General features: G+C 67.2%; 50 protein-coding genes and 2 tRNA genes (2 of these 52 only partly in view). 33 read left to right on the plus strand and 19 right to left on the minus strand.

Annotation, left to right across the window (positions count from 1 at the left end):
* Positions 1-739: the 5' portion of an MFS transporter gene (locus NLI89_RS04060; protein ID WP_254685849.1), read on the minus strand. It extends 611 nt beyond the left edge of the window; only the first 739 of its 1,350 coding nucleotides appear in the window; it begins with the start codon at positions 737-739; its stop codon lies beyond the left edge, outside the window.
* Between the two features lie 61 nt (positions 740-800).
* On the opposite strand from NLI89_RS04060, the gene NLI89_RS04065 reads away from it, so the two are divergent.
* The gene (locus NLI89_RS04065; protein WP_254685850.1) at positions 801-1,289 is read left to right on the plus strand and encodes a hypothetical protein; all 489 of its coding nucleotides are present in this window, start codon (positions 801-803) and stop codon (positions 1,287-1,289) included.
* Positions 1,290-1,317: 28 nt separating this feature from the next.
* On the opposite strand, the gene NLI89_RS04070 is transcribed toward NLI89_RS04065, so the two are convergent.
* Positions 1,318-1,848, minus strand: coding sequence for a DUF2141 domain-containing protein (locus NLI89_RS04070; protein ID WP_254685851.1), 531 nt, complete (start codon positions 1,846-1,848; stop codon positions 1,318-1,320).
* Positions 1,845-2,894, minus strand: a complete 1,050-nt coding sequence (locus tag NLI89_RS04075) for a hypothetical protein (protein ID WP_254685852.1) — start codon at positions 2,892-2,894, stop codon at positions 1,845-1,847. Before NLI89_RS04075 ends, NLI89_RS04070 begins: the two co-directional genes overlap by 4 nt.
* A 218-nt stretch (positions 2,895-3,112) precedes the next feature.
* Between NLI89_RS04075 and NLI89_RS04080 the strand changes: the two genes are divergently transcribed.
* From NLI89_RS04080 to NLI89_RS04165, 18 genes are all read left to right on the plus strand, one after another.
* Entirely contained in the window at positions 3,113-3,934 is an 822-nt protein-coding gene (locus NLI89_RS04080) for a DUF2334 domain-containing protein (RefSeq protein ID WP_254685853.1), read from the plus strand.
* Between the two features lie 13 nt (positions 3,935-3,947).
* The gene (locus NLI89_RS04085; RefSeq protein WP_254685854.1) at positions 3,948-5,138 is read left to right on the plus strand and encodes a glycosyltransferase; all 1,191 of its coding nucleotides are present in this window, start codon (positions 3,948-3,950) and stop codon (positions 5,136-5,138) included.
* Positions 5,135-5,398 (plus strand): hypothetical protein, encoded by a 264-nt coding sequence (locus tag NLI89_RS04090; protein WP_254685855.1) that lies wholly within the window; start codon positions 5,135-5,137, stop codon positions 5,396-5,398. Before NLI89_RS04085 ends, NLI89_RS04090 begins: the two co-directional genes overlap by 4 nt.
* The gene (locus NLI89_RS04095) at positions 5,395-6,168 is read left to right on the plus strand and encodes a COG4705 family protein (RefSeq protein WP_439144470.1); all 774 of its coding nucleotides are present in this window, start codon (positions 5,395-5,397) and stop codon (positions 6,166-6,168) included. The genes NLI89_RS04090 and NLI89_RS04095 overlap by 4 nt, the downstream gene beginning before the upstream one ends.
* Before the next feature lie 187 nt (positions 6,169-6,355).
* Positions 6,356-6,874, plus strand: coding sequence for an RNA polymerase sigma factor (locus tag NLI89_RS04100; protein ID WP_254685856.1), 519 nt, complete (start codon positions 6,356-6,358; stop codon positions 6,872-6,874).
* 129 nt (positions 6,875-7,003) lie between these two features.
* Positions 7,004-7,999 carry a FecR family protein gene (locus NLI89_RS04105; RefSeq protein ID WP_254685857.1) on the plus strand — a complete coding sequence of 332 codons (996 nt, stop codon included), beginning with the start codon at positions 7,004-7,006 and terminating at the stop codon, positions 7,997-7,999.
* The gene (locus NLI89_RS04110) at positions 7,902-10,259 is read left to right on the plus strand and encodes a TonB-dependent receptor (RefSeq protein ID WP_254685858.1); all 2,358 of its coding nucleotides are present in this window, start codon (positions 7,902-7,904) and stop codon (positions 10,257-10,259) included. Before NLI89_RS04105 ends, NLI89_RS04110 begins: the two co-directional genes overlap by 98 nt.
* 68 nt (positions 10,260-10,327) lie before the next feature.
* Positions 10,328-10,909: a DUF3833 family protein gene (locus tag NLI89_RS04115; RefSeq protein ID WP_254685859.1), complete on the plus strand. Its 582-nt coding sequence runs from the start codon at positions 10,328-10,330 to the stop codon at positions 10,907-10,909.
* Positions 10,906-11,598, plus strand: coding sequence for a VIT1/CCC1 transporter family protein (locus NLI89_RS04120; protein WP_254685860.1), 693 nt, complete (start codon positions 10,906-10,908; stop codon positions 11,596-11,598). Before NLI89_RS04115 ends, NLI89_RS04120 begins: the two co-directional genes overlap by 4 nt.
* 394 nt (positions 11,599-11,992) lie before the next feature.
* Positions 11,993-12,292 (plus strand): hypothetical protein, encoded by a 300-nt coding sequence (locus NLI89_RS04125; RefSeq protein WP_254685861.1) that lies wholly within the window; start codon positions 11,993-11,995, stop codon positions 12,290-12,292.
* Positions 12,293-13,009 carry a cellulose synthase operon protein YhjQ/BcsQ gene (locus NLI89_RS04130; protein WP_254685862.1) on the plus strand — a complete coding sequence of 239 codons (717 nt, stop codon included), beginning with the start codon at positions 12,293-12,295 and terminating at the stop codon, positions 13,007-13,009.
* Positions 13,010-13,050: 41 nt separating this feature from the next.
* Positions 13,051-17,385: a UDP-forming cellulose synthase catalytic subunit gene (bcsA, locus tag NLI89_RS04135; RefSeq protein ID WP_254685901.1), complete on the plus strand. Its 4,335-nt coding sequence runs from the start codon at positions 13,051-13,053 to the stop codon at positions 17,383-17,385.
* On the plus strand, positions 17,382-20,765 hold the full coding sequence (locus NLI89_RS04140) for a cellulose synthase subunit BcsC-related outer membrane protein (RefSeq protein WP_254685863.1): 3,384 nt from the start codon (positions 17,382-17,384) through the stop codon (positions 20,763-20,765). The genes bcsA and NLI89_RS04140 overlap by 4 nt, the downstream gene beginning before the upstream one ends.
* A 5-nt stretch (positions 20,766-20,770) precedes the next feature.
* On the plus strand, positions 20,771-21,217 hold the full coding sequence (gene bcsD / locus NLI89_RS04145; protein WP_254685864.1) for a cellulose biosynthesis protein BcsD: 447 nt from the start codon (positions 20,771-20,773) through the stop codon (positions 21,215-21,217).
* 10 nt (positions 21,218-21,227) lie between these two features.
* Complete coding sequence (locus tag NLI89_RS04150; RefSeq protein WP_254685865.1) at positions 21,228-22,289, plus strand: glycosyl hydrolase family 8; 1,062 nt, start codon at positions 21,228-21,230, stop codon at positions 22,287-22,289.
* 166 nt (positions 22,290-22,455) lie between these two features.
* Entirely contained in the window at positions 22,456-22,977 is a 522-nt protein-coding gene (locus tag NLI89_RS04155) for a 2Fe-2S iron-sulfur cluster-binding protein (protein ID WP_254685866.1), read from the plus strand.
* The gene (locus tag NLI89_RS04160) at positions 22,974-23,960 is read left to right on the plus strand and encodes an FAD binding domain-containing protein (protein WP_254685867.1); all 987 of its coding nucleotides are present in this window, start codon (positions 22,974-22,976) and stop codon (positions 23,958-23,960) included. Before NLI89_RS04155 ends, NLI89_RS04160 begins: the two co-directional genes overlap by 4 nt.
* On the plus strand, positions 23,957-26,293 hold the full coding sequence (locus NLI89_RS04165) for a xanthine dehydrogenase family protein molybdopterin-binding subunit (protein ID WP_254685868.1): 2,337 nt from the start codon (positions 23,957-23,959) through the stop codon (positions 26,291-26,293). Before NLI89_RS04160 ends, NLI89_RS04165 begins: the two co-directional genes overlap by 4 nt.
* Before the next feature lie 74 nt (positions 26,294-26,367).
* On the opposite strand, the gene NLI89_RS04170 is transcribed toward NLI89_RS04165, so the two are convergent.
* From NLI89_RS04170 to moaA, 4 genes are all read right to left on the minus strand, one after another.
* Positions 26,368-26,619 carry a hypothetical protein gene (locus NLI89_RS04170; protein ID WP_254685869.1) on the minus strand — a complete coding sequence of 84 codons (252 nt, stop codon included), beginning with the start codon at positions 26,617-26,619 and terminating at the stop codon, positions 26,368-26,370.
* A gap of 651 nt (positions 26,620-27,270) precedes the next feature.
* Positions 27,271-27,345 (minus strand) — tRNA-Asn (locus NLI89_RS04175).
* Positions 27,346-27,433: 88 nt separating this feature from the next.
* Positions 27,434-28,213: an NAD kinase gene (locus NLI89_RS04180; RefSeq protein ID WP_254685870.1), complete on the minus strand. Its 780-nt coding sequence runs from the start codon at positions 28,211-28,213 to the stop codon at positions 27,434-27,436.
* Complete coding sequence (gene moaA / locus NLI89_RS04185) at positions 28,210-29,238, minus strand: GTP 3',8-cyclase MoaA (RefSeq protein ID WP_254685871.1); 1,029 nt, start codon at positions 29,236-29,238, stop codon at positions 28,210-28,212. Before moaA ends, NLI89_RS04180 begins: the two co-directional genes overlap by 4 nt.
* A 124-nt stretch (positions 29,239-29,362) precedes the next feature.
* Between moaA and NLI89_RS04190 the strand changes: the two genes are divergently transcribed.
* From NLI89_RS04190 to NLI89_RS04215, 6 genes are all read left to right on the plus strand, one after another.
* Complete coding sequence (locus NLI89_RS04190) at positions 29,363-31,036, plus strand: putative bifunctional diguanylate cyclase/phosphodiesterase (RefSeq protein ID WP_368077237.1); 1,674 nt, start codon at positions 29,363-29,365, stop codon at positions 31,034-31,036.
* Positions 31,036-31,467: a YybH family protein gene (locus tag NLI89_RS04195; RefSeq protein WP_254685872.1), complete on the plus strand. Its 432-nt coding sequence runs from the start codon at positions 31,036-31,038 to the stop codon at positions 31,465-31,467. The genes NLI89_RS04190 and NLI89_RS04195 overlap by 1 nt, the downstream gene beginning before the upstream one ends.
* Positions 31,468-31,497: 30 nt before the next feature.
* Positions 31,498-32,484 carry a DUF2891 domain-containing protein gene (locus tag NLI89_RS04200; RefSeq protein WP_254685873.1) on the plus strand — a complete coding sequence of 329 codons (987 nt, stop codon included), beginning with the start codon at positions 31,498-31,500 and terminating at the stop codon, positions 32,482-32,484.
* A gap of 79 nt (positions 32,485-32,563) precedes the next feature.
* Positions 32,564-34,684: a prolyl oligopeptidase family serine peptidase gene (locus NLI89_RS04205; RefSeq protein ID WP_254685874.1), complete on the plus strand. Its 2,121-nt coding sequence runs from the start codon at positions 32,564-32,566 to the stop codon at positions 34,682-34,684.
* A gap of 17 nt (positions 34,685-34,701) precedes the next feature.
* Complete coding sequence (locus NLI89_RS04210) at positions 34,702-36,477, plus strand: DUF885 domain-containing protein (RefSeq protein WP_254685875.1); 1,776 nt, start codon at positions 34,702-34,704, stop codon at positions 36,475-36,477.
* A 113-nt stretch (positions 36,478-36,590) separates the two neighbouring features.
* Positions 36,591-37,736, plus strand: coding sequence for a CaiB/BaiF CoA transferase family protein (locus NLI89_RS04215; protein WP_254685876.1), 1,146 nt, complete (start codon positions 36,591-36,593; stop codon positions 37,734-37,736).
* Between the two features lie 13 nt (positions 37,737-37,749).
* Here NLI89_RS04215 and NLI89_RS04220 read toward each other — a convergent pair.
* The 3 genes from NLI89_RS04220 to NLI89_RS04230 form a co-directional block, all read right to left on the minus strand.
* Positions 37,750-37,825 (minus strand) — tRNA-Ile (locus NLI89_RS04220).
* A gap of 135 nt (positions 37,826-37,960) precedes the next feature.
* The gene (locus NLI89_RS04225) at positions 37,961-38,227 is read right to left on the minus strand and encodes a hypothetical protein (RefSeq protein ID WP_031393308.1); all 267 of its coding nucleotides are present in this window, start codon (positions 38,225-38,227) and stop codon (positions 37,961-37,963) included.
* A 154-nt stretch (positions 38,228-38,381) separates the two neighbouring features.
* Positions 38,382-39,785: a M20/M25/M40 family metallo-hydrolase gene (locus NLI89_RS04230; protein ID WP_254685877.1), complete on the minus strand. Its 1,404-nt coding sequence runs from the start codon at positions 39,783-39,785 to the stop codon at positions 38,382-38,384.
* 103 nt (positions 39,786-39,888) lie between these two features.
* Here NLI89_RS04230 and ettA point away from each other — a divergent pair, with 103 nt between their 5' ends.
* Together ettA and NLI89_RS04240 are read left to right on the plus strand one after the other, a co-directional pair.
* A complete protein-coding gene (ettA, locus tag NLI89_RS04235) occupies positions 39,889-41,568 on the plus strand; it encodes an energy-dependent translational throttle protein EttA (protein ID WP_055880597.1) in 1,680 nt (559 codons plus the stop codon).
* A 5-nt stretch (positions 41,569-41,573) separates the two neighbouring features.
* Positions 41,574-42,773 carry a sensor histidine kinase gene (locus NLI89_RS04240; RefSeq protein WP_254685878.1) on the plus strand — a complete coding sequence of 400 codons (1,200 nt, stop codon included), beginning with the start codon at positions 41,574-41,576 and terminating at the stop codon, positions 42,771-42,773.
* Positions 42,774-42,905: 132 nt separating this feature from the next.
* Here the strand turns inward: NLI89_RS04240 and NLI89_RS04245 are convergent, their stop codons facing one another.
* Genes NLI89_RS04245 through NLI89_RS04260 form a run of 4 tightly spaced genes read right to left on the minus strand, consistent with a single transcriptional unit; the run spans position 42,906 to position 47,853 of the window.
* Positions 42,906-43,637 carry an NTP transferase domain-containing protein gene (locus NLI89_RS04245; protein ID WP_254685879.1) on the minus strand — a complete coding sequence of 244 codons (732 nt, stop codon included), beginning with the start codon at positions 43,635-43,637 and terminating at the stop codon, positions 42,906-42,908.
* A 1-nt stretch (position 43,638) separates the two neighbouring features.
* Entirely contained in the window at positions 43,639-44,730 is a 1,092-nt protein-coding gene (locus NLI89_RS04250; RefSeq protein WP_254685880.1) for an inositol-3-phosphate synthase, read from the minus strand.
* Between the two features lie 15 nt (positions 44,731-44,745).
* Entirely contained in the window at positions 44,746-45,606 is an 861-nt protein-coding gene (locus NLI89_RS04255) for a CDP-alcohol phosphatidyltransferase family protein (RefSeq protein WP_254685881.1), read from the minus strand.
* Between the two features lie 48 nt (positions 45,607-45,654).
* A complete protein-coding gene (locus NLI89_RS04260; RefSeq protein ID WP_254685882.1) occupies positions 45,655-47,853 on the minus strand; it encodes an NAD(+) synthase in 2,199 nt (732 codons plus the stop codon).
* Between the two features lie 92 nt (positions 47,854-47,945).
* On the opposite strand from NLI89_RS04260, the gene NLI89_RS04265 reads away from it, so the two are divergent.
* The 3 genes from NLI89_RS04265 to NLI89_RS04275 all read left to right on the plus strand — a co-directional run bounded on the left by NLI89_RS04265 (position 47,946) and on the right by NLI89_RS04275 (position 49,025).
* A complete protein-coding gene (locus NLI89_RS04265; protein ID WP_254685883.1) occupies positions 47,946-48,317 on the plus strand; it encodes a hypothetical protein in 372 nt (123 codons plus the stop codon).
* 70 nt (positions 48,318-48,387) lie between these two features.
* Positions 48,388-48,732: an ArsC family reductase gene (locus NLI89_RS04270; protein WP_439144471.1), complete on the plus strand. Its 345-nt coding sequence runs from the start codon at positions 48,388-48,390 to the stop codon at positions 48,730-48,732.
* 11 nt (positions 48,733-48,743) lie between these two features.
* Positions 48,744-49,025, plus strand: a complete 282-nt coding sequence (locus NLI89_RS04275) for a DUF427 domain-containing protein (protein WP_254685884.1) — start codon at positions 48,744-48,746, stop codon at positions 49,023-49,025.
* Positions 49,026-49,327: 302 nt separating this feature from the next.
* On the opposite strand, the gene ypfJ is transcribed toward NLI89_RS04275, so the two are convergent.
* On the minus strand, positions 49,328-50,245 hold the full coding sequence (gene ypfJ, locus NLI89_RS04280; protein ID WP_254685885.1) for a KPN_02809 family neutral zinc metallopeptidase: 918 nt from the start codon (positions 50,243-50,245) through the stop codon (positions 49,328-49,330).
* A gap of 104 nt (positions 50,246-50,349) precedes the next feature.
* Between ypfJ and NLI89_RS04285 the strand changes: the two genes are divergently transcribed.
* Both NLI89_RS04285 and NLI89_RS04290 read left to right on the plus strand, forming a co-directional pair.
* Positions 50,350-51,135 carry a 3-hydroxybutyrate dehydrogenase gene (locus NLI89_RS04285; protein ID WP_254685886.1) on the plus strand — a complete coding sequence of 262 codons (786 nt, stop codon included), beginning with the start codon at positions 50,350-50,352 and terminating at the stop codon, positions 51,133-51,135.
* A gap of 86 nt (positions 51,136-51,221) precedes the next feature.
* Positions 51,222-51,857 (plus strand): DUF4893 domain-containing protein, encoded by a 636-nt coding sequence (locus tag NLI89_RS04290; protein WP_254685887.1) that lies wholly within the window; start codon positions 51,222-51,224, stop codon positions 51,855-51,857.
* Here NLI89_RS04290 and NLI89_RS04295 read toward each other — a convergent pair.
* The 3 genes from NLI89_RS04295 to NLI89_RS04305 all read right to left on the minus strand — a co-directional run bounded on the left by NLI89_RS04295 (position 51,854) and on the right by NLI89_RS04305 (position 54,024).
* Entirely contained in the window at positions 51,854-52,504 is a 651-nt protein-coding gene (locus NLI89_RS04295) for a hypothetical protein (protein ID WP_254685888.1), read from the minus strand. The genes NLI89_RS04290 and NLI89_RS04295 overlap by 4 nt on opposite strands.
* 56 nt (positions 52,505-52,560) lie before the next feature.
* Positions 52,561-53,553, minus strand: coding sequence for a cation diffusion facilitator family transporter (locus tag NLI89_RS04300; RefSeq protein ID WP_254685889.1), 993 nt, complete (start codon positions 53,551-53,553; stop codon positions 52,561-52,563).
* 306 nt (positions 53,554-53,859) lie between these two features.
* Complete coding sequence (locus tag NLI89_RS04305) at positions 53,860-54,024, minus strand: hypothetical protein (RefSeq protein ID WP_167398800.1); 165 nt, start codon at positions 54,022-54,024, stop codon at positions 53,860-53,862.
* Between the two features lie 193 nt (positions 54,025-54,217).
* On the opposite strand from NLI89_RS04305, the gene NLI89_RS04310 reads away from it, so the two are divergent.
* Positions 54,218-55,600, plus strand: a complete 1,383-nt coding sequence (locus NLI89_RS04310) for a helix-turn-helix domain-containing protein (protein ID WP_254685890.1) — start codon at positions 54,218-54,220, stop codon at positions 55,598-55,600.
* Between the two features lie 152 nt (positions 55,601-55,752).
* Here NLI89_RS04310 and NLI89_RS04315 read toward each other — a convergent pair whose 3' ends face one another.
* On the minus strand, positions 55,753-56,668 hold the 3' portion of the coding sequence (locus NLI89_RS04315) for an aldo/keto reductase (protein WP_254685891.1). It continues 32 nt past the right edge of the window; 916 of the gene's 948 nt are visible here — the last part of the coding sequence; the start codon falls outside the window, past its right edge; its stop codon occupies positions 55,753-55,755.

The raw sequence follows: 56,668 nt of genomic DNA on the forward strand, positions 1-56,668 counted from the left end.
CCGCGATGTTGAGGGCGACGAAGGCGCGGTTGCGGACCAGGGCACCAAGCCCGGACAGGATGCGAGGACGGTCGGCCGTCGCGGTCGACAGCGTCGGTTCGGGAACGCGCCAGGCGATGACGACCAGCACCGGCACGCCGAGCATTGCCAGCAGAGCGGTCGCGGTGCCGTAGGTGCCGGTGCGCTCGACCAGCCACGGCAAAGCGAGGGCGACGAGGACCCCCGCCGCTGCACCGAATCCCATCCGCAGGCCCGCCACCAACGAACGCTCCCGACTGGTCGGTGCGACCCGCGTGGTCCACGCCGCATAGGGTATGTTGGTGAAGGCATAGAGCGTGCGGAACACGACCTGCGTCGCCAGCGCCCAGGCAGCGGCGCCCGCCGGCACCGCGAACATCGCGACGAACGCCAGCCCCAGCGGCAGCGCACCCCATCCGACCAGCCGGCGATAGGAAAGCCGCATCCGCTCCGCCACTGCGCCGGCGACGAAATCCGCTATCCCGTCCCAGATCGCGCCGATCATGAACACCAGTCCCGCGGTCGCGGGCGGCAGCGCCAGCACGTCGATATAGTAGAACAACAGGTACAGGCTGATCGCCTGCCAATAGAGATTGAACGCAAAGTCCCCCGCGCTGAACAGCACCAGCGTAGCGCGTGCCGTCTCCGGTCCGGCCGAGAGCGACCGTGCCGAGGGCAGGGGAGGCAAGGGCAGGGGAGGCGAGGGAAGGGGCTCGGACATGCCGCGTTCTCGCCGCTTCGCTACGGCGGGGCAATGTCTCGATCGGCGGAGTTCAGCCCGTATGGCCTTCGCGGTCGTCGTCCGGCATGATCGTCGCACGATGACCTTCATCAGCATCACCCGGCTTCGTTTGCGCGCCTGGCGGTTTCTGCCGCAATTCGCGTTCTACGCGACACGCGCGAACGCGCAGGTCCGACGCGCGCGCGGCTTCGTCGGCGGCGAGCTTCTCAACGACCGGGCGTGGACGTTCTGGACGATGACGGCCTGGAACGAACGCGCGGACATGCGCGGCTACATCGCCAGCGGCGCGCATCTGACGGCGATGCCGAAGCTGCTGCACTGGTGCGACGAAGCGAGCATCGTCCACTGGGAGCAGGAAGGCCACGACCTGCCGACCTGGGACGAGGCCGATTGCCGCATGCGCGCGGACGGACGCCCGTCCAAGGTCCGCCACCCGACCGTCGATCATGCCGGCCTGCGATACCGTACGCCCAGGACCACGGGCGCCGTCCCGCTCGTCCCGCTCGTCCCGCGCCAATCTCCGGAATAGCCGAGCGGTACGTCCGGGCGACCCGATCTCAGTGCTTCAGCGGCGCGAACGAGAACAGGCCACTGCGATAGTTCATCACGACCGTCGTCGGCGTGATGCCGCCATGCGCGACTATGCGCGCGGCTTCGGCGCTCGGCTTCGAATGACCGAGCCGCGGGTTGCCGGCAAAGCCGATGCCGTCGTGCAACAGGCTGAACCCGTGGCCGCCGCTGCGCGAATGCACGACGCTGAGCGAATAATCGCCTGCCGCCGGGACGCGGAGGCAGAGTTGCGCGGGGCCGGATGGCGGGACGGCGATCACCGCGCGGCGGAACGTCTTGCCCTGCGACACGAGCACGTTGTCGTCGGCGAGGAAATCGCCATCGGTCGCGGGATAGACTTCGGCGCGCAGGGTGCCGGCACGATCCTTCAGCCCCTCGACCGTGACGAGGATCGCGGGGCCCGTTTCATGCGGCCGGCACCGCGCGGCCTCGGTCCCGAGCCTCGGCGTCGAGGGCAAGGTGGTCGGCGCCGCGGATTGTACCGCTGCGGCCAGCAGCGCGAGGATCGGGAGGCTCATTGGGTCTGTTCCGGATTGGCGAGTTCGACAGCGGTCAGGACGGCACCCAGCAGGAGATGCGTGACCAGCCAGAGTGCGGCGATCATCGCCATCATTGCGGTCACCTGCGACGCCTGCCCGACCGTGAAGGCGACCAGGCCGGCAAACACGATGTCCTTGTTCGGCAGCAGCGGCAGGCGCGACACGAGCAGCCGCAGCGTGGCGAGCACCAGCCACCAGGCGAGCGGCGCGGCGGGCATCGCGACCGCCCACAGCGCAGCGGCCAGCACCGTCGTCGCGACGATCCGCAGCAGGTGGATGACGGCGATCCGCTGGAGCGCGTCGCGGGTCAGCGTGAACAGCCGCTTGCGCATCACCAGCACGACCACCGACGGCACTGCGATGCTGGCGGCCGACACGATCATCACCTTGGCATCGGTGCCCAGGTTCAGCGCGGCGAGCGATCGCCAGCTGACCACAGCAAGCACAAGCGTGCAGCAATTGGCGACGACGGCCGACAGGATCGACACGTCCTTGATCGTCCCGAACGGCGTACCGATCAGCGACGCGTGCCGCCGCGCCCAGGCATAGAAATACAGCTCGCCCGAATAGCCGGCGACGATCTCGTTGCTGATCCGCTTGCGCAGCAGCGCCAGCATCCCGCGCGGCGGCAGGTTCCAAAGGCGACGGTAGATGACCCATTCGCTCGCGGGCAATGCGAGATAGCCGGCGGCGAACAACAGCCAGAACAGCGGCGAGCGCGGCACCATGCCGATGACTGCGCGCACGTCGAGATGCCGCAACTGCCACAGCGCCGCGATCAGGATGGCGGCCGACAGCAACGGCGTCAGGCCACGCGCCAACAGCCCCTTCTGCACCGCGATCGGCTTGATCGGCGAAGGCGCGGGCGGACGGTCGTACAGGTCGCCACCGCGGGGATAGGCCAGGCCGGCATGGGGCAGACCGGCATGGGGCAGGCGGGCATGGGGTAAGCTCGCGGGATTTATGCTGGCCGGGGTCACGTCGCGGTCCAGATTTCGAAGCGCAGCGACGCTGCGGCGGTACACGAGCCGAAGTTTGTCATGGCCCTGAGACGCCACCGCGCTGCAGCATCCGCAGTCTTCGCCGCGCGTCCCCGGCAAAATTCTCGGGATTGATCAGGTCTGGGCATTTCGACGACGGAAACGCCCCGTTCGCCGGAAAATTTTCGGCAGCGGACTGCGGATGGAATTACGCGGCGCCGTCTGCCGGGCATGCACGTGCACGACGCTCGCGAGGTAGGATGATGACGGCCGCGACGACCCCTTTGCCCGATCGACGCCTAGTTGTGTCGATCCACGACGTCTCGCCCGCGTTCGAAGATTCGATTGACCGCCTTGCGGACATGATCGGCGATATCCTGGGTGGGCCCCGCTTCGCGATGCTGGTGGTGCCCGATCACTGGGGTGCCGCGCCGCTGGACCGCGCGCCCGCGTTCGCGCGCCGGTTGCGTGGCTGGGCCGGTGCGGGGGTCGAGATGTTCCTGCACGGCTGGTTCCACCGCGACACGAGCGATCACCGGGGCGCCGGCGCGGCGATCAAGGCACGCTACATGACCGCGGGCGAGGGCGAGTTCCTCGGGCTGAGCGCGGACGAGGCCGAATTTCGCATGCGGCGCGGTCGCGACGTGGTCGAGCAGGCGATCGGTGAGCCCGTCGCCGGCTTCGTCGCGCCGGCCTGGCTGTACGGTGCCGGGGCGATGACGGCATTGAAGGCCTGCGATTTCGCGCTGGCGGAGGATCATTTCCGGGTTTGGCGGCCGGCGACCGGGGCGGTCGTCGCGCGCGGGCCGGTCGTGACCTGGGCCAGCCGGTCGCCTGCGCGCACCGCGAGCTCGCTCGCGGTGGCCGCCGCCGCCCGCGCGCTGCCCGATTGGCTGCCGACGCTGAGGGTCGCGGTGCATCCGGGCGACGTCACGAAGGAGTCGCTCATGACGAGTATCGATCGGACGATCCGGTCGCTGTCGGGCCGTCGCACGGTGGCTCGCTATGCGGATTTGCCGGGCGTGGAAGGCGGGCGCGGGGGCTCGCCGATCGGATCCGGTCTGGTGCCAGAAGGTGTGTCATGAAGGGAGGTCTGTCATGAAGATCGTCGACGTCTGTGCCTTCTATACGCCGAGCGGTGGCGGCGTCCGTACCTATGTCGATCGCAAGCTGGTCGCGTTCGCCGAGCGCGGGCACGAGATGGTCGTCGTGGCGCCCGGCGCGCGCGACGGCCAGGAACGGCGTGGGCCGCATGCCAGAATTCGCTGGGTACGGTCGCCGCGCTTCCCGCTCGATCGCTCCTATCGCTATTTCGGCGACCGTGCGGCGCTCCACCGCGTGCTCGACGAGGAGGATGCCGATCTGGTCGAGGTCTCGTCGCCGTGGCGCAGCGCATCGATGGTGGCGGACTGGCGCGACACGCGACGGGCGCGGGCTCGGCTGTCGCTGATCGCGCATGCCGATCCGTTGTCGGCCTATGCCTATCGCTGGTTCGGCGCGGTCGCGTCGACGCAGACGATCGATCGCGCGTTCGACTGGTATTGGCGCCACCTGCGCCGGCTGGACCAACGGTTCGACATGATCGTCAGCGCCAGCGACAGCCTGAGCGAGCGGCTGCGCGACGGCGGCCTGCAAAAGGTGCTGACCGATCCGATGGGGGTGGAGCCGGGCCAGTTCTCGCCGGCGCTGCGCGATCCGGCGACGCGGCGCGAGATGCTGGCGTTGTGCGGACTGCCCGGGGATGCGCTGCTGTTGATCGGGGTCGGGCGTCACGCGCCCGAAAAGCGTTGGCCGATGGTGGCGCAGGCGACCACGCTCGCCGGCGCCAAGGTGCCGGTCGGGCTGGTGATCGTCGGCGGTGGATCGCGGCAGGGGCCGGTGATCGAGGCGATCGACGGCAACCCGCACGTCCGCCTGATCGAGCCGACCACCGACCGGGCGGCGCTGGCACGGATGATGGCCAGTGCCGACGCGCTGATCCATGGTTGCGAGGCGGAGACGTTCTGCTTCGTCGCGGCGGAGGCGATCGCGTCCGGCCTGCCGCTGATCGCGCCCGACCGTGGCGGCGCCGCCGACCTCGCCCGCGCGGGCGGCGGCGTGCTCTACCAGTCGGGCGACCCGGTGGCGGCGGCGGAGGCGATCCTGACGATCGCGCGCGCCGGCGCTGCACCCCGCGCAATCCGGCCGGTGCGGACGATGGACGAGCATTTCGACGCGCTGCTCGCGCTGTATGCGGGCCAGGATCTGGGCGCCGGACGATCCAGGTTGGAAGGGGGAGCAGGTCGATGACCGTGATCGCCGCGCGGTACGCGCTCGACGTCGATCCGCCGGTCGCGCCATCAGCGGTTTCATCGATGGGGGCGCCTGATGCCAGCTGCGACTTCAGCGGCGACGGGCGACTGCCCCGCGACGCCGCGGAGGATCGATCGGCCTGGACCTGTCCGGGGTTCTATCTCGCCATGCCGACCTGCGCGCTCCTGATGGCGTCGGTCGCGATCATCCGGCTGTACCGCGTCGTGACGCTGGGCTTCGTCGGCGGAGCGTCTTGAGCCGCCGTCACCGCGGGGTGCGGACGAAGGTCCCGGCGGTGACCGCGGCGTTCTGGGTCATAATGATTCTCGCGACCACGCTGGGCGAGACCGCCAGCGACGCGGTCAGCCTGTCGATGAAGCTCGGATATCTCGCCGCCACGGGCATGTTCGCCGCGATCCTGGTGCTGCTGGTCTGGCGGCAGACGGCGTCGCGGCGTTATCGCCCGTTCCTGTACTGGGCGACGATCATCGCATCGACCACCGCGGGGACGACGATGGCGGACTTCGCCACGCGGTCGCTCGTGATCGGCTATGCGGGTGGCTCGCTGATCATGCTCGGCTGTGTCGCAGGGGCGTTGCTGAGCTGGCACCGGACGCTCGGATCGGTGTCGGTCGCGACGATCCGCGAACCACGCGCGGAACTGTTCTACTGGCTCACGATCACGCTATCCCAAGCGCTGGGCACCGCGCTCGGCGACTGGACTGCGGATACCGGCAGGCTCGGCTATGGCGGCGCGGCGATCGTCTTCGGGGCGATGCTGGCGGTGATCGCCGCCTTTTACCTTTGGCGTTCGATCGACCGCGTGCTGCTGTTCTGGAGCGCATTCATCCTGATCCGGCCGTTGGGCGCGGCGGTCGGCGACCTGCTCGACCAGCCACTCGATCATGGTGGGCTCGCGTTCGGCCCATCGTCGGCGTCGGGCCTGCTGGTCGGTGTCATCGTCCTGCTGGTGGCGCTATGGCCGTTATACCCGTCGCGGACCCGGACGACCGTCACCGCGTCTTAGGCAGCGACCCGAGACCGGCGATTTTCGGCGCGACATCGGGCACGTACGGGAGCATTAGCCACGGCACGACGGGGCGCCCACGGCATGCGTCTCGCCGCCGCGTGGCAAGCGTGTAAAAGATGCCGGTGACTTTCGGAGGCATGCCGTAGCCGACGCCGACCAGATCCAGCCTGCCGGTCTTTCGGCGGTGCTCGCGGCCAACCGCCACCAGCTCGTCCGGTTCTTCACCGGGCGAACCGGCAGCGTCGCGGAAGCGGAAGACGTCGTCCAGGAAATCTGGCTTCACGTCGGGCAACCGCCGAAAGCCGATGGTGTAACAGGCGAGCCCGGCGCTGGCCCGATCGCGAACCCTCTCGCCTATCTTCACCGGGTCGGCATGAACATCGTGCTCGACCGGGTCCGCGCGAACGGGCGTCGCCAGCGGCGTGATGCAGGCTATGTCGACGCGACGACCTCGACCGTGGGGGCAGAGGCGATCGACGACGCGCCGTCCGCCTTCGATGCGGTCGCGGACAAGGAGCGCATGGCGCGTTTGACGACGGCGCTGACCGGCCCGCCCGAAGGGGCGATGCGGGTGTTCCGCCGGCACAGGATCGACGGCGCCTCGCACGCCGAGATCGCAGCCGAGTTCGGCATTTCGCGCAGTGCGGTTGAAAAGCATATCGCGGTTGCGCTCCGGCATCTTCGAAAGGCGCTCGATGATTGATCGCGATTTCGGACTGCGGTTCGCGATATCCCGTGGCGTCAACAGGATAGGCTGGGAGCCCTGCTGGCAAATTGCTTGGCGATCGGGCGCGCAACTGGGCGGGGGGCATCCGCCGGAAAGGAGGGCAGCATGACAGATACACGGATGGCGACCGACGCCGCGGCGACCTGGCATGCGCGCCTCGATTCGCCGGATATGGACTGGGAGGATTTCGGGCGGTGGCTCGACGCCGACCCCTCGCATCGTGCCGCCTATGACGCAATCGCGGTCCTGGATGCGGAGATCGGCGAACGCGCCGCGGCGATCGCTGCGCTTTTGCCCGCGAACGATGACGAGGTTGCCGTACCTGCCTCGGATGCGGGTGTTCCGGACGCTGGCTCGGCCTCGCGCGGGACGCGGTGGCGGTGGGCGGCGATCGGGACCAGCGGTGCGCTCGCCGCCGGCCTCGCGCTCCTGCTCGTCGCGCCGTCGAACGATGGCGCCGCGCAAGTCTATGCCACCGGCCGCAGCGAGACCCGGTCGGTCACGCTCGACGATGGCAGCCGCATGCAGATCGACCGCGGATCGCGCGTGTCGGTGACCGGCGGCGGTACGCCGGTGATTGAGATCGCGCAGGGCGCGGCGAGCTTTGCGGTCCGTCACGATCCGTCGCGCGTGCTGATGGTGCGCGCCGGCGGTTACGAGGTGCGCGACGTCGGCACGCGGTTCGACGTCGTCAGTGCCCGCGGACGGGTCGCGATCACCGTCGCGCAGGGCATGGTCAGCGTCGTGCCGAGCGGGGGAGCGATCGGCGATGCGACGATGCTCAACGCCGGTCAGAGCCTGACCATCACGCCCGACAAGCAGATCGCGATACGCGGGCGGATCGACCCGGCGCGCGTCGCGGACTGGACCGATGGTCGTCTCGACTATGACGGCGCGCCGTTGACGCTGGTTGCCGCCGATATCTCGCGGTATGCGGACAGCCCGCTGGTGGTCGATCCATCCGCGGCGGACCTGCGTTTTTCCGGGGTGTTGACGATTGGTGATGGTTCGCGGCTCGTCGATCAGCTTCGTGCGGTGCTGCCGATACGCGCTCGTCGCGTCGCTGGCGTCGTGCATCTGGACGCTGCCGGCCCACGCTGAGCGTAAAGCCGGTGGCCGGCAGGCGATAACGATCCCTGCCGGAACGCTGCGATCGGCACTGGACGCGCTTGCGCGCCAGACCGGCATCTCGATCGGTATGGCGGGAACGCTGCCCGATCTCCGCGTCCGCCGGATCGATCGCGGCAACGATATCGCGGAGGTGCTGGAACGAATCCTGTCGGGTAGCCGGCTGCGCGCCGTCCGCATCGATGCGATGACGTGGCGGATCGAGACGATCCCCGCCAAGCCGCCGCGCCTGCCCGCTCGTGTGTCGCCGCCCCCGTTGGCCGGCGGCGACATCATCGTCATCGCCAGCAAGCGCGACGAACGCCTGTCCGATCTTCCCGCCTCGATCAGCATCGCCGATCACCATGTCCTCGACCGGCTGGCAGGACGGCGCGGGCTGGTCGACGTGATGGCGGCGACCGACAGCGCGTTCTCGACCAATCTCGGCCCTGGTCGCGACCGCATCTTCCTGCGCGGGGTGGCCGACAGCGCCTTCAACGGTACCAGCCAGTCGCTCGTCAGCCTGTATCTCGACGACGTGCGGATCGGTTACGCCTCGCCCGATCCCGACCTCAGGATGGTCGATGTCGAGCGCGTCGAGGTGCTGCGCGGGCCGCAGGGTACGCTCTACGGCACCGGTGCGCTCGGCGGGGTCGTCCGGATCGTGACGGTCGCACCCGATCTCGATCGCTGGACCGGCGGCGCGGCGATCGAGGGGACCGGCATCAACAACGGCGCGCTCGGCGGTGCGGTCGAGGGAACGCTCAACGTGCCGATCGTCGCGGGCACGCTGGCCCTGCGCGTATCGGGATGGGGCGAGACCATGCCCGGCTGGATCGACGATACCGGGCGCGATCGTCGCGACGTCAACCGCACCCGGCGGGTCGGCGGCCGTGCCGCGTTGCGCTGGGCGATCGGTGGCGGCTGGTCGGCGACGGTCAGCGGCGTCGCGCAAAGGATCGACGCGCGCGACAGCCAGTACGCGACCGACGGCCTGTCCCGCGCGACGCGTATCGCCGAACCGCAGGACAACGACTTCACGTCGGGTGCACTCACCATCCGCGGGCCGATCGGCAAGCTCGAGGCGCAGGCGACGACCGCCTATGTCGACCAAGAGTTCGGCAGCACGTACGACGCCAGCATCCTCGCACCCTCGCTCGGGGTCTCGGCGCCGCTAGCCTATATCGAGGATCGGTCGGCGCAGCTCGTGTCGCAGGAGGTGCGGCTGAGCGACCCGACCGCCCGCCATCCCTGGCTCCTCGGTGCGACGGTGCTGCATTCCATCAGCCGACTGGAGGGCCGCTTCGTGCCCGTCGGCGGTGCCGCCGCCATCGCCGTACGCCGCGACGAGGAAGACGTGACGGACGTCGCGCTGTTCGCCGAAGGGACGCAACGCCTGAGCAATGCGCTCGATTTCAAGCTGGGGCTGCGCGCTTTCTCGACGACCAGCCATCTCCAGCAGCAGGGCCCCGACCGCGAGCGGGCCTCCCGCCTCGGCGTGACGCCGAGCGCCACGCTCAGCTGGCACCGCGACGGCCTCGGGCTGGTCTGGCTGCGGTATGCGAGCGCGATCCGGCCGGTCGCGATCAGCCGGACCGCAGCGCCTGCCGATCGCCGCATCCCCGGCGACGAGTTGCAGAGCCTCGAACTGGGCTGGCGGATACGCCTTCTCGACGATCGGTTGAACCTGCACGGCGCGGTGTTCGGCTCGACCTGGGAGCATCTGCGCAGCGATACCGTCGGGTCCGACGGCCTGCTTGGCACCGTCGATGCGGGCAATGCGGTCAACTACGGCATCGAACTGGGCGGACGGATGTCGCTGGCGCCGATGGCGATCGATTTCGGCGCCACGCTGCAACGCGCCCGCCTGACGTCGAAATCGTCCGCCACGAACCTCGACCGCGACGATCGCCGCCTGCCGGTCGTGCCGGACGTGTCCGCCCATGTCACGGCGTCGCGCAGCCTCGTCGCGTTCGGGTTGCCGGCGACCGTCTACACGGCCGTGCGCTACACCGGGCGGACGCGCTTGAGCTTCGATCCGCTGCTCGACCGGCCGGCGGGGCATTATGCGACGGTCGATACTGGCGCCACGTTCGATCGCGGCGCGTGGCGCTGGTCGATCGACGTCACCAATCTCCTCGACAGCCGCGGCAACAGCTTCGGCTTCGGCAACCCGTTCACGCTCGCCACCAGCACGCAGACCGTACCGGTCCAGCCGCGGACGGCCACCGTCCGGCTTGCCATCGGCTGGTGACGGACAAGCCCTTGTATGAACGCGATTTTAAGAGTCCGCGATGGCCTGGTGACGACAAAGGCCCTACCATGCGCGTCATGGCCGGCCTGTTCATCTCCACCGTCGTGACGGCATTGCTGTCACGCCCCAGGCTTGCCGCTTCAATCGCATCGGCGGCGCTCCTGTCGAGTTGTGCCGGCGGCCCACCACCCTCTTCGATCGCGGCACCCTCTTCGATCGCGGCAGGGCCGCCATTCGTCGCCGAACGCTTTTTCGCGGGCCGCCTCGACGGAACCGGGACGCTCAGGATCCCGCTCCACGCGCCCTCCACCACGCACGTCACCAGCATCGGCAAGGTCGCCCCCGACGGTACGCTGACGCTCGACCAGCATATCGAGCAGCAGGGAAAGCCCGCACGGGACAGGCAGTGGCGGATCCGGCCGCTGGGCTACGGACGCTACACCGGCACGCTGACCGATGCGACCGGGCCGGTGACCGGCGAGGCGGTGGGCAATCGCCTGCACCTGAGCTTTCCGATGAAGGGCGGCATGCGCGTCGATCAGTGGCTGACGCTGTCGCCCGACGCCCGCGTTGCGCAGAACCGGATGATCGTCCGCAAGCTGGGCGTCACCGTCGCCACGCTCGACGAAACCATCAGGACAGTGCCATGAGCGTGCATCGTGAACGTCATCTCGTTTCCCGCACCGGGTGGTTGCGCGCGGCGGTGCTCGGCGCAAACGACGGCATCGTCTCGACCGCCAGCCTGATCGCGGGCGTCGCCGCATCGGGCGCGACGACCGGCGCGGTGCTGGTCGCAGGATCGGCGGCGATGGTCGCGGGGGCGATGTCGATGGCGGCGGGCGAATATGTCTCGGTCAGTTCGCAGGCCGACAGCGAGACCGCCGATCTGGCGCGCGAGCATGCCGAACTGACCAGCGACTGGGTGCACGAGCATGACGAACTCGCGCAGATCTACGTCGCGCGCGGCCTTGACGCATCTCTCGCCCATCAGGTCGCCGAGCAGTTGATGGCCCATGACGCACTCGGGGCGCATGCCCGCGACGAACTCGGTATCTCGGATATCGTCATGGCGCGGCCGGTCCAGGCTGCGTTCGCCTCGGCCATCAGCTTCGTCACCGGCGCCGTCCTGCCGTTGGCGGTCGCCGCGCTGACGCCCGCGCCGCAGCGACTGGTCGTGGTCGTCGGCGCGACGCTCGTCTTCCTCGCCATACTCGGCGTGGTCGGCGCCAGGGCAGGGGGTGCCCGGCCGCTTCGGCCCGCGCTCCGCGTCTTGTCATGGGGTGCCGCGGCGATGGCTGCCACCGCCGGCATCGGTCATCTCGTCGGGACCGCCGTCTGATCTTTCCGCCGACCTGCCCGGCGTTGCATAATTGTCATCGTGAAGATTTCTTTCGAGAAAAGATCCGATTTGATCGACAATTCTGGGCGCCGTCGCACTGGCATAGGGCGGTCGCAGCGACGGCGGCAGGCTATTGTAAGCTCATGCCGGGCGGGGGGGCGATGAACGGCAAGACGACGCTAAAGTGTTAATAAGGAAGCAGTTTACCGATAATTGACGCCTGTCGTCTGGACGCGTCGATCGCTGTCCGATGACTAGGCTGCCGTAGCGGAATGTCAGGCTCCATCGCGCCGATGTCGCCGACGTCGTGCCGACCGGTTGTAAATTTAACCGGGCATAAGGTTAACTATCTCGAAAACCTTAACTGCGACAGTCCTCGTATAAGGAGCCTTATATGAGACCCGACGTTAAGGCGTTATTAGCACGACTAGGACAGCGCGATTTCCAGTATCGCCAGTTCGCCGATCCTATTGCCGATGTCGAGCCGTGGCCGATGTTCGCCGCATTGCTTGAAGATGACCGGGTCGTCGGTCGCGCCGAGACGGTCGATAACAGGCAACATGCTGTAAAATCGTCAAACTTTCTTGGAGAATATAGCGACACGACTTCCGTGAACGCGCCGGTCGAGCGGCAGGGGGGCAGTCTTCGCGCCTTCCTGTCCGGCCTGTCGGACGATGGCGGGGAGCGTCGCTAGATGCCGTTGATCCTTTGCCATTCCCCGGTCGGCGGCGTCGGGACGACGTTCCTCACCGCGCATCTCGCGCTCGGGCTCGCCTCGCGCGGCTATGACGTCACCGCAATCGACTTCACCCACGCCGACGCGCTCAAGCTGTTCTTCGGGATGCTGCCGACGCAGGAAATCCCGGCAATGACCGATGCTGCCAGCGAAGGTATCGTCGTCGACGGAGTCGAACTCCTGTCCGGCCATGCCGCCGCGCAGAGCGGCAGTTTCGGCCGGTTGCTGGCACAGCACGCGACTTCGCCGTTCGACGACGACCGGATCGTGATCGCCGACGTCGCCTCCGCCGATCTCGCGCTCAAGACCAGCCTGTTGTCGCATGCCGCGCTGCATCTGTGCGCGCTCGCACCGCAGCCGACGTCGCTGGCGGCGCTGGCGAAGGTCCAGCCGGGGACGCCGACGATCGATCTGGAGCAGACCGTGTTCGTGCTCAACCAGCTCGACGATACGCGCAAGCTGTCGCGGCACAGCCAGATCTTCCTGCGAGCGCTGTTCGGCGAAAAGCTGATCGCGACGGTGCGTCGGGACGAGGCGGTGAACGAGGCGCTGGCGTCGTTCCAGCCGGTCGCGCGCTACGCCAAGCAGAGCGTCGTGCTGTCCGACCTCGCGACGCTGACCGCCGCGATCGAGACGCGCTGCGGCTTTGTCTCGCGAGAGGATCGGGCCCAGTGAAGACGCCTGGCAACACCAACCAGCCCCGCTTTAGCAACACGCTGGGTATTCCAGCGATATTGGGCATCGTCGTCGCGGCGTTCCTGGCCCTTGTCGTGGTCACCGTACCGCTGGCGCTGAAGGCACAATGGATCTTCGCCGGGGTATCGATCCTCGGTGCGATCCTGCTCGGCCGGGGAACGTCGCGACGTGCGACGCTGGTGCTTGCCCTGCTCTCGCTCGTCGTATCGACGCGCTATCTGTTCTGGCGGACCACCGCGACGCTCGAGTTCGAAAGCGCGCTCGGCACCGTGCTGGGCATGGGGCTGTACCTCGCCGAGCTGTACGCCTGGATCATCCTCGCGCTCGGCGTGTTGCAGACCGCGTGGCCGCTCGATCGACAGGCGGTCGAACTGGTCGGCGAGCCGCATGAATGGCCGACCGTCGACGTCTATATCCCGACCTATAACGAGAGCCTGGAGATCGTCCGGACGACGGTGCTTGCCGCGCTCGACATGGATTACCCGCGCGACCGGTTCCACGTCCACCTACTCGACGACGGCCGCCGGCCCGAGTTCCGCGCGTTCGCGCGCTCGGTCGGCTGCGGCTACATCACCCGCGCCGACAACAACCATGCGAAGGCGGGCAACCTCAACGCGGCGATGTCCAATACCCAAGGCTCGCTGATCGCGATCTTCGACTGCGATCACGTGCCGACGCGGGCGTTCCTGCAGATGACGGTCGGCTGGTTCCAGCGCGACAAGAAGCTCGCACTCGTCCAGACCCCGCATCACTTTTATTCGCCCGATCCGGTCCAGCGCAATTTGGGCTCGGTTCGCGACCTGCCGGGCGAGGGCGACCTGTTCTACGGCGCGGTCCAGCGTGGCAACGACCTGTGGGATGCCGCCTTCTTCTGCGGATCTTGCGCGATCATCCGCCGCGAAGCGCTCGCCGACACCAATGGTTTCGCGTTCGAGACCGTCACGGAGGACGCGCATACCGCGCTCCGCCTCCAACGGATGGGCTGGTCGACCGCATATCTCGGCATCCGGTTGTCGGCCGGGCTCGCGACCGAGCGCCTCGTGCTGCATATCGGCCAGCGCATCCGCTGGGCACGCGGGATGACGCAGATCCTGCGCATCGACAATCCGCTGTTCGGGCGCGGGCTCAGCCTGCAACAGCGGTTTTGCTACCTGAATGCGATGCTGCATTTCCAGTTTCCACTGCCGCGCATCGCCTTCCTGACCAGCCCGCTGGCGTATCTGATCCTCGGCGAGAACATCATCCACGCCTCGGCCGGCATGATCTTCGCTTATGCCGCGGCGCATCTCTACTGCGCGCAGGTTTCGGGCGGACGATTGCAGGGCGGCGATCGTCGACCGTTCTGGGGCGAGGTGTACGAGACGATTCTCGCGTTCCACCTCGTCAAGCCGACCGTCGTCACGCTGTTCCGGCCGCACGGTGGCAAGTTCAACGTCACCGACAAGGGCTCGCTGCTCGACAAGACGCATTTCGATACCGCGACCGCGCGTCCGCACCTGATCTGCATCGGCCTGGTGCTGTTCGGGATCGCGTTCGGGTTCGTGAAATACCTGTTCTTCCCGCATCTGTTCAACATCCAGGGCGATACGCTGGTGCTGAACACGGTGTGGGCGGTCTTCAGCCTCGTCATCCTGCTGGCGGCCGTATCGGTCGCGCGCGAGACGCGGCAGGTCCGCGAATATATCCGCATCCCCGTCCAGCTGCCGGCGACGCTCTATTTCGCGGACGGCCACGTCGTCGATGTGGAGACGATCGATCTGTCGATGGGCGGGCTCGCGATTACGGCGCCGCCCGGCATCACGCTGGCGGACCGGGAGGTCACGCACGTCGCCCTGCCGATGGGCGACGAAGTGCTGACGCTCCCCGTGCAGACGCAACGCGTCAGCAAGACCATGGCAACTATGCGGTTTCTGGAACTCGACATGCTTCAACTACGCCAACTCGTTCGTGCCGTGATGGGGCGCAACGACGCCTGGGAGCCGGAGGGGCCACGCCAGCCGGTCTCGACGCTGCGATCGTTGCGCGACATCCTCGTCGTCGACCTCGTCACGCTGAAGCGCCTGCTCGGGCTCAATCGCGCGGAACGCCGTCGCGAGCGGACCCGCCTGACCGCGGCGACCGCAGCGCTGGCCGCAGCGGCGGTGTTGATGACCTTGGGTTTGCCGCAGCCGGTCGCGGCGCAGGACTCCCCCGTCACCGTGCCGATATCCGCACCCGAAGCGGCTGGCGGCATCCGCCAGGAGCGGCTGACGCTGAAGGATCTGCGTATCCGCAGCGCGATCCGACTGGCGGGAACGCGGGGCGAGATCGCGATCCCGTTCGGCCTGCGCACCAACGAAGTCGTCACCGCGGCCAACCTGACGCTGGCGCTTGCCTGGTCGCCGGCGCTGCTGCCGGATCTCAGCCAGTTCGTGGTGATGCTCAACGGCGAAGTCGTCCGCACGGTCCGGCTGACGCCCGACGGTGCCGGTGGCCAGCAACTGACCATGGCGGTCAACCCGGCGCTGTTCCTGCCCGGCGACAACCAGCTCAACCTGCGACTGATCGGTCACTACACGCGCGATTGCGAGGATCCGTTCCACAGCTCGCTCTGGGCCAATGTCAGCAACACCCGGTCGGCGCTCGACCTGACGATCCAGCGGCTTCCGCTCGGCCCCGACCTCGCGCGGCTGCCCTCTCCGTTCTTCGACAAGGCGGACAACCTTCCGCTCAACCTGCCGTTCGTCTTCGCCACCGCGCCGTCGAACGGCGAACTCGAGGCGGCGGCTAGCGTCGCATCATGGTTCGGCCGACTCGCCAGCTATCGCGGCTTCGCGTTCAAGCCGAGCTATGGCCGCATTCCGCGCGGCAACGCGATCGTCTTCCTGCGTCCCGGCATGCGTGTCGGCAGCTATGTCCCGACCATCACCGGACCCTCGGCGATGGTGATCCGCAATCCGTTCGACGGCTTCGGCGAATTGCTGCTGGTGATGGGGCGCGACGAGCGTGAACTGAAGCTCGCCGCCGCCGCCTTGGCAACGGGGCGCGGCACCATCGGCGGCGCTGGCGCGTCGTTCGACGGAGTCCGCATTCCGACCTATGCGCGTTATGCCGCGCCACGCTGGCTGCGCTCGGACCGCGCGGTCCGGCTCGGCGAGATCGTCGACCCGCGCTCGTTGCAGGGGGTCGGCCTGCCGCCCGGCCCGCTGACCGCGGCATTCCGTACCGCGCCCGACCTGTTCTTCTGGCCACGCGGCGGCGCGTCGCTCGACCTGCGCTATCGCTATCCGTCGGCGCCGTGGCTCGACCGCCGTTCGTCGCGGCTCGATATCTCGATCAACAACCAGTATCTGCGGACGCTGCCGCTCGCGGGTGCGGCGTGGTGGAAGGCGCTCATCGGCGGCCAGGACGGCGCGACCTCGAGCCGATCGTCGGCCAAGGTCGAGCTGCCGAACTACAATCTGTTCGGCCAGAACGAGCTGATCTTCGACTACAATTTGATCCTCGCGAATAAGAAGAAGTGCGAGGGCACGCTGCCCGAGAACGTCCATGTCGCGATCGATCCGGACAGCATGATCGACCTGACCCATGCCTATCATGCGCAGCGGATGCCGAGCCTCGCGACCTTCGCCAACGCCGGCTATCCGTTCACGATCAGCCCCGATCTGGCCGAGACCATCGTCGTGATCGCCGCGGCACCCGATGCCGCCACGGTCGAAGCATTCCTGACAATGATGGGTCGCTTCGGCGATTCGACCGGCGCAGCGACGACCGCCGTCACGGTGACGCAGGCCACGGACAGCGGTCGCCTTGCTGGCCGCGATATCCTCGTCATCGGCATGCCGCGCACGGTCGCGACGGGCAGCCTGTTCGCCGGCGCACCGGTGCGGATCGAAGGTGGGCGCCTGCGCGTGACCGAGCGCCGTCCGCTCGACCGCGTCTTCGGCCTCGTATCGCCCTATGGCGACAGCGACATCGACGAGACGAATGCGTTCCTGACCACGGCCGACCGCTTCGACGGGTTCGTCAGCTTCCGGTCGCCCTATGACGATGCCCGCACGGTCGTCGCGATGCTGAGCACCGACAGCCTCGACCTGCCGGAGCTCGCCCAAGGGCTCGCCGACCAGAAGATCAACGCGCAGGTCCAGGGCGACCTGTCGGTGACGAGTGGGGAGGGGATGCGCAGCTTTGCGGTCGGCCAGACCTATTGGTCCGGCGCGTTACCAGTGTGGATGCGGATCGCATGGTGGTTCAGCGAACGGCCGTTGTTGATGGCGCTCAGCGGACTGCTGGTCGCACTGCTGCTCGCGGGGCCGCTGTACCTGGTGCTGATACGCCAGCAGCGTCGTCGCCTCGGGTCGGAGGACGCGGCGTGATCCGCGCCGCAACGCTCGCGCTGTTGATGGCGGGGATCGCGTCGCCGCTGCTCGTCCAGCCCGCGACGGCGCAGGTCGCCGGCGTCGGTGCGCTGGTCCAGCAGGGCCGCTATTGGCAGTCGCGTGGCCGCGCCGATCTGGCGCGGACCGCGTATCGCCGGGCGCTCGCGCTCGATCCTTCGAATGCGGAGGCCCGACGCGCCCTGTCGGCGCCGACCGCATCGGCACCAGCTCAGGCTCCGCAACCGGCCAGGTCTGCCGCGTCGAACGCGATGGGTATGACAGGTCCGGCACCGACGCCTGCCGTTGCGCCGGTACGGGTGCCTCAGCAACAGGCACAAGCGGCAACCCGTCGCACGCTTTCCGCACCCGCGGATCGGGGCGGCGATGCCCGCGCGGCGGGGTTCCGGTATCTCGAGCAGGGCAACCTCCCGCAGGCGCAGCGCCAGTTCGAAACGGCGCTGTCCGGCAATCGCAACGATGCCGATGCGGCCGGTGGCCTGGGCGTCGTCCGGCTGCGGCAGTCGCGGTTCGCCGAAGCTGCCGACCTGTTGTCGCGTGCGTCCGTGCGCGGAAACGGTGCGCGCTGGGCCGAGGCGCTCGCCTCCGCAAGATTCTATGCCCAGCTGGACGATGCGCGCGCCAAGCTGGCAGCAGGCGACGTGGCGGGTGCGCAGACGGTGACCGAGACGCTGGTGCGCAGTGGTGTCAAGGATCGCGGTCCGGCGCTCGCGCTGCTCGCAGACATTTACGAGCGTCAGGGCCGCTATGCTGATTCCGCGGACATGTCGCGTCAGGCGGGGTCGGCCGGGGGCAGCCAGGCGCAGTTGCAGAGCCGATCGGTGCGCAACGACGCGTTGCAGGCGGCGGCGCACGGCGATCCGGTTCAGGCGGACCAGCTTTTCCAGCGCGGGCTGGTGCTGGACCCGGCGGACCCGTGGATCCGCTACGAATATGCGCGCTACATGCTGAGTCAGGGCCGTGCGCCCGAGGCCGAGGCAATGATCCAGTCGATCCAGACGATCGGCACGCCCGATGCGCTGTACGCTGCGGCGATGCTGCACAACGAGCGCGGTCGGCAGGCCCAGGCGACGTCGTTGCTGTCGCGCCTGACCGACGCGCAGAAGACGCCCGCGATCCGTCGCTTCGAGGCGCAGATCGCGGTCGACTCCGCGGTCGCTCGGGCAAAGGCGATCGCCGCGCAGGGTCGTGGCGGCGAAGCGATCGCTACATTGCGCCAGATCGGCTCGACTCCCACGCTAAGCGCAGCGTCGCTGGCATCGATCGCGGGTGGGCTGGACGAACTCGGCGATCAGGCGGGCGCGGTTCCGCTGGCGCAGCGTGCGCTCGCCGCCAGTCCGTCGACCGCCGGAGAGTATGAACCGATCGTTCGCGTCCTTGCCCGCACCGGCCAGGACGGCGCCGTCGCCACTGCGATCGAGCAGGCGCGCGCTACGGCGGCGGGGTCTCCTGACGGAGCATCCGCGGTCGGTCGGCTGGAGGGTATCGCGGCGGCGTCGCAGGCCGATCGCCTGCGCCTCGCCGGCCAGAACGCACAGGCGTTCGACCTGCTGCAACAGGCCTGGACCAGCGCGCCCGGCAATGCCGACGTGCTCGGCGCGCTCGGGCGGCTGTACCAGTCGGGCAATATGGCGTCGCAGGCAGCGCAGACCTACCAGATGGTGCTCGCCACGCATCCGCGCGACAAGGGCGCGCTGATCGGCCTGATCGGCAGCGCCGGCGCAGGCGGCAACCACGACCTTGCCGTCGCCACCGTTGATCGCGCGCTCGCGGCGTATCCCGACGACTACGAGATTTACGCAGCTGCCGGCCAGATGGAGGAGGCGCGCGGCGATCGCGGTGCGGCCAAGCGCTATCTGCGTCGCGCCGAAACCGCCTATGCCGCGCGGTCCGGCAGCACCGCGACGTTGAGCATCGGCAATCCGTTCGCAGCGGGCATGAGCGCCACCAACCCATTCCGACAGGCCGAACAGGCACCCGTCGCCGCTGCCAATCCGTTCGCCTTCAGCGGTGGACGGATCCCTGCATCGACGCCGGTGTCGACATCGGGGCGCGGGCGATCGCAGTCGACGCCGATGGCGTTCACCGTCGCACCCGGCTACGCGGCGGGTGGGTCCGGTGGCGGCTTCCCGGCACCGTCAGGCATGCCGGCAGGCGCAGCCGCGCCCGGGATAGGGGGATCGATGGCGGGCGGCGACGCCACGCTGATCCGCCTGCGCGACGACATCGCCCGGTTGAGCAGCGATACTGGCCCGCGCGCCGAGATGAAGCTCGGCTACCGCGAGCGCTCGGGCGAAACGGGCCTTAGCGAACTGCGCGAATTGTCGGGTACGGCCACCGTCTCGACCGGTCTTGCAGGGGGACGGATCGCGGTCTCCGCCAGCCCGGTGGTGATCGACTCCGGCCGACCGACCGGCTCGGCGCTTGCGCGCTTCGGTCGCAACGCCACCCCGGAAGCGCAGGGCATCGTCGCCGCGCTGCCATCTGCACTCGTGCAGGCGGATACGCAGCACGCCTCAGGCGTCGCGGTCTCCGCCTCCTATGACAGCCCCGGCGTACGGATCGAAGTCGGCTCCACGCCGATCGGCTTCGACGACACCGAGGTTACCTGGGGCTTCACCGCCAAGCCGAAGCTCTCGCAGACCGTGTCGGCGCAGGGCTGGGTCAAGCGCGAGCCGGTCACCGACAGCGTCGTCTCCTATGCCGGCACGCGCGACCCGGTCACCGGTGAACGCTGGGGACAGGTGATGCGGACCGGCGGCGGTGCGTCGCTGTCCTGGGATCACGAGGGCACCGGCGTGTATGCCGACGTCTCCGGCTATCGCTACACCGGCACGAACGTTCGCGACAATCGCGGGTATCAGGCGAATGCAGGCGGCTATCTACCGCTCTATCGTGGCGGCAATTCGACGCTCACCGCCGGGCTCAACCTCAACTGGCAGGCGTTCGACAACAACCAGAACTACTTCACCTATGGCCATGGCGGCTATTTCAGCCCGCAAAGCTTCCTGAGCATGAGCCTGCCGATCCGCTACGCGTATACTTCCGCGCGGTGGGAGGGGCGGCTGGGCGTCGCGCCGGGGTATCAGAGCTTCGAGCAGGATCGCGCGCCGATCTATCCGACCGATCCTACCGCACAGGCCGAGCTGGACGCACTCAAGGCGCGCAATACCGACGTCCGCTCGTATTACGACAGCCTCAGCAACACCGGGTTCGCCTTTTCGGCGGATGGATCGTTGTTCTATCGGTTGAACGGCAACACGCGGGTCGGCGCCTCGGCCAGCGCCAATACCTTTGGTACATATGACGATTACCGATCGACGTTCGAATTGCGCCAGTCGCTGGGGGGATCCAAATGAACGACATGACACACTGGTCCACCATATCCGCAACCGAGGTCGGCGCGGCCAGCCTGTTGCTGGGCGGCATGGTCGGCGAAGTCGCGGCGGGCGCGACGACCGCACAGCGACGCGCGTTCTTTCGCGCGGTCGGTGCGCGGATCGCGGCGACGCACCCGGTCGGCGACGCCGAGGACATCGTCGCGCTTGCGGAATCGATCAACCGGCTCTGGCACCAGCATGATTGCGGCGAGGTCCGCTTCGAGCTCGCCCCCGACGGCTTGCTCATCACGCACACCGGTTTCGCACGCCGGCTGTCGCCGATCCTTGGTGGTGCGACCGAGCAGGTGCTGCGGCCGATCCTGGAAGGCGCCTATGACGCCTGGCTCCATACGCTCGGCAGCGGAGCCAATCTCTCGACCCGCACGTTGTGGTGGAGCGATACGGAGGCCCGATTGAAGCATGGACGTTGATCGTCGACACGTGATTGCCGGCTTGGGCGGATTGGCCGTCGCCGGATGCAGCAAGGCACAGGGGCCGACCGATAGCGCGCCGGATCAGGCGAATGGTGCCAGCCACGGCATCGCCAGGGCCAGCCACCGCCCCGATCCGAACGGTATCGGCGGCCAGACGCCGGGCGGCGTGAACTGGGCGACGTTCAAGACGCGCTTCATGGATCAGAGCGGGCGGATCGTCGACAACGGGAATGGCGGTATCAGCCACAGCGAAGGCCAGAGCTATGCGCTGGCGATGGCGGTCGCGGCGGGGGATCGCGACGGGTTCGAGCGGGTCTATCGCTGGACCGAGACCAATCTCGCCCGGCCCGACATGGCGCTCTATTCCTGGCGCTACGATCCGGCGAAGCCCGATCCGGTCGCCGATCGCAACAACGCGACCGACGGCGACCTGTTGATCGCGTACGCACTCGCCAAGGCGGCCGACCGGTGGAAGCAACCGCGTTATGCGGCACGCTCGCGGGCGATCGCCGCCGCCATCGCGTCGCGCCTGACGCGCGCGGTCGGGGGGCGGATGCTGCTGTTGCCCGGTCTGGAAGGGTTCTCCGCGCCGGGAAGGACCACCGTCAACCCGTGCTATTACGTGTGGCCCGCGTTGGACCTGTTCGCCACGACCGGCGATGCGGCGACATGGCGCCGCGTGATCGCGGACGGCGAGGCCCTGCTGGCTGCGGCAAGGTTCGGCGCACACCGCTTGCCTGCCGACTGGATCGATATATCGAACACCGGGGCAGTGTCGCCGGCCGCCGACAAGCCGCCACGGTTCGGCTTCGACGCGATCCGTGTCCCACTCTACGCCAGCGTCAGCGGTCGGAGCGCGCTGGTCGAACCGATCCGGACATGGTGGCAGACGATGCCATCGGCGCAGATCCCGGCGTGGATTGACGTGGTGTCCGGCCAGACAGCGGAATATCCGCTCTCGGCCGGGGGGCAGGCGGTCGTCGGGCGAACCCTCGGGACGAAGCGCCCTGTCACGCTGGCGACAGACTATTATGCCGCGGCGCTGCAGTGCCTGGCGAGCATGTTCTGAACCGCTGTGTTCGGCGCGCCGGCCCGCGATTACAAGGCAGCTCGTCGATCTGTTAGAGCCTGTGAAGATCTGCTTGGCAGACCCTGTGTCACGTGACTATACCGCTCGGTACTGAAATACGTGCCGAGCGATCCACGGGCTACTGCACGATCAGCAGGAGATGGCGATGTCGATACTCATCAACGGGTTAGCAGTAGCGCTGCCCGACGATCCCCGCGTGTCGCTGCTCGATCTCTTACGCCAAGGTCTGCATCTCTCGGGCACCAAGAAGGGCTGTAACCAAGGCGCATGCGGCGCGTGCACGGTCTTGGTCGATGGCGAGCGTATCGTGTCCTGCCTTGCGCTCGCGGTGCAGTATGACGGGCGCCAGGTGACCACGATCGAGGGGCTGGCCGACGGCGATGCGCTGCACCCGTTGCAGCAGGCGTTCATCGATCATGACGGGTTCCAGTGCGGCTATTGCACGCCCGGCCAGATCTGTTCGGCGATCGGCATGGCGGCGGAGGCCAAGCGCGGGGTGCCGAGCCATGTCAGTGCCGATCTCACCGCCGACGTGACGCTGACCCGCGAGGAACTGCAGGAGCGGATGAGCGGCAATCTGTGCCGTTGCGGCGCGCATAACGGGATCATCGACGCGATCCGTGAAACCCTGAAATCCGAGATCGACACGGCGGAGATGGCGGCATGACCCCCTTCACCTACGCGCGGGCCGAAGACGCGGCCGATGCCCTGCGGCTCGGGCAGGCGAGCGCGGCGGCGTATCTCGGCGGCGGCACCAACCTCGTCGACCTGATACGCGAGACGGTCGCTAAGCCAAGCGCTCTCATCGACGTGACCGGGCTGTCCAGCGAGATCGAGGAAACCGAGGGCGGCGGGCTGATGATCGGCGCGGCGGTGCGCAACACCGCTCTGGCCGAGCATCTGGCGGTGCGGACGCGCTATCCGGTCTTGTCGCGCGCGATCCTCGCAGGGGCGTCGGCGCAGATCCGCAACATGGCGACGGTCGGCGGCAACCTGCTCCAGCGGACGCGGTGCACCTATTTCTACGACACCGATGGATCGCGCTGCAACAAGCGCGCACCGGGATCCGGCTGCGACGCGATCGAGGGCTTCACGCGGGGACACGCCATTCTCGGCGCGTCGTCGGCGTGCGTGGCGACGCATCCCTCGGACATGTGCGTAGCGCTCGCCGCGCTTGATGCGATCGTACACCTACACGGACGGGGCGGGGCGCGGACGCTGCCGTTCACCGAGCTTCATCGCCTGCCGGGCGATCATCCCGAGTTCGACACCGTGCTTGAGCCGGGCGAGCTGGTCACCGCGATCGAACTGCCGCCGATGAATTTCGCGGCCAACTCGACTTATCGCAAGGTGCGCGACCGAGCGAGCTACGCCTTCGCGCTGGTCTCGATAGCAGCCGCGCTTGAGATCGAGGGCGGCGTCGTCAAGGACGTGCGGATCGCGCTCGGCGGGGTCGCGCACAAGCCTTGGCGCGCGTCCAAGGCGGAGGCGGTTTTGCGGGGCGGTCCCGCGACCGAACAGGCGTTCCGCGCCGCTGCCGTCGCCGAGATGGCGGACGCCCAGCCGCTGCGCGACAACGGCTTCAAGATCGAACTGACCAAGCGCACCCTCGTCGCCGTCCTTGGCGACCTTTCCGGAGCAGCAGCATGAGCATCGTCGATACGCTCAAGGAAACCGCGCAGGGCCTGGTCCAGGGCGCAATGAGCAAGCTCGTGCCGCTCGCCCCCGATAGTTGGATTCCGGGCGGCGTGCCCGATCCGTTGATCCGCCAGCAGCACGGTTTGATCGGCACCTCGGTGTCGCGGCTCGACGGTCCGCTCAAGGTGCGCGGAGCAGCGCCGTTCGCGGCGGAGTTTCCGCTGGAGGGCATGGTCTACGCCGCGCTCGCCTACGCCACGATTCCGCGCGGGCGGATCGCGGCGATCGATACCGCGGCGGCCGAGGCTGCGCCGGGCGTCGTGCTGGTGATGACGCACCTGAACGCGCCACGGATGAACACGCCGGCAGTGTTCGGCTCGTCGCCGACCGCGGCGGGGCCTGCGGACCTCCCGATCATGCAGGACGACCGCGTACACTGGAACGGCCAGCCGATCGCGGTCGTGCTCGCCGAGACGCAGGAGCACGCCGATCATGCCAAGTCGCTGATCGTTGCGACCTATGCAGCCGAGCCGTCCACGACCTCGCTCGCTGCGGCGAAGGCGGAAGGACCCCAACCGGGCCTTTTCATGGGCCAGCCGCTGCTGAACGAGATCGGCGACGCGGACGCGATGCTGGCGGCGGCGCCGCACAAGGTCGATCACGTCTATCGCACGCCCCGGCATAACCACAACGCGATCGAGCCGCATGCCGCGACGATCGCGTGGGTCGGCGACGAGTTGATCGTCCACGACGCGACACAACTCGTGACCGCAGAGGCGCAGACGATCGCCGACGTGTTCGACCTGAAGGCGGAACAGGTGCGCGTCACCTCGCCGTTCGTCGGCGGCGGGTTCGGTGGCAAATGCCTTTGGGATCACCAGATCCTCGGTGCTGCTGCGGCCAAACTCGCCGGGCGACCGGTCCGGATCACGCTGACGCGCGAGGGCGTGTACCGGGTCGTCGGTGGGCGCACGCTGACCGAACAGCGGGTCGCCATCGGCGCGGATGCGGACGGCCGCTTCAAGGCGTTGGTCCACACCGGCATCGCCGCGATGACCCCGCACAACAACATGCCCGAGCCGTTCATCCTCGGCACGCGCGGCGGCTATGCGGCGGACAGCTTCAAGCTGTCGGTCGAGACGGTCAAGATGAACATGCTCGCCAACACCTTCATGCGCGCGCCCGGCGAGTCCGTCGGCACGTTCGCGCTGGAATCGGCGATCGACGAGCTGGCGGTCGAGCTCGACATGGATCCGATCGCGCTGCGCATCCGTAACGAGCCGGACAAGGATCCGACGTCGGGCCTGCCATTCTCGTCCCGTCATATCGTCGAGGCGTGGCGCAGCGGCGCGGCGCGGTTCGGTTGGGACGAGCGGAGCGCCGAGCCGGGTACGCGTCGCGAAGGCGAGTGGCTGATCGGCATGGGCTGCGCGACGGGCACCTATCCCTATTACCGTATGCCGGGCGCCGCCGCGCGGATCACGCTGCGTCGGGACGGGCATGCCCTTGTCGAGATCGCCGCACATGAGATGGGGATGGGAACCTCGACGACGACCGCTATGGTCGCCGCCGATCGGCTTGGGTTGCCGCTCGACCGCGTGTCGGTAGGCTATGGCGACTCCATCATCCCGGGCACGATCCTGGCCGGCGGATCGCAGCAGACCGCGGCGATCGGCGCGGCGGTGATCGCCGCGCATCATGCGCTGGTTGCCGAATTGCTGAAGCTGGCAGGCAACGACTCGCGGCTTGCCGGTCTGGCGCCGGACGAGGTCGGCAGCGAGGATGGCGGGCTTGCCAAGCTCGACGATCCGACCCGGCGCGAGAGCTACGTCTCGATCCTGGAGCGGGCGCAGCGTGAGAGCGTGGTGGTCAGCGAAGAGGCGTCGCAGCCGCTCGAACTGATGCACTGGTCGATGCATTCGCACAGCGCGCTGTTCTGCGAGGTGCGGGTCAACGCGGTCACCGGCGAGACTCGCGTCAGCCGCTTTCTGGGCGCGTTCGATTGCGGCCGCATTCTCAACCCGAAGACCGCGCGCAGCCAGTTCCGCGGCGGGATCGTCATGGGTCTCGGCATGGCATTGATGGAGGAGACGCAGTTCGACGAGCGCAACGGCCGCATCATGAACCCGAGCCTTGCCGAATATCATGTGCCCGTGCACCTCGACGTACCCGAGATCGACGTGATCTGGACCGATATCGCCGACCCGCACACTCCGATGGGCGCGCACGGCGTGGGTGAGATCGGCATCACTGGCGTCGCGGCGGCGGTGGCGAATGCGATCTACAACGCAACGGGGAAGCGGGTGCGCGACCTGCCGATCACGTTGGACAAGGTGATGATTTGAGAGGGCGGGTTATACTATCCCGACGGCCGCATGCGGCCACGTTTGGGCCGATGCGTAAGCACCGGCCCGGACGATCAGTTGCTGTCCGAATCGTCGTCGCCACCGTCGATCGCGAGGTAGAGACCACCTGCGACTGCGACGGCTGCCAGTGCGACCACGATAAAGCCACCGCCGGCGAGCTTGTCCTTCTTCACGGTCGGGGTACCGGCGCGCGATGCCTGGGCAACCGACAGGTTGGCCGTGCTCGCCGGGGCTGCGCTGGCTGCGACAGGTGCTGCGACCAGCGCCAGGCCGGCCGAAGCCATCGCCAAAGATTTGATGATCATAAACGTCTCCATGGATGCAACGCAAACTCGTCGCATCCGCACAAACGACTGAACATGACAAATTGTTCAGAAATATCGAAAATGGACCGACTTAGGGGGCTGGGCGTTTGCTGCTCGCCACTATGCGTACGAAAAGTGCTTGAAGTCCAACGCCTTGGGCCCCGGCCGTCGCTACGGGATTGGTGCCGCTACGGAATCGGGCGTCGGCGACGTCACGCTTCGTGACGAGCTTTACGGTGGATGGATTCGTCTTCGGCGGTCAAGGCGCGCCAACGGTTCAGGCTATGGTCGCGAAGCAAGGGCGCGCGACATCTGCTGCACGACGACCGCCAATCGACCGCGTCATGCCAAATCTTGTCGCCGCGCCGTCGATGCCCGATCAGTGAACAAAGCAGTCCCATTGTTCTCGTCCCCCAACGAGAGACCATAGTAACAGCCGCATCGGACCTTTTAAAGACATTCGTCGGACGCCGGAGTCCCGATCATGGACGATCAATTCGGTTCTGAACGGGCAGGGCGGTTTTGGACGAGACGAAATCTAGTCGGAGGCGGTGTGCGCCCAAGCCGTTCAAACCCGGTTCACTCGGAGAAATGCTATAAGATTGGTGCAGACCAGCAGGTCTTCTTCGGCGTCCTCGCAAGCGAGGAAAATGGCTCCCTGAGTAGGATTCGAACCTACGGCCACTCGATTAACAGTCGAGAGCTCTACCGCTGAGCTATCAGGGAACGTTGCCGGAGGCGGCTCTATAAACGGCCAGTCGGACGATGCAAGCAGGTTTCGCCGCAAAAATGCAAAGTCCGCGATAAACTGCGGTCAGGAGACGAACTGCTCCATCGTGATGCGGTCGTCGAGCGCGTGCTCGGGATCGAACAGCAGCGTCAGTTCGCGTGCCCGGTCCATGCAGATGTCGACCTGTGCGACATCGCGGATCTCGCGCTGATCTGCGACCGCTGAGACGGGGCGCTTGCCGGGATCGATTACGCGGATACCGATCCGTGCCTTGTCGGGCAGGATCGCACCGCGCCAGCGCCGCGGGCGAAACGGGCTGATGGGTGTCAGCGCGATCATGCCCGAGCCGAGCGGCAAGATCGGGCCATGGGCCGACAGGTTGTAGGCGGTCGAGCCGGCGGGCGTCGCGACGAGGATACCGTCGCAGGCAAGCTCGGGCAGGACGATGCGGTCGTTCACCGTCACTTCGAGGTTCGCGGTCTGACGGGTCTCGCGCAGGAACGACACTTCGTTGATCGCGGGCAGCGTGTGGGTGCGCCCGTCGACGCCGAGCGCGGTCATGCTGAGCGGGACGACCTTGAACGGTTTCGCGCGCTCCAGGCGGTCGCCCAGGCCGTGATGGCGCCATTCGTTCATCAGGAAGCCGACCGTGCCGAGGTTCATCCCGAACACGGGAACGGGCGGCTTGCGGCGTTCCAGCATGGCGTGGAGGGTCTGCAGCATGAACCCATCGCCGCCGAGCGCGATGATGACGTCAGCCTGCTCGACCGACACCCACTCGCCCATGTCGGCGAGCTGAGCCTCTGCCGCACGAGCGGGCGGGGTGTTGGACGCAACGAGCGCCCGCCGCTCGTACCGGCTCATCCGCCGGTGACGCTCATGTGACGTGCCACGGCGGGGCCTTCGCCCTGGCCGATGCGGAAGTCGTGCGCCTTCGGCTTGGCGAACAGGCCGGCGTCGATCGCTTCGTCGAGCCCGGCGGTACCGCCTTCGCGCAGCGCCGCCTTCAGGTCGACCTGGTCGTCATGCCCGAGGCACATGTAGAGCTTGCCTTCGGTGGTCAGGCGAACGCGGTTGCATCCGTCGCAGAAGTTCGCGGTCAGCGGCGAGATCAGCCCGAGACGGGTACGCGTCCCGTCGACGTTCCAGTAGCGCGCCGGGCCGCCAGTCTTGTGGGCGTCGCGTGCGAGCGCGAACTGCTGGCCGAGTTCGTCGAACACTTTGGTGAGCGGCAGGAAACGGTCGGTGCGGTCCTCGTCGATCGCGCCGAGCGGCATCGTCTCGATCAGCGACAGGTCGAAGCCCTCGTCGCGACACCAGGCGAGCATCGGTGCGATCTCGTCCTCGTTGAAGCCCTTCAGCGCGACCATGTTGATCTTGATCGCCAGACCGGCATCACGGGCTGCGTAGATGCCGCCGATGACCTGCGCGACATCGCCGTGGCGGGTGATGTAGCGGAAGCGCTCGGGATCGCGGCTGTCCATGCTGACGTTGACGCGGCGGATCCCCGCATCGACCATCGCCTCGGCATGCTGCGCGAGGCGCGTGCCGTTGGTGGTCATCGTCAGTTCTTCGAGGCCCCCCCCTTGTCCATTGGCGCCGATGTTGTGGCCGAGGCGCTGCACGAGTTCGGCGACGTCACGCCGTACCAGCGGTTCGCCACCCGATAGCCGGATCTTCGTGACGCCGCGCGCGATGAAGCGCTCGGCGATGATCGCGATTTCTTCTAGGCTCAGCAGTTTGCTGCGCGGCAGGAACGTCATCTGTTCCGCCATGCAATATCGGCACCGCAGGTCGCACCGATCCGTCACCGAAATCCGCAGATACTTGATCGTGCGGCCGTGGGTATCCTGCAGCGGCTTCTGCTTGAGGGCTGGCACGAGCGTCATTGCATCAGAGCTAAGACGTGGCTGTCCCGGTAACAAGGCCGGATCGGCTGGTAATGGATTGGCGCGCGTCGAAGCGGCGGCTAGGCTCGCACCGATGGAGCGGGGTGCGACGGATATGGAAGACATGCAGACCGCAACGACACTGTTTGCAGTATCGTTCCGTCAACGCGATGAAATCGCCGAGGTTTTGGCCAGTGCCGGCGCTGGTGCCGGCTGGCAGGCGGTGGTGTTCAAGGATGCCGATGCGATCCAGAACCGCTTTCTGTCGAGCGGCGCACCGGTCGCCCTGATCGACGCGCGCGGCGCGCTCGACGACGGGCTGTCCGCGACGCGCGCGCTGGGAGGGCTGGTCGCGACCAATGGCGCTGCCTTGCTGGTGATGGTGTCGCGCGGCGATGTCGAGGCGATCGGCGAGTTCTTCGACGCGGGCGCGACGCAGTTCCTCGCCAGCCCCGCGAGCGATAACGAACTGGTACAGGCGTTGCGGTTCGCCGGACGCCATGCGGCCCGGTCTTCGGGCGGCGCGGTCGATCGCCGCGGCATACCGGGCGCATCGCTGTACGACCGTGAGACCGGCGATGCGCGTCGCTGGATCGTCGGGCGGATCGCCGCGGATCTCCCGGTCGCGGTGGTGCTGGTCGCGCTCTCGCGGCTTGATATCGTCAACGCCGCGCACGGCCGTCCGGCGGTCGACGGACTGATCGAGGCCGTGGTGCTGCGCGCCGAAACGGTCGCGCGCGAGGCGATCGGCGTCGAGACGATGGTAGCGCGGCTCGGTGGTTCGGAATTCGTGCTCGTGCTCGAAGCGTCCGGTGCGGCGGTGACGGCGGCGATCACTGCGCTGGATGCCGCACTGGCGCGGCCGTTCGCGGTGGCGGATACGCGCGCTGTGCTGGGATGCCGGTTCGGGGTGGCACAACTCCAGCCCGGCGACGATGCCGCGGCCTTGCTGCGCCGCGCGAGCGAGGCGCTGGCGGAGGCGAAGGCAAGCGACGGATCGGTGCTGCACGTGGCGTTGCCCGATGGCGTCGCGCCGATCGATGCGCTGGCGATCGACCTGCACCACGCGATCGAACGCGACGAGATCGATCTGCGCTGGCAACCCCAGGTCGAGATCGCGAGCGGCAAGATCACCGGGGTCGAGGCCTTGGCGCGGTGGAGCCACCCGACGCTCGGGCCGCTCGGTGCGGATGCGTTGTTCGATGCCGCCGACCGCGCGGACCTGGGCATCGCGCTGTCGGATCATATCCAGCGGCTGGTGCTGGCACGCGCGGTGGCGTGGCCGGAGGCGCTCGGAACCTTGCGGGTGTCGCTGAACCTGACCGCGGCGGATATCACCCGGCCGGGGTTCGCCGCGCTGTTCCTCGCGCGGATCGACGAGAGTGGTTTTCCACGAGGCAGGCTGACCGTCGAGATCACCGAGACGGGGCTGATCGAGGACCTCGCGGCGGCGTCGGCCTTGCTGGCGGAGTTGCGCGGCGCGGGATGTCGCGTGGCGATCGACGATTTCGGCACGGGCTATTCCAGCCTCGCCTATCTCAAGTCGCTGCCGCTCGATTACGTCAAGATCGACAAGTCCCTGGTGCGTGACATCGACGGCAACGCGCGCGACCGGGTGGTGGTGGCCGGCGCGATCACGATGGCACGCTCGCTCGGCCTCGCGGTGATCGCCGAGGGGGTGGAGACACCGTCGCAGCTGGAACTGCTCGCGGCGGCTGGGTGCAGCCTGTACCAGGGGTTCCTGCTTTCCGAAGCGGTAGGCGAGGTAGCGTTGCTCGAGCTGATGGGAAGAGAATGATGCGACGCTTCATAGTGCCGATTGCAGTGATGATTGCCGCTGCTCCCGCCGCCGCGGCACCCGCGCAGGTTCCCGCCGAAACCGCGATCCGGCAGGCGATGGAGGCGAGCGCGGCCGCCTGGAATGCGGGCGATCTCGCACGGTTCATGGCGGTCTATGCCGACGATGCGGTATTCGTGACGCCGAAGGGGCTGTTGCGCGGCAAGGCGGCGATCGCCGCCAAATACCGGCCGAGCTTTCGCGGCGTCGGCAATGCCCGCGGCGCGCTGACGTTCGCATTCCTCGAGCTGCGCGGGATCGATCCGCGTCACGCGATGCTGTTCGCGCGCTGGACGCTGACCGGGCCGTCGACCGTGGAAAGCGGGATGACGACGCTGGTCTTCGAACGGCGCGGGACGGGGTGGCAGATCATCGCCGATCACAGCAGCTGAACCCCGACTGCACCGATACAGGATGACGGAATGAACGATACGCTCGACCGCACGACCGCGGCGCGGTTCGCCGCGCTGACCCTGGGGCATCTGACCCGCGAATGGCCGTACAAGCTCGATCAGGTACTGGACGGGCCCGGCGACCTGGCGCTGCCCAAGACGCTGCATCCTGTGTTTCACGGCAGTTTCGACTGGCACAGTTGCGTGCATGGATGGTGGCAGGTGATGCGACTCGCGCGACTGTTCCCCGATATGGCCGAAGCCGCCGCGGTCGAGGCATTGGCGGACCGGATGCTCGTGCCCGGGCTGATCGCAGGTGAGGTCGCCTATCTCGATCGACCAGGCACCGGCGGATTCGAGCGGCCTTATGGCTGGCGCTGGCTGCTCGCGCTGCATGACGAACTGGCATTGCGGCCCGATCGACCCTGGGCGGCGGCGGTCGAGCCGTTGGCGCGGGCGTTCGCAGCCCGGTTCGCGGCGTATCTGCCGAAGCTGATCTACCCGGTGCGTAGCGGCAAGCATGACTGTACCGCGTTTGCGCTGGTCCACGCGTTGCGCTGGGCGAGGGCGCACGATCCCGCGCTGGCGACGCTGATCGAGGCGCGGGCGCGAATTTGGTATGGCGACGATCGCGACTGCCGGCCGTTCGAGCCGAGCGGCGAGGATTTCCTGTCGGCGACGCTGTGCGAGGCGGCGTTGATGAAGGACGTTCTCGGCACCGACTTCCCTGCCTGGCTGGCGGCGTTCCTGCCCGATCCGTTCGGTGCGGCGACGGCGTGTCTGCGCGCGCCTGCGGTCGTCAGCGATCGTTCCGACGGGCGGCTCGCGCATCTCGACGGGCTGAACCTGTCGCGGGCGTGGTGCTGGCGGACGATCGCGGAAGCCTTGCCTGTGCCTGCGGCGGCACATGCGATCGCCGACGCGCACCTTGCCGAAGCGTTGCCGCACCTCGCCGACGATTACATGGGCGAGCATTGGCTGGCGACGTTCGCGCTGCTGGCGCTGGAAGCCGCCTGATCGCCGATTGGCCCGAGAGAAGGGGTTAGCAGAGCGGACCGCGCTGCCTAAGGTCGCATCATCGAACGAAGAAAGAGTGATGATGCACCAACGCCTGCCGTTCCTGGCCCTGCTGGCCCTTTCCACGACCGCACTGGCACAGACGCCCGCCCCGGCGCCGGTGGCTGACCCGAACGCATATCTCGAGGATATCCATGGCGCGCGTGCGCTCGATACGGTGAAGCGGTGGAATACGCGCTCGCTCGCCGCGCTTGAGGCGAAGCCGGGTTACGCGCGGTATCGCCAGCGTGCGCTGGACCTGTTGCAGGCCGACCGCCAGATCGCCAACCCCGATCAGGTCATCGGCGATCAGGTGCTGAACCTGTGGCAGGACAAGACGAGCGTGCGCGGCCTGTGGCGGGTCGCGTCGCTGGCGTCGTTCAGCAGCGGCAAGCCGGCATGGCGGACGCTGATCGACGTCGATGCGCTCGGCAAGGCCGAGGGCAAGAGCTGGGTGTGGAAGGGCGCGACCTGTCGCTCGCCGTCCTATGATCGCTGCATGGTGGCGCTGTCGAACGGCGGCGGCGACGCGGTCGAGGAGCGTGAGTTCGACATCCCCTCGGGCAAGTTCGTCGCGGACGGCTTCGTCGTGCCGAGCTTCAAGACCGACCTCAACTGGGCTGGACCGGACGCGCTGTACGTCGCGACCGATTTCGGCCCCGACAGTCTCACCAAGTCGGGCTATCCGCGGATCGTGAAGCGCTGGCAGCGGGGCACGCCGCTCTCGTCGGCAAAGATCGTGACGAGCGCGACGCAGGACGATGTCGGGATCGAGAGCAACGTCTTCACCGAGGGCGACCGGCGCTATGCGCTGGTGTCGCGCAACGTCGATTTCTTTCATTCGAAGCGCAGCCATCTGGGCGATGACGGGCAGCTGGTGCCGACGCCGCTGCCCGACGATGCGGTGATCAACACCGTGCTGGACGGCCGGCTGATCGCGACGCTGGCGTCCGACTGGCGTGGCGTGCCGGCGGGGGCGGTGGTCGCCTATAGCATCGCCGACGTGGTGGCTGGCCGCGCGCCGACGATCGAGCGGGTGCTGATGCCGACCGCGACGCAGGCGGTGGAACAGGTCGATTCGAGCAAGTCGGTGCTGTGGGTGAAGATGCTCGACGACGTCTCGGGCCGGCTCGTGTCGCTCACGCGCGGTGCGGATGGGGTCTGGACCCAAATGGTCGCGGCTTTGCCGACCGCTTCGACGATCCACTTGGATGCGACCGCGGGGAAGGATGACCTCGCTTTCGCGACGGTCGAGAGCTTCCTCAGCCCGCCCGCGCTCTATGCGATCCGACCGGCCACGAAGCCGGTCGCGGTCGATACGCTGCCGGCCCGGTTCGACGCCTCCAAAATGCAGGTCGAGCAGCGGTTCGCGACGTCGAAGGACGGGACGAAGATTCCGTATTTCCTTGTGCGGAAAAAGGGCACGAGCGGGCCCGTACCGGCACTGGTCCACGCCTATGGCGGGTTCCGGAACGCACAGACGCCGACCTATCTCGTCGACCAGCCCTATCGCTCGGGCCCAGCCGGGCTGTTTTGGGTCGAGGAGGGCAATGCGTTCGTGCTCGCCAACATCCGTGGTGGCGGCGAATACGGGCCACGCTGGCACCAGATGCCGCTGCGCGAGAACCGGCAAAAGGCGTATGACGATCTCCACGCGGTCGGCGACGATCTGGTCCGCACCGGTGTCAGCGCGAAACGGAAGATCGCGGTGTCGGGGCGGTCGAACGGCGGTCTGCTGGTCGGCGTCGCGATGGAGCAGCGGCCGGACCTGTACGGTGCGATCGTGATGGGATCGCCGCTGCTCGACATGCAGCGTTACTCGCATCTGTCGGCGGGCGCGTCGTGGATCGGCGAATATGGCGACCCGGACAAGCCGGCCGACTGGGCGTTCATCTCGCAATATTCGCCCTACCAGAACCTGAAGCGGGGCGTGAAATACCCGGTGCCGTTCATTTACACCTCGACCGAGGACGACCGCGTCCACCCCGGCCACGCACGAAAATTCGCCGCGCGCCTGGAGGACTATGGCGACCCGTTCTTCTACTATGAGAACCCCGAAGGCGGCCACGCGGCCGGCGCCGACAAGATCGAGGATGCCAAGCGTGCGGCGCTCGTCACCGTCTATCTCAACACCCAACTCGGCACCGCTCCACAGCGCTGATCGTCAGGAATTAGACCATGCGTAACTTCCGTCTGCTCCTCGGCGCCGCGATCCTGGCGCTGCCTGTTTCCTCGATCCCGACCTCAGCCGTGCACGCTGCGGAGAACGCGACGTTCGCGTCGCTGTCGAAGCGCTATGTCGATGGCCTCGCGCGGCTGAACCCGTCGTCGGCGACCGGGCTCGGCGATCATCGGTTCGACGCGCAGGTCACGGATATGTCGGCCGCGGGCCGTGCCAAGCGCGAGGCGTTCTCCAAGGCGATGCTGGCGGATCTCCAGCGGATAGATCGGAAATCTTTGTCGCGCGAGGAGCAGGTCGATGCGGCGTTGCTCGACAATGCGTTGCGCTACGACATCTGGGATGCGGAGACGCTTGGCGGCTGGGCGTGGGATCCACAGGTCTATAACGACATCGCTGGCAGCTCGCTCTACTCGCTCGCCGCCCGCGATTTCGCGCCGTGGCCGCAGCGGCTGAATGCCGCGACCGCGCGGATGGAAGCGTTGCCTGCGTTGCTGGCGCAGGCGCGCGCGAACATCGTGGTCGCGCGCGTGCCGTCGATCTACGCGACGACGGTGGCGAAGCAGAACAGCGGCATCGTCGACATCGCCGAGAGCATGCTCGCGCCGCACAAGAGCGAATTGTCGGCAGCGGACGCCAAGCGGTTCGACGCGGCGCTCGTCAAACTGAAGGCAGCGGTGGCCGAGCATCAGGTCTGGCTCGACAAGACGCTGGTGCCGGGCGCGAAGGGCGACTTCCGCCTCGGCGCGGCGCTGTACGACAAGAAACTCGGTTTCGCGCTGCAATCCGACCTCACCCGGACCGAGATCAAGCGTCGCGCGCAGGCCGCGATCGTCGATACGCGCGCGCAGATGTATGCGATCGCGCGGCAGATATTCGGCGCCAAGCCCGGCGCGCTGCTGCTCCCCGACAAGCCGTCCGATGCGCAGCAGCAGGCCGCGATCCAGGCCGCGCTCGAACTCACCTACGCCAAGCGCCCGGCGCGCGATGGCATGATCGACGCCTCGACCAAGGCGCTGGCGCAGGCGACTGCCTTCGTCCGCGACAAACGGCTTGTCGGGATGCCCGATGGCCCGGTGAAGATCATCACGATGCCCAAATTCCAGCAGGGCGTGGCCGTCGCCTATTGCGATTCGCCGGGTCCGCTGGAGAAGAACCTCGGCACGTTCTTCGCCGTTTCGCCGATCCCCGACGACTGGACCGAGGCGCAGGCGACGTCGTTCCTGAGCGAATATAACGACTACATGATCCACGATCTTGCGGTGCACGAGGCGATGCCGGGGCATTTCCTCCAGCTCGCGCACGCCAATGCGACGCAGTCGACGCTGCGCGCGGTGCTCGGCTCGGGACCGTTCATCGAGGGCTGGGCGGTCTATGCCGAGGCGATGATGGCGGACGAGGGCTATCTGAACGGCGATCCGTTGTTCAAGCTGACCGTGCTGAAAATGCGGCTCCGCTCGATCTCCAATTCGCTGCTCGACATCGGCATTCATACCGAGGGCATGACGCGCGAGCAGGCGATGCAGCTGATGACGCACACCGCGTTCCAGCAGGAGCGCGAGGCGGCCGGCAAATGGGTCCGCGCGTCGCTCGGCTCGACCCAGTTGCTGAGCTATTTCACCGGCTATTCGGAGCACATGGCGCTGCGGGACGAGGCGAAGAAGCGTGAGGGCGCGAAGTTCGACCTGAAGCGCTACAACGACGCGCTGCTCGCGCATGGTTCGCCCCCGGTCCGCTACGTCCGCGAACTGCTGTTCGACCTGCCGATCGGGTAAGCGCCGGTCGCTTGACCGGGTCTGAGAATGCTGTGACCCTGCTCCGATAAAAGAAGCCATCGGAGGGGTGTCATGGCCGCAGGATTTCGTGGGCGCTGTTCAGGGTTGCGGCGTTGACCGGCCCGCTTGCAGGAATCCGGATCGTCGAGCTTGCCGGGATCGGGCCCGCGCCGTTCGCCTGCATGATGCTCGCCGATCACGGGGCCGAGATCATCCGGATCGAACGGCCGGGCGCGAAAAAGGGCGGGCCGGGCGGCGATCCCGCCAAGGACATCCTGCTGCGATCGCGCAAGACGATCGCGGTCGATCTCAAGTCCGCCGCGGGGATCGGGGTCGTCCGCGATCTGGTCGCGTCGGCGGATGGCTTCGTCGAGGGGTTCCGGCCGGGCGTGACCGAACGACTGGGGCTCGGGCCGGACGTGCTGCTCGAGACCACCCCGCGGCTCGTCTATGGCCGGATGACCGGCTGGGGGCAGGACGGGCCGTATGCGCAGGCGGCGGGCCACGACATCAATTATATCGCGCTGGCCGGCGCCCTGCACGCGTTCGGGCGCGCAGGAGAGAAGCCGACGCCGCCGATCAACATGGTCGGCGATTTCGGCGGCGGTGCGATGATGCTCGCATTCGGCATGGTCAGCGCCTTGCTCCACGCGCGGACGACTGGGCGGGGGCAGGTGATTGACTGCGCGATGACCGATGGTGCCGCGCTGCTGATGAGCATGATCTGGAGCTTTCACGGGCAGGGCCTGTGGCGCGACGAGCGCGGCGTGAACCTGCTCGATAGCGGCGCGCATTTCTACGACACCTATGCCTGCGCCGACGGGAAATACGTGTCGATCGGCGCGATCGAGCCGCAATTCTACGCCGTGTTGCGCGAGAAGGCGGGGCTGGCGGCGGATGCGGAGTTCGACCGGCAGATGGATCCGCGATGCTGGCCAGCGCTCAAGGACAGGCTGGCGGCGGTATTCGCCAGCCGGACCCGCGACGAATGGTGCGCGATTCTCGAACATGCCGATGCGTGTTTCGCGCCGGTGCTGTCGCTGGCCGAGGCGCCCGCGCATCCGCACAATGTCGCGCGCGGCACGTTCACGGAGGCGGGGGGCGTCGTCCAGCCGATGCCCGCGCCACGCTATTCCGCCACGCCGACCGCCGCACCACGCATGGCCGACGGGCATACCGATACGGATGCGCTGCTCGATGGCCTTGGCTACACCGCGGACAAGATCATCGCGCTCAAGGGCGACGGGATCGTCGCGTGATCATGAGGACGGTTGGTGGGCCCGGCAGGAATCGAACCCGCAACCTAGCCGTTATGAGCGGCCAGCTCTAACCGTTGAGCTACAGGCCCCACCGGCGCCTGCGTTAGCGCAAGCGATCAGCGGGCAAAAGGGCGCAAAGCAAAAGGGCAAAGAAAAAGGGCGCTCCCGAAGGAACGCCCTTTCCGACACTAAATCCAATCGAGCGTAGAAACGCCCGACAGATTTTAGTTCATGTTGTCGGTCTTCTCGTCGGCAGCGTCACGGACGTTGTCGGCAGCTGCGTTCATGTTGTCGGCAGCGTTCTCGAGCACGTCGGTAGCGACTGCGTTCGAGGTGTTGTCCGCCATGGCGTCCATGTTGTCAGCCTGCATTTCCATGTTGTCAGCCAGCATGTCCGCGTTGTTCTCAACGGCGGCGGCTTCTGGCGACTTGCTGCAGGCTGCGACGGACATCAGGCCGGCGGCAGCAGCGATCAGAACGATCTTCTTCATTCGAATGCTCCCAAGCATAGTTTCACTCGCGGCCGACCCGATTGCCGTCGCGAAGTCACGTCAAATAGCGGACCCCGGCGGCCGGTCAATCCGCTAAATTCATCTGTCCGCAAGGTTTGCGGCAGAACGATGACGTTTCGGTTGCTGCAACTCGTCACTTATGGGGCACGATCGGACCGATTTCCTCGGGCGCATTGGCGACCGTAGCGATCATCGCGGTCCACGCCGCGACGTTCTGGCGAAGCTGCTCGGGGTCGATCAGATCCAGCGTATCCTCGGGCGTGTGGTGGTAGTCGAAGTAGCGCAGACCCGACTGGTTGAGGTCGATCCCGGCGACCCCCGTCGCAATCACCGGGCCGACGTCGGTGCCGCCGTGCGGCGTATCGGCACCGCGGATGATCCCGAGCGGGGCGAGCGCGACGGCGAGGCGGTCCTCGATGGGCTTGGCAGCGGCAGGCAGGCTGCTTTCGAACCGCCAGACGCGGTCGGCGCCGAAATCCGATTCGGCGGCGGTGGCGTGGCGCTCGCCGGCGTGCGCCTTGGCGTAGGCAGCTCCGCCGAAGCCGCCGCTCTCCTCGTCGCCGAACCAGACGACGCGGATCGTGCGACGCGGGCGCTGGCCGCTGTCCATGACGAGCTTGGCGGCCGCCGCGGTGATCGCGATGCCCGCGCCGTCATCGATCGCGCCGGTACCAAGATCCCAGCTGTCGAGATGGCCACCGACCAGCACGATGCCGGCCTTGGGGTCGGTGCCCGGAACCTCGGCGACGACGTTGCCCGATTCCTGCATCCCGGCCTGCTTGTCTTCGAGCACCAGCTTCAGCGTCACCGGCTTGCCGAGCTTCACCAGTCGCTCGACATGCTCGGCGTCCGCGACCGACAGCGCCGCCGCGGGGATCGGCGTCACACCCGCCTCGAAATTGGTGTTGCCCGCGTGCGGCCCGCGGCCGTGATCGGTGCCGATCGACCGGATCACGATCGCCGCGGCGCCCTTCCTGGCGGCGACGTTCGGCCCGACGAAGCGCGCGGTGCCCTGCGATCCATAGCTCGACCCGTCCTGGGTCGGCTGCATCGAATTCGAGACGAAGGCGATCTTGCCCTTGAGGCTGCCGTCGGCGGCGAGCGCCAGGTCATTGTATGTGGGGAAATACACGATCGGCAGGGTCAGCCCGCCCGGCGGAGTCGCGCCCGAATTGCCGAGGCCGACCAGATGCAGCTTCTGCGCATAGGGCGCGACCAGTTCCCCGCTCTCCGTCCCGCGCGACCAGACCGGCAGCTGGTAGGTCTCGATCCGCACGTTCTTGAACCCGATCGCCTTCAGCTTGGCGACCGACCAGGCGCGCGCGCGCGGTGCCGCTTCGGTGCCGGTCATGCGCGGGCCGACCTCGGTCGTGATCCCCTCGACGATCTTGTACGCGGTATCGTCGGTCAGCGCCTTGTCGCGGAGTGCCGCGACCTTCGCATCGGCCGCGGTCGGCGGGGCGGCGGTACGCTGCGCCATCAGGGGAGAGGTGAGGGCGGAGGCGGCCAGCGCCGCGAGCAGGGTGCGTTTCATCATCGGGGCAGCGTATGTCGGCGCTCCCCGTTTGCCAACGGCTCGCCGCATCGCTATCTGCGCACGTCAAATCCCGCCCTTATTCAGAACGGAGCTCGGCACCCACATGGCCGTCCAGTATACCTACGTCATGAAGGGTCTGTCGAAGACCTTCCCCGGTGCCAACAAGCCCGTTCTCAACAACATACACTTGCAGTTCATTCCGTCGGCGAAGATCGCGATCATCGGCCCGAACGGCTCGGGCAAGTCGACCCTGATGAAGATCATGGCCGGCATGGATCCCGATTTCACCGGCGAGGCCTGGGCCGCGGAAGGCGTCAACGTCGGTTATCTGGCGCAGGAGCCTCAGCTCGATCCGACCAAGGACGTCATGGGCAACGTCAAGGACGGCGTGCGTCCGGTCGCGGATCTGGTCGACCGGTTCAACGCGATCTCGGCCGAGATGGGCGATCCGCAGGACGACACCGACTTCGACGCGCTGATGGAGGAGATGGGCGAGCTTCAGGCCAAGATCGACGCGGTCGACGGCTGGGCGCTCGATAGCCAGCTCGAACAGGCGATGGAAGCGCTGCGTTGTCCGCCGGGCGATGCGTCGGTGGTGAACCTGTCGGGCGGCGAGAAGCGTCGCGTGGCGCTGTGCAAGCTGCTGCTGGAAAAGCCGCAGATCCTGCTGCTCGATGAGCCGACCAACCATCTCGACGCCGAAAGCGTGTCGTGGCTGGAGAATTATCTCAAGGAATATACCGGCAACGTCATCCTCGTGACGCATGACCGCTACTTCCTCGACAACGTCGTCAACTGGGTGCTCGAGCTCGATCGCGGGCGCTACTACACCTATGAGAGCAACTATTCGGGCTATCTGGAGAAGAAGGCGCAGCGCCTCAGCCAGGAAGAGCGCGAAGAGGCCGGCAAGCAGAAGGCGATCGCCGACGAGCTGGCGTGGATGCGCCAGACCCCGAAGGCGCGCCAGACCAAGTCGAAGGCGCGTATCCGCGCGTTCGACGAGCTGATGGAGAAGCAGGAGAACCGCGTCGCCGGCAAGGCCGCGATCCTGATCCAGCTGCCCGCGCGTCTCGGCGGCAAGGTGATCGAGGCGAAGGGCCTGACCAAGTCGTATGGCGACAAGCTGTTGTTCGACGGGCTCGACTTCACGTTGCCGCCGGGCGGCATCGTCGGCGTGATCGGGCCGAACGGCGCGGGCAAGTCGACCTTGTTCAAGCTCATCACCGGCCAGGAAACGCCCGACGAAGGCACGATCGAGGTCGGCTCGACCGTCAAGCTCGGTTACGTCGACCAGAGCCGCGACGATCTCGATCCGAACAAGAACGTCTGGCAGGAAATCTCCGACGAGTTGGAAATATTCCGCTTCGGCAAGCAGGAGATGGGCACGCGCGCCTATGTCGGCGCGTTCAACTTCCGCGGGCCGGACCAGCAGAAGAAGGTCGGCCAGCTGTCGGGCGGTGAGCGCAACCGCGTGCACATGGCCAAGATGCTCAAGGAGGGTGGCAACGTCCTCCTGCTCGACGAGCCGACCAACGATCTCGACGTCGAGACTCTCCGCGCACTTGAGGAGGCACTTGAAACCTTCGCCGGCTGCGCCGTCGTCATCAGCCATGACCGTTTCTTCCTCGATCGCCTCGCGACGCACATCCTCGCGTTCGAGGGCGACAGCCACGTCGAGTGGTTCGAGGGCAACTACGCGTCGTACGAGGAGGACAAGCGCCGCCGCATGGGTGATGCCGCCGATCGGCCCACGCGCCTTGCGTACAAGAAGCTGACCCGCTGAGGACGATGCCGGTCGTCGAACACCCCCCGGGCGGCACCGACGCCCCCGCTGCCGGCGAACTCGAATATCGTCTTCGCCAGCAGTCGATCCTGGCCGATTTCGGGATCGAGGCGCTGCGCGCGCGGGACCTGGATCCCATGCTGCAACGCGCGACCGAGCTGTGCGGCGAGGGGATGCGCTCCAAATACTGCAAGTTCCTGGAATATCGCCCTGAGCAGAACAGCCTGCTGGTGCGCGCGGGGATCGGCTGGGAGCCGGGGGTGGTCGGGTCGACCGAGATGCGGACCGATCTCGGCTCGCCCGCGGGGTTCGCACTGGAGACGGGCGAGCCGGTGATCTCGAACCATCTCGGCAACGAGCAGCGGTTTCGGACGCCCGAATTCATGGCGCGGCACAATATCCGCCGCGCGATCAACGTGCTGGTCGAGACGTCGGGCAAGCGCTTCGGCGTGCTCGAGGTCGACAGCCCCGACGAAGGCCAGTTCGAGCCCGCCGACTTCGCGTTCATGCAGGGGTTCGCCAACCTCATCGGCGTGGCGATCGAGCGGCAACAGGCCGAGCAGCGGCTGAGCGAGGCGATGGAGCATCAGGAGTTGCTCACGCGCGAGGCCAGCCACCGGGTGAAGAACAGTCTCGCGCTCGTGTCGGCGATGCTCAACCTGCAGATGCAGGAGGACGACGATCCGCGGATCCGGCGGCTGCTCGGCGATGCGCAGGCGCGGATCACGGCGATCGCGCAGACCCACGACCAGCTCTGGCGTGGCGATCAGGTCGGCATCGTCGCGCTGAACGATCTGGTCTGCGGGATCGCGACGGGGCTGGGCGAGCAGTCTCTCAACCACCGGATCGACTGCGATATCGAACCGATCCTGATCAGCGCGGACGTCGCGATCCCGGTCGGGTTGCTGGTCACGGAACTCGTCACCAACGCGATCAAATATGCCTATGGCGACGATGGCGGCGTGATTTTGGTCACGGTCCGGAGCGCGGATGGGCGGATCGTGTTAACGGTGTCCGACGAAGGCGGTGGATTGCCGGCGGACTTCGACCTCAAGGCCGCGTCACGCAAGAGCCTCGGGATGCGGATGATCGGCAGCCTCGCGCGCCAGCTCCGCGGGACGGTGACGATCGAGAATGCCGCGGTCGGGACCTGCGCGACGCTGGAGGTACCCGATCCAAGGATCGAGGAAGCCTCGTCATCCTGACGACACTCCGTTATCCTGACGACCCTTCGTCAGGATAACGGACTTTATGGTTCTCCTGCGAACGCAGGAGTCCAGGGTCAGGAGCGTTTCGGTTGGTATCCTGGGCTCCTGCGTTCGCAGGAGAACAATGGCTTACGCCGCTACCGCGTCGGCTTTAGTCGCCATCCACGCCTCGGCCTTTGCCAGCGCAGGGGCGTCGTCGACGTCGATCCAGTCGATATCGCTGCAATCCACGATCCGGGCCAGGCCTTGCGCGGCCAGCAGACGGACGCCTTCGGTGAGCGAGGGGCTCGCCAGCGTGGCAAGCGCATCCGACAGCGCCGGCCCGACCGCGAACACACCGGTGTCGTAGCAGTCGTGCGGTTCGAGGCCCTTGCCGATCGCGACGATACGGTCGTCTTCGGTCGCGACGCAGGTGACGTCCGCCGGGTCGACCCAGTCATGGCCGAGCCGCCGATCGATGCCGAGGCGGAGGCCGCCGCCGGCTCCGGCTTTCGCCATCCGTGCGTAGAGTTCGGGGCTCACGAGGTGATCGCACATCGCCAGTACCGCTTCGCTGCCCGCCAGCACATCGCGCGCTGCAAGGACAGAAACGCCGTTGGGCTCGCGGTGATCGGCCAGAACCGTCTCGACTACCAGCGGCCAGCGCCGGCTCGCGAGATACGCTTCGATCGCCTCACGCCCGTAACTCACCGTTACGATCGCCCGCTTGAAACCAGCCTCCGCCAGCCCTTCGAGCGCATGGGCGATCAACGGCCGCCCCGCGACCGCGCAGAGCGGCTTGTACGGGGCGGAGGTGCGAAGGCGGCTGCCTTCCCCGGCGGCGAGGATGATCGCCGTTTGAATCCGGGGCGTCTCGATCATCTCAGGCGGCCTTGATGAACCGCTCGACTTCGATCTGCGCGAGGTCGTCGGTCATCTGCGTACGCGGGTGCTTGCAGAAATACGCCGAGGCAGGGTCGATCACGCCGGCGATGCCGCGATCCTTGGCGATCTTGGCGCAGCGGATCATGTCGATCGCGACGCCCGCCGAATTGGGGCTGTCCTCGACCGAGAGACGCAGCTCGATGTTCATCGGCACGCCGCCGAACAGCTGGCCTTCCATGCGCAGGAAGCAGACCTTGTTGTCGTTCTGCCAGGGCACATAGTCCGACGGGCCGATATGGACGTTGTCGTCGTCCATCCGCTCGGCCGCGACCGACTGGACGGCTTCGGTCTTCGAGATCTTCTTCGACTCGAGACGGCGATGGTTCGACATGTTGAGGAAGTCGGTGTTGCCGCCGGTGTTGAGCTGGTAGGTACGGTCCAGCTTCACGCCGCGCTTGGCGAACAGGTCGGTCAGCACGCGGTGGACGATCGTCGCGCCGAGCTGCGCTTTGATGTCGTCGCCGATGATCGCGACGCCGGCGTCTTCGAACTTCTTCGCCCAGACCGGGTTGGAGGCGATGAAGACGGGGATGTTGTTGACGAACGCCACGCCCGCTTCGATCGCGCACTCGGCATAGAACTCGGTGGCTTCCTGCGAACCGACCGGCAGATAGTTCATCAGAACGTCGGCGCCGGATGCCTTCAGCTCGGCGATGACGTCCTCACGCGTGGGCTCGGGCGCGTCCGCGACCAGGAACGTGCGGTCGTCCTTGAAGTCGGCCATGTGGTCGGCGACGCCGTCCAGCTTCTTGCCCATCTTCACGATCGTGCCGGTCTTGCCGACATTGGGTGCGAACACGGCGGTGCAGTTCGGCTTGGCGAAGATCGCCTCGGCGACGTCCTTGCCGACCTTGCGGCGATCGACGTCCCAGGCCGCGACGACCTTGATGTCGCTCGGCTTATAGCCACCCATGTCGAAATGCATCAGGCCGACCTGGTCGTTGGCCCCCTCGCGGTAGTGCTCGAGGCCTTGCACGAGCGAGCTCGCGCAGTTGCCGATGCCGACCACGGCGATCCGAATGCTATTCATTACTGACCCTGTTCCTTACGAAAGATGCATGCGCGACGCGGTCTTTGATCGCGGCGGCGTTGTACTACGAACGAAGGCGCGTTCGACACGACGGTGCCAGACGAGCCCGACGATGGCCACGAGCGTCAAAGGGACGATCTCGAACCACCAGAAGATGCGTGGGTTGCCCGCGAAGCAGGCGACGAAGATCGCCCATACTCGCACATTCGCGGTAAGCAAGGCCATCAAGCGCAATGGCGCTACGGCGCGGGTGCCGTAACTGGCGCCCAGCGCGACCGGATCGCTCGCTTGGCCGAGCGTGCGTTCGAACGGCATGGCGATCCGATCGATGCTGCTGGCGACACCGTCGTAGAACCGGACGAGCACATTGCCGGTGGGCACGGGAGGCGCTTCGAGCGCCACGCCCTTGACCCGCCGATGGAAGCGCGCGCGCTCGCCCTCGTACATGTTCGACTGCACCGCATGCGCGCCACCCGCCGCGAAGGCGAGGATCCAGCCCTCGGGCGTATCGATCGTGATCGCCAGCGACGTGTAGATCAGCGCGAAGACGCCGTGATCGCAGAGCCCGTCGAGCATCCGCCCGAGCGGACTGGCCGTCTTGGTCGCGCGCGCTACCATACCGTCGAGTCCGTCGGCGATCAGCCAACCCATCGACAGCACCATGCCGACCAGCGCCAGTGCCCAGCTATCCCATTGCGCATAAGCGAGCGCAGCCGCTCCGCCGAGGCAAAGCCCGGCCACCGACACCGCATTGGCCGAAATTCCACGCGCGAGCGCCAACGGCAAGAGCGCACGGCCCGCCGGGTGAATCAGCCAAAGGTTAGATGGGATCTCGATCCGGCGATCGCGCGATCCATCCGGTGGAGCCACTGTCATAGGATTTTCACAATGCGCCCGGCCGCCGATTTATGCAAGGCAGCGCAACTAACCCAACGGAACGCTTGACCGCAATTCTTCGATCCAGGCCGTCGCGATCCCGTCCGATGGCGCTCGCCAATCCCCGCGCGGCGACAGTGCGCCACCCGCCGAGACCTTCGGCCCGTTCGGCATCGCCGACCGCTTGAACTGGCTGGTCGTGAAGAACCGGAACAGGAATTTTTCCAGCCAATGTCGGATCGTCGGCAGATCATAGGCGACGCGCGCATCCGCCGGCAGGTCCTCCGGCCACGCGCCGACGCCCGCATCGCGCCATGCGTGCCAGGCGAGAAACGCGATCTTCGACGGCGCGAGGCCGTGGCGGATCACGTAATGCGCGAAGAAATCGTTGAGCGCATACGGTCCGATCATCGACTCGGTGCTCTGCAACGCACCGTCCGCCCCCGCCGGCACGAGCTCGGGCGAGATTTCCTGCGCAAGGATCGTCGACAGAATGTCGTCGGTCGCCGCGTCATACTGGTCGGTGCGGATACACCAGCGGATCAGGAACTGGATCAGCGTCTTGGGCACGCCGCTGTTGACGGCGTAATGGCTCATCTGGTCGCCGACGCCGTAGGTGCACCAGCCGAGCGCCATCTCGCTGAGGTCCCCCGTGCCGAGCACGATCCCGCGACGCTGGTTGGCGAGACGGAACAGATAGTCGGTACGCAGACCCGCCTGCACGTTCTCGAAGGTGATGTCGTAGACGGGTTCGCCATCGCTGAACGGGTGGCCGATATCTTCCAGCATACGGCGCGCGGCGGGTTTGATGTCGATCTCTTCCGCAGTGATGCCGAGCGCGCGCATGAGAGCCCAGGCGTTCGCTTTGGTGCCCTCGCCGGTCGCGAAGCCGGGCATGGTGAAGCCGAGGATCGCGCTGCGAGGGCGTCCGAGCCGGTCCATCGCCTTGGCCGCGACGATCAGCGCGTGCGTCGAGTCGAGCCCGCCGGAGACGCCGATGACGATCGTCTCGGCCTTTGCGGAGACGAGCCGCTTCGACAACGCCTCCACTTGGATGTTGAACGCCTCGTAGCAATCGTCGTCACGCCGTGCCGGATCGTTCGGGACGAACGGGAACCGGCGAATACTGCGTTCGAGACGACCCAATCCTCCCCCGCCAGGGGGAGGTGGCGCCGTGGGCGACGGAGGGGGAGGACACGGAGCAGGCGTTGCGTGTGCCTCCCCCTCCGTCAGGCTGCGCCTGCCACCTCCCCCTGGCGGGGGAGGATCGTTGGCTTGAAGGTCGACTTTGGCTTCACAAATCGCCGCATGATCGAACGCGATCCGGCGGAAGCGCGTCTCAGGGTTGCCGGCGAATACCGCCGCATCGTTGAACGTGCCGTTGCGCAGGCGGTCCTGCGTGATGCGCTCGCAGTCGACGTCGGCGATCACCAGTTCCGGCTCGGTCGAGAATCGCTCCGACTCAGCGATCTGCTCGCCGAGTTCGTGGATCAGCCCCTGGCCGTCCCATGCGACTTCGGTCGTGCTCTCGCCGGGGCCTGCGGCGGAATAGACATAGGCGCACATCGCCCGCGCGGACTGCGACGCCGCCAGCATCGCCCGCTCCCGCGCCTTGCCGATGACGATGTTCGACGCCGACAGGTTGCAACAGATCAGCGCGCCCGCGAGCGCGCCCGCGGTCGAGGGCGGGGTGGGGGCCCAGTAATCCTCGCAGATCTCGGCATGGAAGATAAAGCCCGGCAGGTCCAGCGCGGCGAAGATCAGGTCGGTCCCGAACGGTACTTCCTCGCCGTCGAGGTCGATCGTCGAACCGGTCAGTCCCGCGCCGCTCGCGAACCAGCGTTTCTCGTAGAATTCGCGGTAATTGGGCAGGAACGTCTTCGGCACCACGCCGAGCACTTCGCCCCGAGCGATCGCCAGCGCACAATTATACAGCCGCCCGTTCCGCACTAGTGCCGCGCCGACCAGCAACACCGGCCGCAGCGTCGCGCTCGCCTCGACCACCGTCGCGATCGCGGCCAGAGTCGCACGCTGCTGCGCGGTCTGCAAATGCAGGTCGTCGATCGCGTAGGAGGTGATGTTCAGTTCCGGAAACACGACGAGGTCGACGCCTTTCGCATCCGCCTCCCGCGCTAGGGCGATCGTCGCCTCGGCATTGGCGCCGGTATCCCCTACCGAAGCGCGCGGCGTAGCGGCGGCAACCCGGATCAGCCCGTGCGTGTGGATCGCGTAGAATGGATGCGTCATGGCGCACCGATAAACGGCCTCGCCGCGTCACGCCACCGGCTTGATCCAGGCGAGCATTGGCGCGGTGCGCTGTCCTGTGAGAGGATAGGCGCATGACAGCCCGATCGATCCAGCCTCTCGCGCTCCTGCTCGTCAGCCTGCTGTATTGGCAGCTCGTCAGCCAATTTTCGGGCGCGAAGGAGCCCTGGGACGCGGATGGCTATTGGCGGATCTGGTATCCCGGGTCGCTGGTGATATCGGCGCTATCGGGTTTCCTGCTGGGACGGCGAGGTTGGCTGGCCGGAATGATCGTCACGTTTGCGCAATTGCCGGTGATGTGGGTCAATACCGGCATCGGCGGGCTGTTGATGGTCGGTGCGACGATCCTGTGCATCCTTGCCGTGCCCGCCGTTGCTGTCGCCGCGATCGCTGGCCGGTTCGCACGGTCTCGCGCTGGTGGTGGGAAGACGGACGGCGCGGTATGACGCCGGTCGGTTCGAACCGGTGGCGAGCTTTGCGCCACGCGGCGACAGGGAGGCGATTTTGACGATCACGATGTTCGGCATCAAGAATTGCGACACGATGAAGAAGGCGCGCGCGTGGCTGGACGAACACGGCGTTGCGTATGCTTTCCACGACTACAAGACCGCCGGAATCGATACGGCACACCTGAACGATTGGATCGACCGGGTAGGTTGGGAGGTGCTGCTCAACCGCGCCGGCACCACGTTCCGGAAACTGCCTGAAGCGGAGCGGGCGGATCTCGATGCGAAAAAGGCCACCGCACTGATGCTGGCGCAGCCTTCGATGATCAAGCGCCCGGTCCTCGATACCGGCGAGACGCTGCTGGTCGGGTTCAAGCCCGAGCGGTATGAGGCGGCGGGGCTGGGGCGCGCTTGAAGGAGACTGACATGCCTGTCGCTACATGGAATGGCCGCGAGATCGCACGATCCGACGATACCGTCATCGTCGAGGGCAATCACTATTTCCCCGCGGACAGCATAGACCCGGCGCTGCTGGAGGAGAGCGCGACGCACTCCAACTGCCCGTGGAAGGGCGTGGCGAGCTACAAGACGCTTGTCGTCGACGGGAAGCGCAACGTCGATGCGGTCTGGTATTATCCGGACCCCAAGTCGGCCGCAGCCGAGATCAAGGGCCGGTATGCGTTCTGGAAGGGCGTGACGGTCGGTTGAGGTCGCGCGGCAACCGATAAGTGCCGTCCTGTCCTAGAGTCGAATTCGGAAATTGCCGTCATCCCAGCGAAAGCTGGGATATCCCGGTTAGGCGGACGTAGCGAACCACGAGAGATACCCCAGCGTTCGCTGGGGTGACGGCCCCAGCGGACACGTGCCGCGTTCCAATCCTCCCCCGCCAGGGGGAGGTGTCGCCGAAGGTGACGGAGGGGGAGGACAGGGAACAGACGTTTTCCTGACCTCCCCCTCCGCCTGGCAAGGGCCAGCCACCTCCCCCTGGCGGGGGAGGATCAAGGTTCAGCTCAGATCGCGCCCGAGAACGTATCACACTGCGCCGGATCGCCGCTATCCAGCCCGCGCTTCAACCACGCCTGACGCTGCGCCGAAGTCCCATGCGTGAAGCTGTCCGGCACCACGCGGCCCTGCGACTCCTTCTGCAACGTGTCGTCGCCGATCGCCTGTGCAGCGGTCATGCCCTCCTGGATATCGCCGGCCTCGAGCCGCGACCGGTTCGCCGCCGCCCACACGCCCGCATAACAATCCGCCTGAAGCTCGAGCCGTACCGACAGCGCGTTACCCTCGGTCTCGCTCGCCTGGCGCTGCGCCTGCTGGACCTGCGCGTTCGTACCGAGCAGCTTCTGGATGTGATGGCCGAACTCGTGCGCGATCACGTAATCCTGTGCGAAGTCGCCCTCCGCCTTGAACCGGGTCGACAGCTCGTTGAAGAAACTCGTGTCTAGATAGATGCCCTGATCGGTCGGGCAATAGAACGGCCCCATCGCCGACTGCGCCGCGCCGCAGCCCGAGCGGCCATTGCCGTCGAAGAACACCAGCTTGGGCGCTTCGAAGCGCTGGCCGTTCTTGGCGAAGATCGCTTCCCAAGTGTTGTCCGCCGAACTGAATGCGTTGCAGGCGGCCTTGCTCTCGGGCGTCAGGTTGCAGCTCGACGTCGTGTCGGTGCCGGCGCGCGGCGCTCCGCTCTGCGTGGTCGGCGCGGACGATTGCCCGCCACCGAGCAGACCGCCAAGGCCACCCATGCCGCCGAACACCGCCATCAGGATCAGCACCACGACGATCCCGCCGCAGCCGAAGCGGCTGCCGATCATCGGCAACAGCCCCATCAGCAGGCCGCCACCACCGCCGCCGAAACCGCCGCCGCCGCCGCCCGACCCGCGCTGGTCCTCGACGTTGATGTTCGGATCGTAATCGTCGAGCCGCATGAATATGCCCCTTTTCGTTTCTTCTCGGGAACGAAATGCGCAAGGTGGCGCTAGAGTTGCACGGCGGTCGAATCCGCTGCGTAAAGCGACAAGGGGGAGTGCGTATGTTCCTGAAGGGCAAGACCGCGGTCATCACCGGATCCACCTCGGGGATCGGCCTGGCCTACGCCAAGGCGTTCGCGGCGGAGGGCGCCGCGGTGGTGCTCAACGGCTTCGGCGACGCGGACGCGATCGAGCGGGAACGCGCCGCCCTAGCGCAAACCGGCGGTGCCGCCGCGCTGTACGATCCCGCCGACATGACGAAGCCCGACGAGATCGCCGCGATGGTCGCACGGGCCGCCGCCGAGACCGGTAGCGTCGACATCGTCGTCAACAACGCGGGTATCCAGCACGTCGCCGGTATCGCCGACTTCCCGATCGACAAGTTCGACGCGATCATCGCGATCAACCTGTCCTCGGCCTGGCACATGATGCGCGCCGCGGTGCCGCTCATGCGCGCCAAGGGCTGGGGCCGGATAATCTCGACCGCGTCGGCGCACTCGCTCGTCGCGAGCCCCAACAAGTCGGCCTATGTCATGGCCAAGCACGCGATCGCCGGGCTGACCAAGACGATCGCGCTGGAAACCGCGACCGACGGCATCACCGTCAACTGCATCTCGCCCGGCTATGTCTGGACCCCGCTGGTCGAGAACCAGATCCCGGATACGATGGCGGCGCGGGGGATGACACGCGACCAGGTGATGAACGACGTGCTGCTCGCCGCGCAACCGACCAAGGAGTTCGTAACCCCCGAGCAGGTCGCGGCGTTCGCACTCTTCCTGTGTCGCGACGAGGCCAAGGCGATCACCGGCGCGAATCTGTCGATGGACGGCGGCTGGACCGCGGCGTGACCGATCGGCGCGCCGACACGCCGAAAACCATTTCAGCTCAAGGTGATACGAGCGTAACTTCGCGTAAGTCAGCGGGACACGAGACGATGCGAACTTGGGTCGGAACTGCCGCGTGCATGATGGTCGCGGCCTGTGGATCGACCGTCGTCGGTGTCGGGAGCGCCGGCGCCGACGGCGCGCGATCCAGCCTGGACTGGCGCCGCGTGGCCACCCCGGCGGATCGCGCACGGCTGCGCGGCTGGCGCGGCGCCTGGGTCGCGGCCCTCGCGCAGGTCGATCCGAAAGAGGTCGCGCGCGATCCGGTGCTGTTCAACCCCGACCGTTCGCTGGTCGACCCGCTGCCGCCCGCCGGCCCGTATCGGTGTCGCACCTACAAGCTCGGCGCCCGCGCGGGCATCGGCCCGACCTTCACGATCTCGGGCTGGTTTGCCTGCCGGATCGGCACGAGCGAGGACGATGGCGAGCGCGTGGTCAGTCTCGTCAAGCTCGACGGATCGCAGCGCCCGGTCGGCTCGGTCTTCGCCGACACCAATGCGCGGGCGATCTTCCTGGGCACGATGGAGCTCGGCGACGAGACGCGGCCGATGCGCTATGGGCGCGACGCCAACCGCGACATGGCCGGGCTGATCGAGCGGATCGCCCCGCAGCGCTGGCGCGTGGTGCTGCCCTATCCGCGGTTCGAATCGCTCCTCGACGTGGTCGAGCTGGTCCCCGCGGCCTAGCGAGCGGCGGGCAGGGGCCCCGGAGCGGTCGTCGTCACCATGCTGGCTGCGGCCGCTCCCGTCGTCACCGCTGCGCCGGGCGACTCGATCGGGCCAAGGCTCGCGAGATACTGCTTGCCATGCATCTCGATCGGCGTGACGCGGCCGGCGTTACCGGCCAGCACCGCCTTCAGATACGAGCGCGGTTTCTTCATCAGCCCGGGCTGATCGAGCGCGGACAGCCCTACCAGGCGCGCGGCTTCCTTGACGAAGTGGACGCAATTATGGTCGCCCAGGCGGTACACGCTGTCGGGCTTTCCCTCGCGCCACGCGTCGACCAGCCGCAACACGGCGACGTATTGCGCGTCGGTCATCACCACTGAGAATTGCGCGTCGCTGCTCGCGACATAGCTCGGCCTGGCGATGTCGAGCTTGCCCGCGACCGGTCCCATCAACAGCGCGGGCGACACCGATTTCGCCGTGAAGCCTGCATTCGTGTCGACCGGCGCGCCGCCCGCATCGGGCACCCCGCGCAAGGTGAAGAACGCGTGCGGGAAACTGTTGCCGAGTTCATGGCTCCAGAACGTGATCGTGACCGCAGCCTGCGCCGGCAGCGCGTATCCGACGCACAGGGAGAACAGGGCGATCAGGCGTAGCAGCGGTCTCATCGACCGAGGCTATCGCCGAATCTCCAGCCTTACCAGAGGCATGCGTCTGATTTAGATCAGCGCTGCGGGGTAGTTTCGCCGCCGCTGGAGGCAGGGGCGGCAGCCGACACCGGGGCAAGCGTCGCGTTCTCGCGCTTCTCGGGCCGGATATAGATCGACGACAGCGTCGGCACCGCGGCGCGCAGCTCGGTCTCCATCGCCTCGATCATCGTCTCGCCGTCGCCCATCGTCACCGCATCGTCGAAGTCCGCGCTGATCGCGGCGAAGATGCTGTCGGGCGCGGCATGGACCGTGCGGACATGGTTGACCGAGACGATGGCGGGATGCGCCGCGACGATCTTGCGGATCGTGGCGATCACGGCTGGGTCGGCGCGCTCGCCGATCAGCAGGCCCTTCGATTCGCGCGCGAGCAGCACGGCGACCAGCGCGAGGATCAGCCCGATCGCGATCGACGCGGCGCCGTCGATGCGCGGATCGTCGAACGCATGGCTCGCCCAGATGCCGATCGCGGCGATGACGAGACCCGCCAGCGCCGCCGAATCCTCGAACAGCACGATGAAGCCAGCGGGATCCTTCGACCGGTGGATCGCCGACCACCAACCCATGTCGCCCTTGGTCTTCGAGAACTCCCGCACCGCGATCGTCCAGCTGCTGCCTTCCAGCGCGAACGAGATCGCCAGCACGACATAGTTGATCGTCGGGCTCGTCAGCGGCTCGGGCTCCTGGATGTGCCGCCACCCCTCGAAGATCGACACGCCCGCGCCGATCGCGAAGATCAGGATCGCGACGACGAACGCCCAGAAATACAGTTCGCGGCCATAGCCGAACGGGTGCGCCTCGTCGGCGGGCTGCTTCGCCTTGCGCTGGCCGTAGAGCAGCAGCACCTGGTTGCCGCTGTCGACCACCGAGTGAAAGCCTTCGGTCAGCATCGACGACGATCCGGTCATCCCGGCCGCGACGAATTTCGCCACGCCGATCCCGAGATTGGCGGCGAGGGCGCCGTACAGGACGATGTCGTCCTTGATGCGCGCGGTCAGTGTCTTGGCCATCCCGCCGTCCTACACGAGGGGATGCGGTTGGAAAGAGGCGGCTTCGCAAGAGTTTGGGGGTGCGGAGCTTGCTGATCCTCCCCCGCAAGGGGGAGGTGGCTGGCACTTGCCGGACGGAGGGGGAGGATACGGAGCAGAGGTTTCGCGTGCCGCCCCCTTCCGACGCCTACGGCGCCACCTCCCCCTTGCGGGGGAGGATGAGGGGGAAGAGTTTCGCCCTCCTTGCCGCGCCAAAAACAGGAATGCCCGCCGGTGGACGAACCACCGGCGAGCACCTTTCCTCCCCAGGAAACTGCGTAAATCGTGTCAGCCGAGCCGGCCGAGGCGGTGGTACAGCGCACTCATCCGCATCAGCCGCGCGTCGTCGATCGAGGTCTTGCTGATCATCTCGCCGAGCACTTCCTTCATCAGCGCGAAATCGTTGGTCGAGAAGACGGCGCGGGCGCGGGGTTGTTCGGTGGTGGTCTGCATGGCTTGCCTCCTTCGATGGCTCGTCTTGTCTCTCTCTTTACAGCGACTGCGTATCGAGAGAGGCGATGCACATTGAATAGCGGGCACGACCGGCGTGTTGGAATGCCCGACCGTGTTACGCCAGCGTCGCGGTGTCCGCCGCCCTTGTATCTCGGCTGTCGCTCTGTAAAGATCGTGACAGGAGGGTTTCACGATGGCCGAACGGAAATTGCTGGCGGGGCACGCGATCCGTCGTCTGCGGCGCGGCGCCGGGCTGACGCAGGCGGCGATGGCCGATATGCTCGCGATCAGCCCGAGCTATCTGAACCTCGTCGAGCGCAACCAGCGGCCGGTGTCGGCGACGCTGCTGATCAAGCTGGCGGAGAGCTTCGACTTCGATCCGCGCTCGCTCACCGCGGCCGAGCCCGGCGGCGGCGCGGAGGCGATCCGGCGACGGCTGGCGGACCCGATGTTCGCCGACCTCGAGATCGACCGCAACGAGGTCGAGGAATGGCTCGCCAGCGCCCCCGGCGGCGCGGCGGCGTTCGCGCGCGTGTTCGATCGGATCGGCGGCGGTGCGGTGATCGAGGCGGGCGACGATCCGGTCACGCTCGTGCGGCGCGAGATCGAACGCTGGCGCAACCACTTCGCCGATCTCGACGCCGCCGCCGAGGCGCTGGCGGACGAATTGCGGCTCGGCGCGGGTGACCTGTACGGCGCGATCGCCGAGCGGTTGCGCGCGAAACATGGTCTCACGATCCGCGTGCTGCCCGCCGATGTCCTGCCCGACACGCTGCGCCGGCTCGACCTGCACGCGCGCCAGTTGCAGCTGAGCGAGATGCTCGACCCCGCGTCGCGGACGTTCGCGGTCGCCTTCCAGCTCGGCCAGATCGAGGCGAAGGCGGAGATCGATGCGCTCGCGAAAGGCGCAGGCTTCACCGATCGCGCCGCCGAGCGGCTCTATCGCCGCCACCTGCTCGGCTATTTCGCCGCCGCGCTGATGATGCCGTATGCCCGGTTCCTGCGCGGGTGCGAGACGACCGGGTACGATATCGAACTGCTGCAACGCCGGTTCGGTGCGGGGTTCGAACAGGTCGCGCACCGGTTGACGACGTTGCAGCGAGTCGGTGCGCGTGGGCTCCCGTTCTTCATGATCCGGATCGACCGCGCGGGGCAGGCGTCGAAGCGCTATCCGGGTGCAAGCGGCGCGGCGCTGGTCGAGGCGGATGGGCGCTGTCCATTGTGGCGGCTCCACCACGCGTTCGACCGGCCGGGCAGCCTGATGGTCCAGCTTGTCGAGTTGGAAGACGGCGCGCGCTGGCTGACGATGGCGCGGACGGTGACGCCGCAGGGCAGTCGCTTCGGCGCGGTCCATGCCGAGTTCGCGATCGGCCTGGGCGTGGCGGCATCGCAGGCTGGCGTGCTCGCGGCGGCGAGCGGTTTCGATCTGGCGGGGAGGGCTATGCCGATCGGCCTGGGTTGCCGCGCCTGCTTCCGCAACGACTGCCCGCAACGCTCGATCGCGCCGGCGGGCCGCGCACTGCTGATCAACGAGCGCGAACGCCGGACCTCGGCGCTGACGTTCGCAGGGGATTAGAGGCAGGACGCCCCCAAATCGATCCTCCCCCGCAAGGGGGAGGTGGCTGGCACTTGCCAGACGGAGGGGGAGGAAAGGGTAACGCCCGTTCCGTATCCTCCCCCTCCGTCACCTTCGGCGACACCTCCCCCTAGCGGGGGAGGATCGTGAGGTCAGGCGCCTGCGTCCGTCAACGCGTCGAGCTGGTCCTTCGTCAATTCCAGCGTCATCGCCGGCAGCAAATCCTCGATCTGCTTCACGCCGGTGGCGCTGGCGATCGGCGCGGTCACGCCCGGCTGCGCAATCAGCCAAGCCAGCGCGACCTGCGCGTGCGTCGCGCCGACAGCGTCGACCACCGGGTCCATCGCATCGAGAACGGCCTTGCCCTTCCCCTCGAGCAGTTCGCCCATCCGGCCACCGCGGACGCTCTGCCCGAGATCGTCCTTGCTGCGATATTTGCCGGTCAGGAAACCCGAGGCCAGGCCGTAATAGGGCAGCACGCCGATATTCTCGGTGACGCAGTAATCCTGCAACTCGCCTTCGAACTTGGTGCGGCTGACGAGATTATATTCGGGCTGGAGCACGTGATAGCGTGGCAGGTCCGAGGTCTTGGCCGCTTCGACCGCCGACTTGAGGCGGGCGGCGTGGAAGTTGGACGCGCCGATGACACGGACCTTGCCGGCGTCGACCAGCTTGCCGAACGCTTCGAGGACTTCGTCCTGCGGTACGTCCTCGTCATCCTGGTGCGCGTAATAGAGGTCGATCCGGTCGGTGCCGAGGCGCTTGAGCGAGGCTTCGGCGGCAGCGGCGATGCGCGCAGGGGCGAGCTTTTCGCCGCCCTCGCCGGGGAGCATGCCGACTTTAGTCGCAATCAACACGTCGTCGCGCTTGCCGCTGGCCTTCAGCCATTCGCCGATCATGGCCTCGGACTCGCCGCCCTGATGACCATCAACCCACGCCGAATAGGCGTCGGCGGTATCGATCATCGTGCCGCCGCCTGCGACGAATGCGTCGAGCACGGCAAAGCTGGTGGTGCGATCAGCGGTCCAGCCGAACACGTTGCCACCGAGAACGAGCGGCGCGATTTTC

This window comes from Sphingomonas faeni (genome assembly GCF_024273235.1).
In the GTDB taxonomy this organism is placed as follows: Bacteria; Pseudomonadota; Alphaproteobacteria; order Sphingomonadales; family Sphingomonadaceae; genus Sphingomonas; species Sphingomonas faeni_A.

What these genes read in the sequence shown, in the direction of transcription:
- NLI89_RS04065 (WP_254685850.1), top strand. Translation starts at nt 801, where the DNA reads ATGGCCTTCGCGGTCGTCGTCCGGCATGATCGTCGCACGATGACCTTC.
- NLI89_RS04070 (WP_254685851.1), bottom strand. Translation starts at nt 1,848, where the DNA reads ATGAGCCTCCCGATCCTCGCGCTGCTGGCCGCAGCGGTACAATCCGCG.
- NLI89_RS04080 (WP_254685853.1), top strand. Translation starts at nt 3,113, where the DNA reads ATGACGGCCGCGACGACCCCTTTGCCCGATCGACGCCTAGTTGTGTCG.
- NLI89_RS04085 (WP_254685854.1), top strand. Translation starts at nt 3,948, where the DNA reads ATGAAGATCGTCGACGTCTGTGCCTTCTATACGCCGAGCGGTGGCGGC.
- NLI89_RS04090 (WP_254685855.1), top strand. Translation starts at nt 5,135, where the DNA reads ATGACCGTGATCGCCGCGCGGTACGCGCTCGACGTCGATCCGCCGGTC.
- NLI89_RS04105 (WP_254685857.1), top strand. Translation starts at nt 7,004, where the DNA reads ATGACAGATACACGGATGGCGACCGACGCCGCGGCGACCTGGCATGCG.
- NLI89_RS04110 (WP_254685858.1), top strand. Translation starts at nt 7,902, where the DNA reads ATGGTTCGCGGCTCGTCGATCAGCTTCGTGCGGTGCTGCCGATACGCG.
- NLI89_RS04115 (WP_254685859.1), top strand. Translation starts at nt 10,328, where the DNA reads ATGCGCGTCATGGCCGGCCTGTTCATCTCCACCGTCGTGACGGCATTG.
- NLI89_RS04120 (WP_254685860.1), top strand. Translation starts at nt 10,906, where the DNA reads ATGAGCGTGCATCGTGAACGTCATCTCGTTTCCCGCACCGGGTGGTTG.
- NLI89_RS04125 (WP_254685861.1), top strand. Translation starts at nt 11,993, where the DNA reads ATGAGACCCGACGTTAAGGCGTTATTAGCACGACTAGGACAGCGCGAT.
- NLI89_RS04130 (WP_254685862.1), top strand. Translation starts at nt 12,293, where the DNA reads ATGCCGTTGATCCTTTGCCATTCCCCGGTCGGCGGCGTCGGGACGACG.
- bcsD (WP_254685864.1), top strand. Translation starts at nt 20,771, where the DNA reads ATGACACACTGGTCCACCATATCCGCAACCGAGGTCGGCGCGGCCAGC.
- NLI89_RS04155 (WP_254685866.1), top strand. Translation starts at nt 22,456, where the DNA reads ATGTCGATACTCATCAACGGGTTAGCAGTAGCGCTGCCCGACGATCCC.
- NLI89_RS04160 (WP_254685867.1), top strand. Translation starts at nt 22,974, where the DNA reads ATGACCCCCTTCACCTACGCGCGGGCCGAAGACGCGGCCGATGCCCTG.
- NLI89_RS04165 (WP_254685868.1), top strand. Translation starts at nt 23,957, where the DNA reads ATGAGCATCGTCGATACGCTCAAGGAAACCGCGCAGGGCCTGGTCCAG.
- NLI89_RS04170 (WP_254685869.1), bottom strand. Translation starts at nt 26,619, where the DNA reads ATGATCATCAAATCTTTGGCGATGGCTTCGGCCGGCCTGGCGCTGGTC.
- NLI89_RS04180 (WP_254685870.1), bottom strand. Translation starts at nt 28,213, where the DNA reads ATGAGCCGGTACGAGCGGCGGGCGCTCGTTGCGTCCAACACCCCGCCC.
- moaA (WP_254685871.1), bottom strand. Translation starts at nt 29,238, where the DNA reads ATGACGCTCGTGCCAGCCCTCAAGCAGAAGCCGCTGCAGGATACCCAC.
- NLI89_RS04190 (WP_368077237.1), top strand. Translation starts at nt 29,363, where the DNA reads ATGCAGACCGCAACGACACTGTTTGCAGTATCGTTCCGTCAACGCGAT.
- NLI89_RS04195 (WP_254685872.1), top strand. Translation starts at nt 31,036, where the DNA reads ATGCGACGCTTCATAGTGCCGATTGCAGTGATGATTGCCGCTGCTCCC.
- NLI89_RS04200 (WP_254685873.1), top strand. Translation starts at nt 31,498, where the DNA reads ATGAACGATACGCTCGACCGCACGACCGCGGCGCGGTTCGCCGCGCTG.
- NLI89_RS04205 (WP_254685874.1), top strand. Translation starts at nt 32,564, where the DNA reads ATGATGCACCAACGCCTGCCGTTCCTGGCCCTGCTGGCCCTTTCCACG.
- NLI89_RS04210 (WP_254685875.1), top strand. Translation starts at nt 34,702, where the DNA reads ATGCGTAACTTCCGTCTGCTCCTCGGCGCCGCGATCCTGGCGCTGCCT.
- NLI89_RS04225 (WP_031393308.1), bottom strand. Translation starts at nt 38,227, where the DNA reads ATGAAGAAGATCGTTCTGATCGCTGCTGCCGCCGGCCTGATGTCCGTC.
- NLI89_RS04230 (WP_254685877.1), bottom strand. Translation starts at nt 39,785, where the DNA reads ATGATGAAACGCACCCTGCTCGCGGCGCTGGCCGCCTCCGCCCTCACC.
- ettA (WP_055880597.1), top strand. Translation starts at nt 39,889, where the DNA reads ATGGCCGTCCAGTATACCTACGTCATGAAGGGTCTGTCGAAGACCTTC.
- NLI89_RS04240 (WP_254685878.1), top strand. Translation starts at nt 41,574, where the DNA reads ATGCCGGTCGTCGAACACCCCCCGGGCGGCACCGACGCCCCCGCTGCC.
- NLI89_RS04245 (WP_254685879.1), bottom strand. Translation starts at nt 43,637, where the DNA reads ATGATCGAGACGCCCCGGATTCAAACGGCGATCATCCTCGCCGCCGGG.
- NLI89_RS04250 (WP_254685880.1), bottom strand. Translation starts at nt 44,730, where the DNA reads ATGAATAGCATTCGGATCGCCGTGGTCGGCATCGGCAACTGCGCGAGC.
- NLI89_RS04255 (WP_254685881.1), bottom strand. Translation starts at nt 45,606, where the DNA reads ATGACAGTGGCTCCACCGGATGGATCGCGCGATCGCCGGATCGAGATC.
- NLI89_RS04260 (WP_254685882.1), bottom strand. Translation starts at nt 47,853, where the DNA reads ATGACGCATCCATTCTACGCGATCCACACGCACGGGCTGATCCGGGTT.
- NLI89_RS04265 (WP_254685883.1), top strand. Translation starts at nt 47,946, where the DNA reads ATGACAGCCCGATCGATCCAGCCTCTCGCGCTCCTGCTCGTCAGCCTG.
- NLI89_RS04270 (WP_439144471.1), top strand. Translation starts at nt 48,388, where the DNA reads ATGTTCGGCATCAAGAATTGCGACACGATGAAGAAGGCGCGCGCGTGG.
- NLI89_RS04275 (WP_254685884.1), top strand. Translation starts at nt 48,744, where the DNA reads ATGCCTGTCGCTACATGGAATGGCCGCGAGATCGCACGATCCGACGAT.
- ypfJ (WP_254685885.1), bottom strand. Translation starts at nt 50,245, where the DNA reads ATGCGGCTCGACGATTACGATCCGAACATCAACGTCGAGGACCAGCGC.
- NLI89_RS04285 (WP_254685886.1), top strand. Translation starts at nt 50,350, where the DNA reads ATGTTCCTGAAGGGCAAGACCGCGGTCATCACCGGATCCACCTCGGGG.
- NLI89_RS04290 (WP_254685887.1), top strand. Translation starts at nt 51,222, where the DNA reads ATGCGAACTTGGGTCGGAACTGCCGCGTGCATGATGGTCGCGGCCTGT.
- NLI89_RS04295 (WP_254685888.1), bottom strand. Translation starts at nt 52,504, where the DNA reads ATGAGACCGCTGCTACGCCTGATCGCCCTGTTCTCCCTGTGCGTCGGA.
- NLI89_RS04300 (WP_254685889.1), bottom strand. Translation starts at nt 53,553, where the DNA reads ATGGCCAAGACACTGACCGCGCGCATCAAGGACGACATCGTCCTGTAC.
- NLI89_RS04305 (WP_167398800.1), bottom strand. Translation starts at nt 54,024, where the DNA reads ATGCAGACCACCACCGAACAACCCCGCGCCCGCGCCGTCTTCTCGACC.
- NLI89_RS04310 (WP_254685890.1), top strand. Translation starts at nt 54,218, where the DNA reads ATGGCCGAACGGAAATTGCTGGCGGGGCACGCGATCCGTCGTCTGCGG.